This window comes from Bartonella sp. B41 (assembly GCF_053795765.1).
Map to the genome: position 1 here is coordinate 576,713 of NZ_CP200037.1, position 57,671 is coordinate 634,383.

Annotated in this window: 56 protein-coding genes, 1 tRNA gene and 1 pseudogene (2 of these 58 running past the window's edge); 30 read left to right on the forward strand and 28 right to left on the reverse strand. The window is 34.9% G+C overall.

The genetic code is table 11. The features are described from left to right. The 3 genes from V4P54_RS02390 to V4P54_RS02400 all read right to left on the reverse strand — a co-directional run. On the reverse strand, window positions 1–344 hold the 5' portion of the coding sequence (locus V4P54_RS02390) for a peroxiredoxin (protein ID WP_455477667.1). The gene continues 136 nt to the left of window position 1, outside the view; the window shows 344 of its 480 coding nt (coding positions 1–344); the start codon lies at window positions 342–344; its stop codon lies beyond the left edge, outside the window. Between the two features lie 50 nt (window positions 345–394). Further along, window positions 395–1,648: a tyrosine--tRNA ligase gene (gene tyrS, locus V4P54_RS02395; protein ID WP_455477541.1), complete on the reverse strand. Its 1,254-nt coding sequence runs from the start codon at window positions 1,646–1,648 to the stop codon at window positions 395–397. A 144-nt stretch (window positions 1,649–1,792) separates the two neighbouring features. Continuing rightward, window positions 1,793–2,473, reverse strand: coding sequence for an alpha/beta hydrolase (locus V4P54_RS02400; protein WP_455477542.1), 681 nt, complete (start codon window positions 2,471–2,473; stop codon window positions 1,793–1,795). 178 nt (window positions 2,474–2,651) lie between these two features. Here V4P54_RS02400 and V4P54_RS02405 point away from each other — a divergent pair, with 178 nt between their 5' ends. The 6 genes from V4P54_RS02405 (at window position 2,652) to V4P54_RS02430 (ending at window position 9,228) form a co-directional block, all read left to right on the forward strand. Beyond that, complete coding sequence (locus tag V4P54_RS02405; protein WP_455477543.1) at window positions 2,652–3,809, forward strand: cysteine desulfurase family protein; 1,158 nt, start codon at window positions 2,652–2,654, stop codon at window positions 3,807–3,809. A 153-nt stretch (window positions 3,810–3,962) separates the two neighbouring features. Continuing rightward, the gene (gene sufB, locus V4P54_RS02410; RefSeq protein WP_455477544.1) at window positions 3,963–5,474 is read left to right on the forward strand and encodes a Fe-S cluster assembly protein SufB; all 1,512 of its coding nucleotides are present in this window, start codon (window positions 3,963–3,965) and stop codon (window positions 5,472–5,474) included. Between the two features lie 59 nt (window positions 5,475–5,533). Further along, complete coding sequence (gene sufC / locus V4P54_RS02415) at window positions 5,534–6,289, forward strand: Fe-S cluster assembly ATPase SufC (RefSeq protein ID WP_455477545.1); 756 nt, start codon at window positions 5,534–5,536, stop codon at window positions 6,287–6,289. A 9-nt stretch (window positions 6,290–6,298) separates the two neighbouring features. Further along, a complete protein-coding gene (gene sufD, locus V4P54_RS02420) occupies window positions 6,299–7,567 on the forward strand; it encodes a Fe-S cluster assembly protein SufD (protein WP_455477546.1) in 1,269 nt (422 codons plus the stop codon). Further along, window positions 7,560–8,822, forward strand: a complete 1,263-nt coding sequence (locus V4P54_RS02425; protein ID WP_455477547.1) for an aminotransferase class V-fold PLP-dependent enzyme — start codon at window positions 7,560–7,562, stop codon at window positions 8,820–8,822. Before sufD ends, V4P54_RS02425 begins: the two co-directional genes overlap by 8 nt. After that, window positions 8,815–9,228: an SUF system Fe-S cluster assembly protein gene (locus V4P54_RS02430; RefSeq protein ID WP_455477548.1), complete on the forward strand. Its 414-nt coding sequence runs from the start codon at window positions 8,815–8,817 to the stop codon at window positions 9,226–9,228. Before V4P54_RS02425 ends, V4P54_RS02430 begins: the two co-directional genes overlap by 8 nt. A 149-nt stretch (window positions 9,229–9,377) precedes the next feature. Here the strand turns inward: V4P54_RS02430 and sodC are convergent, their stop codons facing one another. The 4 genes from sodC to V4P54_RS02450 form a co-directional block, all read right to left on the reverse strand. Beyond that, complete coding sequence (gene sodC / locus V4P54_RS02435; RefSeq protein WP_455477549.1) at window positions 9,378–9,926, reverse strand: superoxide dismutase [Cu-Zn] SodC; 549 nt, start codon at window positions 9,924–9,926, stop codon at window positions 9,378–9,380. A 175-nt stretch (window positions 9,927–10,101) separates the two neighbouring features. Next, complete coding sequence (locus tag V4P54_RS02440) at window positions 10,102–10,410, reverse strand: hypothetical protein (protein ID WP_455477550.1); 309 nt, start codon at window positions 10,408–10,410, stop codon at window positions 10,102–10,104. Next, complete coding sequence (locus V4P54_RS02445) at window positions 10,403–10,753, reverse strand: hypothetical protein (RefSeq protein ID WP_455477551.1); 351 nt, start codon at window positions 10,751–10,753, stop codon at window positions 10,403–10,405. Before V4P54_RS02445 ends, V4P54_RS02440 begins: the two co-directional genes overlap by 8 nt. A gap of 242 nt (window positions 10,754–10,995) precedes the next feature. After that, window positions 10,996–12,231 (reverse strand): UbiH/UbiF family hydroxylase, encoded by a 1,236-nt coding sequence (locus tag V4P54_RS02450; RefSeq protein WP_455477552.1) that lies wholly within the window; start codon window positions 12,229–12,231, stop codon window positions 10,996–10,998. A 212-nt stretch (window positions 12,232–12,443) separates the two neighbouring features. Here V4P54_RS02450 and pcsA point away from each other — a divergent pair, with 212 nt between their 5' ends. The 3 genes from pcsA to V4P54_RS02465 are packed head-to-tail and all read left to right on the forward strand — an operon-like array spanning window position 12,444 to window position 14,726. Next, window positions 12,444–13,220: a phosphatidylcholine synthase gene (gene pcsA / locus V4P54_RS02455; RefSeq protein ID WP_455477553.1), complete on the forward strand. Its 777-nt coding sequence runs from the start codon at window positions 12,444–12,446 to the stop codon at window positions 13,218–13,220. Window positions 13,221–13,251: 31 nt separating this feature from the next. Further along, entirely contained in the window at window positions 13,252–14,298 is a 1,047-nt protein-coding gene (locus V4P54_RS02460) for an enoyl-CoA hydratase/isomerase family protein (RefSeq protein WP_455477554.1), read from the forward strand. Window positions 14,299–14,330: 32 nt separating this feature from the next. Further along, window positions 14,331–14,726 carry a DUF6163 family protein gene (locus tag V4P54_RS02465; protein ID WP_455477668.1) on the forward strand — a complete coding sequence of 132 codons (396 nt, stop codon included), beginning with the start codon at window positions 14,331–14,333 and terminating at the stop codon, window positions 14,724–14,726. 425 nt (window positions 14,727–15,151) lie between these two features. Here the strand turns inward: V4P54_RS02465 and V4P54_RS02470 are convergent, their stop codons facing one another. The 8 genes from V4P54_RS02470 to V4P54_RS02505 form a co-directional block, all read right to left on the reverse strand. Beyond that, window positions 15,152–15,964, reverse strand: a complete 813-nt coding sequence (locus V4P54_RS02470) for an MBL fold metallo-hydrolase (RefSeq protein ID WP_455477555.1) — start codon at window positions 15,962–15,964, stop codon at window positions 15,152–15,154. 9 nt (window positions 15,965–15,973) lie between these two features. Then, window positions 15,974–16,747 carry a TatD family hydrolase gene (locus tag V4P54_RS02475; protein WP_455477556.1) on the reverse strand — a complete coding sequence of 258 codons (774 nt, stop codon included), beginning with the start codon at window positions 16,745–16,747 and terminating at the stop codon, window positions 15,974–15,976. 1 nt (window position 16,748) lies between these two features. After that, the gene (gene metG, locus V4P54_RS02480; RefSeq protein WP_455477557.1) at window positions 16,749–18,296 is read right to left on the reverse strand and encodes a methionine--tRNA ligase; all 1,548 of its coding nucleotides are present in this window, start codon (window positions 18,294–18,296) and stop codon (window positions 16,749–16,751) included. A gap of 61 nt (window positions 18,297–18,357) precedes the next feature. Next, window positions 18,358–19,413, reverse strand: coding sequence for a DNA polymerase III subunit delta' (locus V4P54_RS02485; RefSeq protein WP_455477558.1), 1,056 nt, complete (start codon window positions 19,411–19,413; stop codon window positions 18,358–18,360). Next, on the reverse strand, window positions 19,410–20,054 hold the full coding sequence (tmk, locus tag V4P54_RS02490) for a dTMP kinase (RefSeq protein ID WP_455477559.1): 645 nt from the start codon (window positions 20,052–20,054) through the stop codon (window positions 19,410–19,412). The genes V4P54_RS02485 and tmk overlap by 4 nt, the downstream gene beginning before the upstream one ends. A gap of 31 nt (window positions 20,055–20,085) precedes the next feature. Next, on the reverse strand, window positions 20,086–21,249 hold the full coding sequence (locus tag V4P54_RS02495; RefSeq protein WP_455477560.1) for a D-alanyl-D-alanine carboxypeptidase family protein: 1,164 nt from the start codon (window positions 21,247–21,249) through the stop codon (window positions 20,086–20,088). Between the two features lie 192 nt (window positions 21,250–21,441). Beyond that, window positions 21,442–22,353 carry a septal ring lytic transglycosylase RlpA family protein gene (locus V4P54_RS02500; protein WP_455477561.1) on the reverse strand — a complete coding sequence of 304 codons (912 nt, stop codon included), beginning with the start codon at window positions 22,351–22,353 and terminating at the stop codon, window positions 21,442–21,444. 373 nt (window positions 22,354–22,726) lie between these two features. Next, window positions 22,727–22,802 (reverse strand) — tRNA-Lys (locus V4P54_RS02505). A gap of 507 nt (window positions 22,803–23,309) precedes the next feature. On the opposite strand from V4P54_RS02505, the gene lexA reads away from it, so the two are divergent. Then, window positions 23,310–23,999 (forward strand): transcriptional repressor LexA, encoded by a 690-nt coding sequence (lexA, locus tag V4P54_RS02510; protein ID WP_455477562.1) that lies wholly within the window; start codon window positions 23,310–23,312, stop codon window positions 23,997–23,999. 917 nt (window positions 24,000–24,916) lie between these two features. Here lexA and rpsD read toward each other — a convergent pair. From rpsD to V4P54_RS02525, 3 genes are all read right to left on the reverse strand, one after another. After that, entirely contained in the window at window positions 24,917–25,534 is a 618-nt protein-coding gene (gene rpsD, locus V4P54_RS02515; RefSeq protein ID WP_455477563.1) for a 30S ribosomal protein S4, read from the reverse strand. Between the two features lie 169 nt (window positions 25,535–25,703). Beyond that, a complete protein-coding gene (gene murI / locus V4P54_RS02520) occupies window positions 25,704–26,525 on the reverse strand; it encodes a glutamate racemase (RefSeq protein ID WP_455477564.1) in 822 nt (273 codons plus the stop codon). Beyond that, a complete protein-coding gene (locus V4P54_RS02525) occupies window positions 26,518–27,354 on the reverse strand; it encodes an RNA methyltransferase (RefSeq protein WP_455477565.1) in 837 nt (278 codons plus the stop codon). The genes murI and V4P54_RS02525 overlap by 8 nt, the downstream gene beginning before the upstream one ends. Window positions 27,355–27,993: 639 nt before the next feature. On the opposite strand from V4P54_RS02525, the pseudogene sfsA reads away from it, so the two are divergent. The 3 genes and pseudogenes from sfsA (at window position 27,994) to radC (ending at window position 30,323) form a co-directional block, all read left to right on the forward strand. Continuing rightward, window positions 27,994–28,691, forward strand: a pseudogene (gene sfsA / locus V4P54_RS02530) (DNA/RNA nuclease SfsA). Further along, complete coding sequence (gene map, locus V4P54_RS02535) at window positions 28,684–29,514, forward strand: type I methionyl aminopeptidase (protein ID WP_455477566.1); 831 nt, start codon at window positions 28,684–28,686, stop codon at window positions 29,512–29,514. The pseudogene sfsA and the gene map overlap by 8 nt, the downstream one beginning before the upstream one ends. 20 nt (window positions 29,515–29,534) lie before the next feature. Further along, entirely contained in the window at window positions 29,535–30,323 is a 789-nt protein-coding gene (gene radC, locus V4P54_RS02540; RefSeq protein WP_455477567.1) for a RadC family protein, read from the forward strand. A gap of 41 nt (window positions 30,324–30,364) precedes the next feature. Here the strand turns inward: radC and V4P54_RS02545 are convergent, their stop codons facing one another. The 4 genes from V4P54_RS02545 to V4P54_RS02560 all read right to left on the reverse strand — a co-directional run bounded on the left by V4P54_RS02545 (window position 30,365) and on the right by V4P54_RS02560 (window position 32,919). Continuing rightward, entirely contained in the window at window positions 30,365–30,577 is a 213-nt protein-coding gene (locus V4P54_RS02545) for a DUF3126 family protein (RefSeq protein WP_455477669.1), read from the reverse strand. 404 nt (window positions 30,578–30,981) lie between these two features. Beyond that, window positions 30,982–31,755 (reverse strand): alpha/beta fold hydrolase, encoded by a 774-nt coding sequence (locus V4P54_RS02550; RefSeq protein ID WP_455477568.1) that lies wholly within the window; start codon window positions 31,753–31,755, stop codon window positions 30,982–30,984. Then, window positions 31,745–32,269, reverse strand: coding sequence for a DUF192 domain-containing protein (locus tag V4P54_RS02555; protein WP_455477569.1), 525 nt, complete (start codon window positions 32,267–32,269; stop codon window positions 31,745–31,747). Before V4P54_RS02555 ends, V4P54_RS02550 begins: the two co-directional genes overlap by 11 nt. Before the next feature lie 74 nt (window positions 32,270–32,343). Next, a complete protein-coding gene (locus V4P54_RS02560; protein ID WP_455477570.1) occupies window positions 32,344–32,919 on the reverse strand; it encodes a cold-shock protein in 576 nt (191 codons plus the stop codon). Window positions 32,920–33,254: 335 nt separating this feature from the next. Between V4P54_RS02560 and V4P54_RS02565 the strand changes: the two genes are divergently transcribed. The 5 genes from V4P54_RS02565 (at window position 33,255) to V4P54_RS02585 (ending at window position 38,118) form a co-directional block, all read left to right on the forward strand. Next, on the forward strand, window positions 33,255–34,388 hold the full coding sequence (locus V4P54_RS02565) for an ABC transporter substrate-binding protein (RefSeq protein WP_455477571.1): 1,134 nt from the start codon (window positions 33,255–33,257) through the stop codon (window positions 34,386–34,388). Between the two features lie 119 nt (window positions 34,389–34,507). Beyond that, window positions 34,508–35,584: a branched-chain amino acid ABC transporter permease gene (locus V4P54_RS02570; RefSeq protein ID WP_455477572.1), complete on the forward strand. Its 1,077-nt coding sequence runs from the start codon at window positions 34,508–34,510 to the stop codon at window positions 35,582–35,584. After that, window positions 35,584–36,642 (forward strand): branched-chain amino acid ABC transporter permease, encoded by a 1,059-nt coding sequence (locus V4P54_RS02575; protein ID WP_455477573.1) that lies wholly within the window; start codon window positions 35,584–35,586, stop codon window positions 36,640–36,642. Before V4P54_RS02570 ends, V4P54_RS02575 begins: the two co-directional genes overlap by 1 nt. Further along, the gene (locus V4P54_RS02580) at window positions 36,639–37,421 is read left to right on the forward strand and encodes an ABC transporter ATP-binding protein (protein ID WP_455477574.1); all 783 of its coding nucleotides are present in this window, start codon (window positions 36,639–36,641) and stop codon (window positions 37,419–37,421) included. The genes V4P54_RS02575 and V4P54_RS02580 overlap by 4 nt, the downstream gene beginning before the upstream one ends. Beyond that, window positions 37,408–38,118: an ABC transporter ATP-binding protein gene (locus V4P54_RS02585; protein WP_455477575.1), complete on the forward strand. Its 711-nt coding sequence runs from the start codon at window positions 37,408–37,410 to the stop codon at window positions 38,116–38,118. The genes V4P54_RS02580 and V4P54_RS02585 overlap by 14 nt, the downstream gene beginning before the upstream one ends. A 103-nt stretch (window positions 38,119–38,221) precedes the next feature. Here the strand turns inward: V4P54_RS02585 and gatA are convergent, their stop codons facing one another. Together gatA and gatC are read right to left on the reverse strand one after the other, a co-directional pair. Further along, window positions 38,222–39,712: an Asp-tRNA(Asn)/Glu-tRNA(Gln) amidotransferase subunit GatA gene (gene gatA, locus V4P54_RS02590; RefSeq protein WP_455477576.1), complete on the reverse strand. Its 1,491-nt coding sequence runs from the start codon at window positions 39,710–39,712 to the stop codon at window positions 38,222–38,224. Between the two features lie 32 nt (window positions 39,713–39,744). After that, on the reverse strand, window positions 39,745–40,032 hold the full coding sequence (gene gatC / locus V4P54_RS02595) for an Asp-tRNA(Asn)/Glu-tRNA(Gln) amidotransferase subunit GatC (protein ID WP_455477577.1): 288 nt from the start codon (window positions 40,030–40,032) through the stop codon (window positions 39,745–39,747). A gap of 148 nt (window positions 40,033–40,180) precedes the next feature. Here gatC and ruvX point away from each other — a divergent pair, with 148 nt between their 5' ends. Beyond that, on the forward strand, window positions 40,181–40,660 hold the full coding sequence (ruvX, locus tag V4P54_RS02600; RefSeq protein ID WP_455477578.1) for a Holliday junction resolvase RuvX: 480 nt from the start codon (window positions 40,181–40,183) through the stop codon (window positions 40,658–40,660). Here the strand turns inward: ruvX and V4P54_RS02605 are convergent. Continuing rightward, window positions 40,645–42,273: an acyl-CoA dehydrogenase family protein gene (locus V4P54_RS02605; RefSeq protein ID WP_455477579.1), complete on the reverse strand. Its 1,629-nt coding sequence runs from the start codon at window positions 42,271–42,273 to the stop codon at window positions 40,645–40,647. The genes ruvX and V4P54_RS02605 overlap by 16 nt on opposite strands. Window positions 42,274–42,400: 127 nt before the next feature. Between V4P54_RS02605 and V4P54_RS02610 the strand changes: the two genes are divergently transcribed. The 4 genes from V4P54_RS02610 to dprA are packed head-to-tail and all read left to right on the forward strand — an operon-like array spanning window position 42,401 to window position 46,492. Continuing rightward, a complete protein-coding gene (locus V4P54_RS02610) occupies window positions 42,401–43,366 on the forward strand; it encodes an aspartate carbamoyltransferase catalytic subunit (protein WP_455477580.1) in 966 nt (321 codons plus the stop codon). Beyond that, window positions 43,363–44,658, forward strand: coding sequence for a dihydroorotase (locus V4P54_RS02615; RefSeq protein WP_455477581.1), 1,296 nt, complete (start codon window positions 43,363–43,365; stop codon window positions 44,656–44,658). The genes V4P54_RS02610 and V4P54_RS02615 overlap by 4 nt, the downstream gene beginning before the upstream one ends. 18 nt (window positions 44,659–44,676) lie before the next feature. After that, window positions 44,677–45,288: a glycerol-3-phosphate 1-O-acyltransferase PlsY gene (plsY, locus tag V4P54_RS02620; RefSeq protein WP_455477582.1), complete on the forward strand. Its 612-nt coding sequence runs from the start codon at window positions 44,677–44,679 to the stop codon at window positions 45,286–45,288. Beyond that, complete coding sequence (gene dprA, locus V4P54_RS02625; protein ID WP_455477583.1) at window positions 45,278–46,492, forward strand: DNA-processing protein DprA; 1,215 nt, start codon at window positions 45,278–45,280, stop codon at window positions 46,490–46,492. The genes plsY and dprA overlap by 11 nt, the downstream gene beginning before the upstream one ends. Here dprA and V4P54_RS02630 read toward each other — a convergent pair. Further along, entirely contained in the window at window positions 46,422–46,628 is a 207-nt protein-coding gene (locus V4P54_RS02630) for a hypothetical protein (protein WP_455477584.1), read from the reverse strand. The two genes, dprA and V4P54_RS02630, sit on opposite strands and share 71 nt — an antisense overlap. 246 nt (window positions 46,629–46,874) lie before the next feature. On the opposite strand from V4P54_RS02630, the gene topA reads away from it, so the two are divergent. From topA to V4P54_RS02665, 7 genes are all read left to right on the forward strand, one after another. Then, window positions 46,875–49,436, forward strand: a complete 2,562-nt coding sequence (gene topA, locus V4P54_RS02635) for a type I DNA topoisomerase (protein ID WP_455477585.1) — start codon at window positions 46,875–46,877, stop codon at window positions 49,434–49,436. After that, window positions 49,437–51,698 carry a ribonuclease R gene (gene rnr, locus V4P54_RS02640; protein ID WP_455477670.1) on the forward strand — a complete coding sequence of 754 codons (2,262 nt, stop codon included), beginning with the start codon at window positions 49,437–49,439 and terminating at the stop codon, window positions 51,696–51,698. 395 nt (window positions 51,699–52,093) lie between these two features. Beyond that, window positions 52,094–53,260 carry an MFS transporter gene (locus tag V4P54_RS02645; protein ID WP_455477586.1) on the forward strand — a complete coding sequence of 389 codons (1,167 nt, stop codon included), beginning with the start codon at window positions 52,094–52,096 and terminating at the stop codon, window positions 53,258–53,260. 106 nt (window positions 53,261–53,366) lie between these two features. After that, entirely contained in the window at window positions 53,367–53,534 is a 168-nt protein-coding gene (rpmG, locus tag V4P54_RS02650) for a 50S ribosomal protein L33 (RefSeq protein ID WP_455477587.1), read from the forward strand. 368 nt (window positions 53,535–53,902) lie between these two features. Further along, window positions 53,903–54,466 (forward strand): thermonuclease family protein, encoded by a 564-nt coding sequence (locus V4P54_RS02655; protein WP_455477588.1) that lies wholly within the window; start codon window positions 53,903–53,905, stop codon window positions 54,464–54,466. Between the two features lie 292 nt (window positions 54,467–54,758). Continuing rightward, window positions 54,759–55,043, forward strand: coding sequence for a hypothetical protein (locus tag V4P54_RS02660; RefSeq protein ID WP_455477589.1), 285 nt, complete (start codon window positions 54,759–54,761; stop codon window positions 55,041–55,043). A gap of 9 nt (window positions 55,044–55,052) precedes the next feature. Next, complete coding sequence (locus tag V4P54_RS02665; RefSeq protein WP_455477590.1) at window positions 55,053–55,535, forward strand: Lrp/AsnC family transcriptional regulator; 483 nt, start codon at window positions 55,053–55,055, stop codon at window positions 55,533–55,535. A 43-nt stretch (window positions 55,536–55,578) separates the two neighbouring features. On the opposite strand, the gene V4P54_RS02670 is transcribed toward V4P54_RS02665, so the two are convergent. Next, on the reverse strand, window positions 55,579–56,586 hold the full coding sequence (locus tag V4P54_RS02670) for a nicotinate-nucleotide--dimethylbenzimidazole phosphoribosyltransferase (RefSeq protein WP_455477591.1): 1,008 nt from the start codon (window positions 56,584–56,586) through the stop codon (window positions 55,579–55,581). 176 nt (window positions 56,587–56,762) lie between these two features. Then, a protein-coding gene (gene dusA, locus V4P54_RS02675) for a tRNA dihydrouridine(20/20a) synthase DusA (RefSeq protein ID WP_455477592.1) crosses the window boundary here: on the reverse strand, window positions 56,763–57,671 show its 3' portion. It continues 72 nt past the right edge of the window; 909 of the gene's 981 nt are visible here — the last part of the coding sequence; its start codon lies off the right edge, out of view; its stop codon occupies window positions 56,763–56,765.

Here is a 57,671-nt window from a genome sequence, read left to right on the forward strand (position 1 = left end):
TTGCGCCCATACATGCTTTTTTCAACCCATACCCCGTAAGCCATAAGAGTTGTCTTGTCCTCATCTGCTACAAGAATGACATCAAGATTATGTTTTTTTTTAAATTTATTATGTTTATCAACGTTATCTGGAGACATTCCAATAACGACAGCTCCAATTTCACAAAATTTTTCTTTTAATCGTGTAAAATCAAGAGCTTCATTTGTACATCCACTGGTATCATCTTTCGGATAAAAATATAAAACAACTATTTTCCCTTGAAAATCTGTAAGGCGCAACTTACCCCCACCATCACGCGGCAATTCAAAATCGGGAGCAAGGGTCCCTTTCATTAATTGTGTCATCATCTTAATCTTTCTTTTATTTATATATCTGGTATAAAAACACCAATCAACTATATTGGCTTAATCAAAACATGTTTCTTTTTACCAAAAGAAAGCTTAATTTTACCATCTGCATTGACATCTCCCTCAACAACGAGGCGAGTCTCATCTTCAGTAATTTTATCATTTACACGCACCCCCCCTCCTTGAATACATCGGCGTGCGTCGCTATTAGATTTTGCCAATTCCGCTTTTACTAAAAGAGTTAACAATCCGGTTCCAATTTTTAACTCTGCCGCATTTATCTCAATAATTGGAAGATTTTTTCCAACAGCTTTCTCTTCAAAAGTTTTCCGCGCAGTTTCTTCTGCTTCATCTGCAAGGCTTTCCCCATGTAACATTGCGGTAACTTTCGTTGCAAGAATTTTTTTCGCCTCATTAATTTCACTTCCTTGCAATGCAGAAAGTTTACGAATTTCGCTCATTGGTAATGTAGTATAAAGCTTTAAAAAACGAATAACATCAGCATCTTCTGTATTGCGCCAATATTGCCAAAATTGATAAGGTGAAAGCATGTCTGCATTAAGCCATATAGCACCATTCAAAGATTTACCCATTTTTGCACCAGAAGAAGTTGTCAGTAATGGTGAAGTTAGTGCGTATAATTGTGGTGTTTTTAAGCGATGTCCTAATTCGATGCCATTAACAATGTTTCCCCATTGATCAGAGCCACCCATTTGCATCCGCAATCCATAACGTTTATGAAGTTCAATAAAATCATAAGCCTGCAGAATCATATAATTAAACTCTAAAAATGATAAAGAATATTCACGTTCTAGCCTAAGTTTAACAGAGTCAAAAGATAGCATGCGATTGACTGAAAAATACTTTCCTACATCACGTAAAAATTCTAAGTAATTTAAACTACAAAGCCACTCAGCATTATTAACAATGCGTGCATCCGTTGTCTTATCTCCAAATGTCAAATAATTAGAGAATACCTTTTTAATACCAACGATATTTTTCATTATATCATTTTGTGTGAGGAGGAGTCTAGATTCATCTTTAAAGGATGGGTCACCAATTAATCCCGTTCCTCCACCCATCAAAGCAATGGGACGGTGACCTGTCTTTTGTAACCAATAAAGCATCATAATTTGAAGAAGGCTTCCAGCATGCAAACTAGAAGCCGTTGGATCAAAACCAATATAAGCAGTCACGATCTCTTTTAAAAAAAGATCATCTAAGCCTTTTTCATCTGAAATTTGGTGGATAAACCCACGTTCACTCATGACACGTAAAAAATCAGATTTAAAGACAGACACGGATTTTACTTTCTAATCAATAGGAATACTAATTTATGCAAAAAGGCACCAATTCGCTATCCTTATCATAAACAACGCATAACTCACAATAGAACGCAAAATGTTGTCGATAAGAAATAATGCAAACATTCGTTCTTAAAAGTTTTAGGTAATTGCAAGTACTTCGCGCCGATGATCTAGAAAATCCTTTGCAATATGGTCATCTAAGTACTGTGCGCACTTTTCAATAAGCTCCTTATTACACCCTTTAAAAAAATGGTTTGCACCCTTTAATATTTCTTGCGTAATAGTGATACCTTTTTGTGTTTTTAATTTATCTACAAGGTTCTGAACATCTTTGGGAGGAGAAACTTTATCGATATCACCATGAATTATAAGCCCAGAAGAAGGACAAGGAGCGAGAAATGAAAAATCGTAAATGTTGGGTTGGGGAGCAACAGATATAAAACTTTCAATTTCTGGTCTACGCATTAAAAGCTGCATACCAACCCAAGCACCAAATGAATATCCAGCTACCCAGCAATTTTTAGAATCAGGATGCTGTGTTTGTACCCAATCGAGTGCGGCGGCAGCATCTGAAAGCTCTCCTGTTCCATAATCAAATTCACCTTGACTTCGACCAATACCGCGAAAATTGAAACGCAATGTAGTAAAACCGCGCTCTTGAAACATGTAGAATAAATCATAAACAATCTTATTGTTCATTGTTCCACCAAATTGGGGATGGGGATGCAAAATGATTGCAATCGGTGCATTCTTATTTTGAGAAGGCTGATAACGTCCTTCAAGACGGCCAGCTGGACCACTAAAAATAATTTCTGGCATGGAAATGCTCCTTAAACGCTATGAATGCTCTCATTGACCTTGGCTGACTTTTAGCATAAAATCTACTTCATATGGTAATTTTATTTAATCATTAAGCACTTTGTTTTTAAGTGCATCTTTTTAAAAAAAATTGCACTGTTTTTAATCAATTAATTAAGATTAATGGTTGGAATTTAAGATGGCTGTAAAACGCCGGTACTTTGATCATAATGCAACAACACCTCTCAAAAAAACAGCACAAAAGGTACTACTAGAATCTTTGGAGATATTTGGCAATCCATCGTCTGTTCATGCTGAAGGACGAGCCGCTAAAGCTTTATTACAAAAAGCACGTCGACAAATTGCTCATAAACTTAATACCAGCCCAGACCATATTGTATTTACATCCGGTGCAAGTGAAGCAGCCACAACTCTATTAACTCCCTTTTATTATAATAAACAATCGAAAATTCAATTTTCTCATCTTTATATTGGTGCAAGCGAACATCCATCTGTTGCAGAAGGTGGGCGTTTCTCTAAAGAACTGATTACCGTTATTCCTATTGATCATAATGGATTAATTAAACAAGATAACTTAAGGATTTTATTAGATTCTCATGATAAAATACAAGGCTTACCTCTTGTAGCTATTCAAGCTGCGAATGGTGAAACTGGTGTTATTCAACCAATTAAAGAAATAAGCGCTATTGTTCGAAGTTTTGGGGGGATCCTTATAGTTGATTTGGCACAATACATCGATAAAAATTTTATCAATATAAATCAATTAGGGGGTGATTTTTTTATACTATCAGCTCATAAAATTGGAGGTCCTAAAGGAATTGGTGCTTTCATTTCATATGGTGGGAATCTTATGCCTTCCCCTCTTATTGTAGCGGGTGGACAGGAAAAAGGATTACGTGGTGGAACAGAAGCTTTACCGCTCATTGCTTCCTTTGGAGCAGCAATAAACGATTGCCTTACTCAACAGGAAATAAAAAAACTAATTTATTTACGCAACAAATTGGAAAATGGACTAAAAAAAATCAGCAAAGATGTTGAAATTTTTGGTCAAAATGTCCAACGTTTACCAAATACAACTTATTTTTCTGTGCGAAATATAAAAGCTGAAACCATGCAAATTAGTTTTGATTTAGCAGGATTTTCTGTATCTTCAGGTTCTGCCTGTTCTTCAGGAAAAGTAAAACAAAGCAATATCTTGAAAGCAATGGGATATCATATTCCTAATGGTGCGATTCGTGTTTCAACGGGACGAAATACAACATCTAATGATATTGATGATTTTTTATTTGCTTTTTCTCAAATCGTATATAATCAAAAAAATAAAGTTTACAATTAAAAACTTAGAACTATTTTAAAAATAAAATCAATCCTGATTGAAATCGTCTTGTTTTATCTATAGTTTAATAAGAGATAGGTTTCTTTCTTTGATTTTATAACAAAAAAACTTTTTATCATCGATTTTTACATAGATGAAGAGTGGAGAAAGCCAATGCTGGCAATACCAGAAACAATACGTCAGGTTCGTGATATAGACGTGGATCAATATAAGTATGGTTTTGAAACAAATATTGAGATGGACAAGGCACCAAAAGGCTTAAATGAAGATATTATTAGATTCATTTCTGCTAAAAAATGTGAACCCGAATGGATGTTAACATGGCGTTTGAAAGCTTTTCACCATTGGCTAAAAATGGAAGAACCTCATTGGGCACGCCTAAAATATCCAAAAATAAATTTTCAAGAGCTTTATTATTATGCTGCTCCTAAAAATCATATAAGTCCCAAATCTTTAGATGAAGTTGATCCTGAATTATTGGCAACATATGAAAAATTAGGGATCCCCCTCAAAGAGCAAGAAATTTTAGCAGGAGTAAGAAAACAAACAGATCGTTCTACTCTTGATGACAACATTTATGCATCAGGACGAGTTGCTGTTGATGCAGTTTTTGATTCCGTTTCTATTATCACGACATTTAAAGAGGAACTAGCGCGTTCTGGCGTCATTTTTTGTCCTATTTCAGAGGCAATTATTAAGCATTCTTCTCTTATTAAAGAGTATTTGGGAGCGGTTGTTCCAGCTGGTGATAACTATTATGCAGCTCTTAATGCAGCTGTTTTTACAGATGGTTCATTTGTCTATATTCCAAAAGGTGTTCGTTGTCCCATGGAACTTTCAACCTATTTTAGGATTAATGAACGCAACACAGGACAATTTGAAAGAACATTAATTATCGCGGATGAAAATTCCTACGTTTCTTATTTAGAAGGCTGTACTGCTCCTCAACGCGATGAAAATCAACTTCACGCAGCTGTTGTTGAACTTATTGCCTTAAAAAATGCAGAAATTAAATATTCTACTGTGCAAAATTGGTATCCTGGTGATAAAGAAGGGCAGGGTGGTATTTACAATTTTGTAACTAAGCGTGGAGATTGTAAAGGCGATAATTCTAAAATTTCTTGGACTCAGGTTGAAACCGGTTCTGCAATTACTTGGAAGTACCCATCTTGCTTGCTTCGTGGTGATAATTCACGTGGAGAATTTTATTCTATTGCTATTGCTAATGGTTATCAACAAATTGATTCTGGCACAAAAATGATTCATTTAGGAAAAAATACATCAAGCCGTATTATTTCTAAAGGTATTTCTGCTGGTTTTTCAAATAATACATATCGGGGACAGGTATCTGCACATCGGAAAGCGAAAAATGCACGGAACTTTACTCAGTGCGACAGTTTATTGATTGGCAATGACTGTGGTGCTCATACAGTACCTTATATTGAAGCAAAAAATGCAACAGTTCAATTCGAGCACGAAGCGACAACATCTAAAATATCTGATGATCAGCTTTTTTATGTTATGCAAAGAGGAATTTCTGAAGAAGAAGCTATTGCATTAATCGTTAACGGTTTTGTAAAAGAAGTCATTCAGAAACTTCCGATGGAATTTGCCGTTGAAGCACAAAAGCTCATTGGTATCAGTCTTGAAGGAAGCGTAGGCTAATTTATTCATTGAATGAGAAATAGTGCGCTGCATATAAATTACAAGAACAGGATTCAATTATGTTAGAAATAAAAAATTTGCACGCCCGTATTTCTGAAACAAATACAGAAATTATTCGCGGTTTAAATTTAACCGTTCAGAATGGTGAAATTGCTGCAATTATGGGACAAAATGGGGCTGGAAAGTCTACATTATCTTATTTGCTTGCTGGTCATGATAGTTACGAAGTAACAGAAGGAGATATTCTTTATAATGGACAATCTCTTTTAGGAATGAATCCAGCAGAACGTTCTGCATTTGGTATTTTCCTTGCATTTCAATATCCTATGGAAATACCCGGTGTTGCAACGATGGAATTTTTGAAGGTTGCAATAAATTCTCAATACAAAGCTCGTGGAGAAAAAGAACTTAAAATTCCTGAATTTATTAAACGTGTTAAAGAAATTTCTTCCAAGCTAAAAATAGATATGGAAATGCTTAAACGTCCTTTGAATGTAGGTTTTTCAGGTGGCGAAAAAAAACGCGCTGAAATTCTTCAAATGGCTCTTCTTGAGCCAAAACTTTGTATATTAGATGAAACAGATTCTGGTTTAGATATTGATGCATTAAAAATTGTTGCAGATGGTGTTAATAAATTGCGCGATTCAGAGCGTTCATTTTTAGTTATTACACATTATCAGCGCTTGCTTGATTATATTATTCCCGATACAGTTCATGTCCTTTATAAAGGTCGTATTATTAAAAGTGGAGATAAATCATTGGCACTTTATTTAGAAAAAAATGGATATGCTGATATTATTGACGAAGCCAGCTAAGGATAAGATATGGATATAAACTCACAAAGAGAATTGACCACAGCTGAAATAGATATTCTCGATCAATTTAATCAACGCATTGCTTCTTTACCTGGCAATAAAGCTGTGCAGGAAGTCCGTAAAAAAGCTATTAGATTATTCCAAAAAAAATTGCTTCCTTCACGTAAAATTGAAAATTGGCATTATACTAACTTACGTGTTTTATTAAAATCTATTAGCCATTTTTCAGAAACAAATAATGTGCAACTGATTAGTCCATTATTTTCAGAAAATTCTGTATTGTCCATTGAAAATGGAAAAACATTAAAACAGTCAAAAATTACAGATGTTACAGTAGAACGTCTTGTCGATGAACTAAAAGAAAATATCGGGAAAATAGATCATATCATTTCTGACGAAGATTTTATTGGGCAATTAAATACAGCTTTTGTTACAGATGGTTGGCTTATTCAGATTCCTAAAAACACAAAATTAGATAGACCAATAGAATTACAAAATGTCCAGATGAGTGGGCAATCACATACTTTTTCAAACATTAAAATTGGTGAAAACAGTCAAGCCATTATCATTGAACGCCAAATTGGCAATAATAAAGAAAGCCTAGTAAGTACAATGTTTTCACTGCACATAGAAGCACATAGCAAAGTAACATGGATCCTTATACGAGACAGAGGGTTTAATTCTCTACAATTTTCTCGCTTGTATTCTGTGCTTAAAGAGAATGCCAAACTATCACTTTATATCATAAACATAGGCAGTCAACTTAATCGTCAAGAGTTGGACATTGAATTACAGGATAAAAATTCTGATTTTCAATTACGGGTAGTGAATTTATTATCAGGAAAAACACATAGTGATCTTACGATGAATGTACGCCATATTGAAGAAAAATCATCTTCAACTGAGATCATACGAAATATTGTTACAGACGAAGCGCATGGTGTTTTTCAAGGAACAATACGTGTAGCTAAAAAAGCTCAAAACACAGATGCGCGTATGGCGTGTAACACTCTTATACTTTCAAATGAAGCAGAATTTAATGCAAAACCTGAGCTAGAAATTTTTGCTGACGATGTTGTTTGTGCTCATGGAGCAACAATTGCTAAAATTGATCACAATCATCTTTTTTATTTGATGGCACGTGGAATCCCTTTTCAAACTGCTCGCAAACTTTTGATAAAGGGGTTTGTTTCAGAATTAATTGAAAACATCAAGCACGCTAATATCGAAAATACCATAGTTAATATTATCGATCAATGGTTAGAAAATAATGTCTAAAGCAAAGAAAATAGAGTTTGACGTGAAAACATTGAGTTATGATGTTGAAGAAATACGACGTGATTTCCCAATTTTACAATGTAATGTTTATGGCAAAAGATTAGCTTATCTTGATAACGCTGCATCTGCTCAAAAGCCAAAATCAGTATTAAGTGCTATAGATAATTTTTATCAATATCATTATGCAAATGTCCATAGAGGAATATATTTTTTATCAAATACAGCCACAAAACTTTATGAGGACGCTCGTGAAACTGTTCGCTCTTTTTTAAATGCCCAAACAAAAAATGAAATTATATTCACAAAAAATGCAACAGAGGCTATCAATGCAGTTGCTTATGGTTGGGGCATGCCTAACTTAAATGAAGATGATGAAATTGCTCTTACCATCATGGAGCATCACTCAAATATTGTTCCTTGGCATTTTATTCGTGAACAAAAAAAGATTAAACTTGTTTTTATTCCAGTTGATGAAAATGGTATTCTGCACATTGAGGATTTTCAAAAATCCTTGAGCCATAAAACAAAACTTATAGCTATTACCCATATGTCCAACGTACTGGGGACAATTCTTCCTGTTAAAGAAATCGTCAAGCTCGCACATGAAAATGGTATTCCCGTTCTTGTGGATGGATCTCAAGCGGCTGTACACCTAACAGTTGATGTTCAAAATCTTGATTGTGACTGGTATGTTTTTACTGGTCATAAGCTTTACGGTCCTACAGGTATTGGTGTTCTTTACGGCAAAAAAGATAGGCTTCAAGAAATGCATCCTTTTCAGGGGGGGGGAGAGATGATTGAAGATGTAACCACTAATAAAGTTTCTTATAATTTACCTCCATATCGTTTTGAAGCAGGTACTCCTCCGATAGCTGAAGCGGTTGGATTAGCTGCAGCCATTGAGTACGTGATGAAAAAAGATATGAACGCTATTCATTCTCATGAAAATAAACTTCTAGCCTATGCGCAAGAAAGGCTTAAAACAATTAAATCATTGCGTATTTATGGTCATGCTCCTCACAAAGGAGCTATTATATCTTTTGAAATAAATGGTATTCATGCACATGATATCGCTATGTTTGTTGATCAACAAGGTGTTGCTATACGTGCAGGAACACATTGCGCGCAACCTTTATTGCAACATTTTGGTTTAACATCTGCTTGTCGTGTATCATTAGCAATGTACAACAATTATGAAGATATAGATCAATTAGTGAAAGCACTAGAAAAGGCGAGGAGTTTTTTTAATGAATAAATCAATTAAGAAACATGACTCCACAGAACCTCAGGATACAGAAAAAGAAAAAGATTCTACACCATCAGATACATGTGTATCATCAATTCCAGCAGATGAAATTGAACGAATGACAAGCGATATAATTTCTGCTTTAAAAACAGTTTATGATCCAGAGATTCCTGCTGATATTTATGAGTTAGGTTTAATTTATCGTATTGATATTGAAGATGATCGCTCCGTAAAAATTGAGATGACTCTTACTGCACCAGGATGTCCTGTTGCTGCTGAAATGCCATGCTGGGTTGAAAATGCTGTAAATACAGTCGAAGGTGTTTCACATGTTGAGGTAATTATGACATTTGATCCACCATGGACACCTGATTGCATGTCAGAAGAGGCACAAGTTGCTGTCGGATGGTATTAAACAAGCTCTTTTAAATTATTAAAAACACTTATCGCAAACTGCAGAAATACATAATTCTGCAGTTTACATTGTTAAGTCAATTAATTTTTTTACATTGTAAGACAATGCCAGTAATTATGAATCATATTTTTGTAAGAATTTTATCCTGATTATTCTATGATCCCGCATGCTAAACGTGCGCCACCTCCGCCAAGTGGTAATGGTACATCTGACTGATTATCTCCATGGATATGAATTATTAATGAACGACCTTTAATTTCAGAAAGTTTTTTAATTCGTGGTGCAAGAACACTCATTGTTGATCGACCTTTATCATCAACATAAAGTGCAGGTAAATCACCAAAATGTCCATTAACATTATAAGGTCCAAGATGTTTATTAGTATCTTGTGGATCATAATGTCCCCCTGCAGCAGCACCAATTACACCATCCTTTGTATCACATGAAGGATTCATATGTACATGAAAACCATGCAAACCTTCAGGAAGAGAAAGCAAATCTGGTGTAAAAATCAATCCATGTGAATTCTCTTCAATGTTTACAATGCCTATAGATTCTTTCACGTTATTTTCTTTTAATTTATAAATTTTTACTTGTGTATATGTTGTTAACGCATTAGCGTGAGAAGCAAAAAACGTGAACAAACTGAAAGTTAAAAATATAAAAACAATCAATAAAGAAGAGAGAATTTTATTCATATATCACCTTTTGCAATTAATTTAATATGGATTAAAACAAAAAAGTTAACTTTTGTTAACGACTCTATTTTTTAATAAATAAAAATTCATATTGAAACTACTGAAAATAAGTAAACATGAAATCGTACCTAGTTATTAACTTTTTTCATTATAAATTTTTAAAAATCGTAAACAATTACAATGTATATAAACGCCACAAAAAAATACAAAATGATCCAACAATAATTCCCATAATTAATCCTATTATTGTACCAATAATTATACCTGTAGAAAGTGCTATACTTATACCCCTTGCTATGACTGGGCCAAAACCCGGAAGAGAAAGATAACCGTAAAAAGCAAGAACTGAAGCAATTGCTCCTGATACACTACCATTTAATCCTCCAACGAGAGCAGGATCTTTAAGAAAATAATAAAATTTCTTGAAAAAATATTTCTTATAGTTGTTTGAATTAACATTGTTATTAATTTTACAATTAATCATATTTTTTTCTTTTATCTTGGATATCAATTGTCCCAGAATAATCTATTGATATGAGAAAATAGCAGTTATTAAATTCTATTAGGGCACGCCAAACTCCTTTGTCATCTAAACGTAATTGTTTAATATTTTTAAAACCATTTCGTATAAGATAATTTTTAATTTGCGAAGCAGTAAATGAATTTTGTCCTGCTTTTATAACGCCTTGAGTAAAAAAATATTCAGAACCTTGACAAAAGGGATCATGAAGAACCTTACCTGTTGAATTCGTAATCATGTATATAAATGAAATACATACAACAACAGAAAAAAAAACACCCGACTTAAAAATCTTATTTAAATTCACTTTGTTACCATTTAATTTGAACGATGCCTTTGAGTATTCAACTCATACAATGAATTAACTTTTGCACGACTAACAAGTTCCAAAAAATTATAATATTTTCAATATTATGCTTAATGATGGATTTTCTCTTTTTGAGAATTTTATTAAAAGAAATGTTATTCATAAAAATTTAGCTGATAAATATTGATACGAGAATAATTTAAAACAACACAATCTTTTAGATACATTTTATGTTAATAACGTTAACTTTTTACTACATTAATATGATCAAGTTTAGAAGAAAACATTTGCATCATCTCTTGAAACCCATAACTAGGACACATTCCTTCCCGCATAAAAAAATTACGTAATGGTGAACAATTTCGTAATAATCCAAAACCAATGCTTCGCATAATGTGAACGGGTAATAAATGAGAAAGTAAAGCAAAATTAAGCGCGTGAACTGATACACTGCGAGTAAGTATATCAGGCCTACGATATTGATTATAGCGCGTAATAACCATTTCAGAGTTTAAATTAGATACTTCGCTAGGTAGAAGATCAATTAAAGTTTGGACATCTCGAAATCCTAAATTTAATCCTTGCGCTCCAATAGGAGGAAAAACATGAGCTGCCTCACCAATTAAAATTGTCCGATTAGCTGCAAAACGATAGGAAATAAGCCCTGAAAGAGACCATGCTTGAACTGGTGTTTCCAATGTTAATTTTCCAAGCATTGATTGCATCTTGTCTTCGATTATTTGTATGACAGTCTTTGGTTCTATATTCAATAACTCTTTAGCATAAGAAGAATTAACAACCCAAACAAGACTGGATCTATATCCGGGTAATGGAACCTGCGTAAATGGACCTTCTTCTGTATGAAATTCAGTTGATGTATTATGATGAGAAAAATTATGAGAAAAATTTAAGACAAGTGCTGTTTGCGAATAATTCCATTGTTTTACACCTATGCCAGCTGCTCTTCGCGTTAAAGAATTTCGTCCATCGGCTGCAATAACAAGTGGTGTCTTAATAACGTTACCATCTTCAAGAACAATATGTGTGTAATTCTCTTTATGATGAAAAGACTCTGCTGAAGAAAAAAATCTCGTGATATTTGGTGTATTTGCAATACAGGAAACCAAAGCATCATTTAAATTTACATTAGGTACATTATAACCAAAAGCTTCTTCACCAATTTCAGATGAGCAAAAATTTAATGTAGGAGCACGTACAGTTCTGGACGTTATATCAACAATTCTAATGGACGACAAAATAGCAGAATACGGTTTTATATTATTCCAAACATTAATTCTTTCAAGCATGTGAATTGCAGGCATCATAAGAGCAGTCGTTCGTAACTCATCTGCATGAGTATTCGGTCCAATCAGAAAAACAGAGTATCCTTTATATGCAAGACTTAACGCTGCCAACATACCGATCGGACCTGCACCAATCACAGCAACACTCTTCGATTTATTTTTTTCAAATGTCACAATTTCTAAAACCCTTCTCATCGACTAACAATTTCAGCACATTAAAAAACAATCTCTTTTTATTGCACAAAATTTTCCTATTATATTACGTAATAAATAATGTGATATAAAAAATAATCCTTTTGTGCTTTTTTATATATGAATTATATCATAGAGATAAAATGCAGATCGGTAGATAAATTAAAGACCTTTTAAAATAGGATAAAAAAATCTTGAAGCGCAGATTAACTCAAAAAATTAAACCAAAAACTAATTTATTACGCCACAAAAAGGTAACAATGCCGCAAGCGAAGGCTTTTTCTGTTCATTTGCTAACAGCTTCAGGATCGTTTTTGGCATTTCTTTCTCTTATCTCTGCATCCGAAAAAGAATGGACTGCCATGTTCTGCTGGCTAGGACTTGCCCTGATTGTTGATGGTATCGACGGATCAATTGCACGTAAACTAGATGTTAAATATGTTCTTCCAACATGGTCTGGAGAATTATTGGATAACATCATTGATTATGTAACCTATGTTTTAATTCCAGCTTTTGCCCTTTATCAAAGTGGTTTTATGGGTTCAAGCATATCATTTTTATTGAGCGCTATCATTGTTATCTCATCAGCAATTTATTACGCAGATACTGGAATGAAAACCAAAGAAAACTTTTTTAAAGGATTTCCTGTAGTTTGGAATATGATGATTTTTATGCTGTTTGTAGTGAGACCAGGGGAGTGGATTGCTTTTACTATTATCATTTTATCAGCAATTATTTCTTTTTTACCAATTTACTTCATTCATCCCATAAGAGTTATCCGTTTACGCATGCTAAATTTTCCAATATTCCTGTTATGGTGCTTTTTCGGTTTTGCTGCATTTTTTTATCAACTTAATGCTCCATGTTGGGTTAAAATAGGAATTTCAATAACAAGTATTTATTTGTATTGTATTGGTGCTATCATGCAACTATTTCCTCAATTAGGAATGCTGAAAAGTCAGCAAAAATGATAAAATACCTGTTTAAAAGAAAAGATACGATATGCAAATTAATTTTGGAGCGGGAAGTAACATTTCTTTTACGAAAAAAGGACGAGCTGGAATCATAAGGCTCACTCGTCCATCTGCATTAAATGCTCTTAATCATGAAATGGTTTCTGCCTTAAAAAAATCTCTTAATACTTGGGAAAAAGATAGTGATATCTCCTGCGTCCTGGTTGAAGGAGAGGGGCGTGCCTTTTCTTCTGGTGGAGATGTCGTAGAAATTTATCATATGGAGAAAGCTGCCTCTCATCGATACTTTAACGATGAATACAGTCTAAATGCATATATTAAAGATTTTCCAAAACCCTATATTTCTTTTTTGGATGGTATTTGGATGGGAGGAGGAGTAGGCATTTCTATATACGGATCACATAGAATTGTTACAGAAAATACAATTTTTTCTATGCCGGAAGCCGCGATTGGATTTTTTACAGATATTGGTTCGAGCTTTTTCTTGCCACTTCTTCCTGATCACTTTGGAATCTATCTTGCTTTGACAGGAGCTCGCATAAAGTGGGGGGATTGTTTTAAATTAGGATTAGCAACCCACGCAGTCCCTTCATCTAAACTTAATTTGATCAAAAAAGATATTATTGAACAGGGGGATCCTAATTTATCTTTAAAAAAATTAGCAGTTACAATAGATTATGAAACAAGTTATAAAAAGCGTTGTATTATCAAAACCTGCTTCGCTACTCATACGTTAACAGAATGTATGGATCTGCTTCGTAAAAAGAGCGATGAAGGATTTTTATTTGCTAAAGAATGTTATGATATTTTATTATCGCATTCTCCAACAAGTCTGAAAGTTATTTGGAAACAAATGAAACAAAATTCATTTAATACTCTAAATGAGTGTATAAAAATTGAAAATCGTATCGCATACCATATGGTTAATTCACATGATTTTCGTGAAGGTGTGCGTGCCATGCTGATTAAAAAAGATAAAAAACCTCAATGGGAACCGAATAAACTTTCAGATGTAACAGATGATATAGTCAATTTTTATTTTCAACCCGTTAATCAAGAATTACTACTCTTATGAGCAATCATAAAAAACAACTTTTAACAGTAAATATGTTTTTACTAATTTATAATTTTTATTTACGATTTTTAGCAATAATTTGTTTTTGTTTAAGCACCTTTTATTGGATATGTCTTGTTGGGGTATTTTCAGAACCTTTGTGGCACTTTGACTTAATGCTATGGCAATGGCAACTTTTATCAAGTGCATTGGCCATCATTTATCCTATCGCATTGGTTGGACTTTGGATGTACTCACCATGGGGAATCGTTTTATGGTGTATTGCAGCCCTTACTGAGACACTATCAATTTATTATTTCAATAATTCTATTTGTCAATTACTTGCGCTGCTACACGGAATACTATTTTTAATTTTTATAATATTAAAAATTACTTTAATTATCTTAAAGAGAAACAAAATAATAAACAACATTGTAACAGATTGCTAACAAAAAATAAAATATCGTCGAACTAATAATCTTAATCCGACGATATTGCACGACTAACAAAATGGTACCCACCACAAATCCCAAATGCTAGTTGGTTTTTTTACCGCAAATATCCATACCAATGTTGCTATTAATCCCCAAGTTGCTGTTGCCATATACAACATCCTTTCTATAAAAATTAAATAAAAACAGTTGACTTGCAAACATGCTTTAATATTACTAAAAATTCCATAATATATATTACGCGACATTTATATGAATGAAATAAACACTTCACCATATTTTTGTCACAGTAATCGCTATTGCAGCACAATTGTGTCAAAAATTTGTCAATTGTACTGTATTATTAATATTCAGAATATATTATTCTAACGTATTACTTAAAGATAAAGTATTAACTAAAGTAAAATACTGTAACGATATAATTATCTTATATCAGTTTCAAAAATAAGTCCTTGGTATCCAGGTTTAACATATGATGGAACATAATTTATCACTTCATCATAATCAAGAAATCGATCCATATGCGTCAATATAGCTTGTTTAGGCTTTAGATACTTTATCCATTTTAATGCCTGATCAACAGAAAGGTGACTTGCATGGGACTCAAATTGAAGAGCCTCGATGATTAAAACATCCAAATTCATCAATTTTGATAAAGTCTTTTCAGGAAATTGACTAACATCAGTGCAATAAGCAACATTTCCAATACGAAAACCTAAAGAATGAATTTTACCATGAAGTTGCAAATGTGAACTAACAATTATTTCTCCACCCTGTCCATGAATTACAAATTTGCTATCTTCATCAATTAAATGCGCTGTTAAAATTGGTGGATACGATGAAGTTTTTGGTGCTTGAAAACAATAACCAAAAGACTTTTTCAAATGTTCTAACGTAGATACATCTGCATAAACATTTATCAAACATTTTTGTGCGAGTGCATAACTCCGTAAATCATCAATACCATGAGTATGATCTGCATGAAAATGCGTATAAATGGCAGCATCAAGATGCTTCACCTGTGCATCAATCATTTGTGAGCGAAAATCTGGACCAGTATCAATAACGACTGTAGTTTTTTTTCCAGAAGGGTGAATTCGTTCAACTAATAAAGAACTTCTATAGCGTTTATTTTTAGAGTTATTTGGATCACAAGCACCCCAATCCCCATTAGGACGCGGCACTCCTGAAGAAGGACCACAGCCTAATATTGTAAATTTGTACCGACCAAACATACCCCTTCCTTATTTCATTTTGCTAAATACACGAAAAGCATTTTGCGTTGTTATTTTCTCTATTTCTTCAATACTTAAACCAACAGTTTCAGCCAAAATTGCTGCCGTATAACGTATAAAAGACGGCTCATTTATTTTTCCTCTATAAGGAATTGGAGCTAAAAATGGTGCATCTGTTTCAATTAATAAATATTTATGAGGCACAATCTTTGCTATTTCACGAATTTCATGAGCATTTTTAAAGGTAAGAATACCTGAAAAAGATATGTAACCACCGAGTTCAATAGCAACATGGGCAAGTTCCATCCCAGATGAATAACAATGAAGTATAAATGGGAAAAATCCCTCCTTTATCTGCTCACACAATATTTGCTTCATATCCATATCAGCACTACGTGAATGTATAACAACAGGCAACTGCGTTTCTCTAGAAGCAATAATATGCTCTGCAAAAATTTTTTTTTGTTCCTTTGGTGAGGAACAATCATAGTAATAATCAAGCCCAGTCTCCCCAAACGCAACAACCTTCGAATGCTTCGACAAGTGAATTAAATTTTCAGCCGTAATATTAGATTCTTCACGCGTATGATTAGGATGCGTACCAACAGAACAAAACACTTGATCATACGATTGCGCAATTTTTAAAATTCTATTTAATTCATTAACACGTGTTGAAATCGTTATCATACGTTCAACACCAGCATCTAATGCTCGTTGAACAACACCATTTAAATCTTGCGCAAAATCTTCAAAATCAAGATGACAATGTGTATCAATCATCATGTTAAGTATCATCTTTCTCAAAGAGATAACGTGGAAAAATCGGTTTCGGCTGTGGCAATTTAATACCTTCTTGAATTTTTAAATCAACTATATGATGCAATAATCTGTCTTCTTCAGGAATCGCAAGACTATCGAGAATTTTATTCGCGGATTGTGGAATGAAGGGCAATAGCATAATTGCTATTTGCCGTAAAATTTCTACAACTATATAAAGAACTGTAGAAAATCTTCCCTGATTATTTTTTCTTAAATTCCAAGGCTGTTCACAAGCAAAATAGCGATTTGTATCTGCAACGACTGAAAAAATTGCTGCAAGCGCCAGATGAATTTCCTGGGAAAGCATAGTCTTACGCAAAATTTTGAGTACATGAAGAGATTTTTCTAAAAGCTGCTTATCCTGAACCAAAAATAAATCCGGTGTAGGAATTTTTGTATCACAGTTTTTTGCTATCATAGATAAGGAGCGTTGTACCAAATTTCCGAGATCGTTTGCAAGATCCGCATGAATACGATTAACAAACTTGTCATGACAATAACTACCATCTTGTCCAAATGGAACTTCACGAAGAAGAAAATAGCGTACCTGATCAAGACCATAACGATTAATTATTGCAAAAGGATCAACGACATTTCCAACAGATTTTGACATTTTTGCACCACGATTAAGCAAAAAACCGTGTGCAAAAATACGCTTAGGTAACTCAATTCCAGCAGACATTAGAAATGCTGGCCAATAAATTGCATGAAAACGTATAATATCTTTACCAATGATATGAACACTAGCCGGCCAAAAATCACGTTTTTTTGAATCTTCATCAAAAAATCCAATTGCTGACAGGTAATTTGTAAGTGCATCAACCCAAACATACATCACATGTTTCGAATTACTTGGAACACAAATCCCCCAATCAAAATTTACTCGCGAAATAGATACATCTTTTAAACCTGATTTAACGAAACTTATAACCTCATTACGCCGTTCAGCAGGAGCAATAAAATCAGGATAATTATTATAATACTCAAGAAGGGCTTTTTCATAACGAGAAAGTCTGAAAAAATAACTTTCTTCTTCTTTCCATTCGACTGGAGAACCTAGTTCTTTTTCTCTACGTATTTTATCTTTTCCAATTTCTGTATCTTTTTCCTCGTAATAAGCCTCCTGGCGAACAGAATACCAACCAGCATAATGGCCAAGATAAATGTCGCCATTTTTTTCCATTTTTTTCCAAATTTCTTGACAAGCTCTATAATGCCGCTCTTCTGTCGTACGAATAAAATCGTCGTTAGAACAATTCAACACTTCAAGCATTTTCTGAAATGTAGCACTGTTACGGTCTGCAAGCTGATTAGGTGTTATTCCTAATGATTCCGCAGTTTGTTGCATCTTTAAGCCATGCTCATCCGTGCCAGATAAAAAAAATACATTTTTCCCATCTAGTCGTTGAAAACGAGCTAAAGCATCGCTTGCAATTGCACTGTAGGCATGTCCAATATGTGGAGTACCATTAGGATAAAAAATCGGAGTTGTTATGTAATATGTATCACACATGTCATGCTCATTATAAAACCGCAACAAAAGATGAACAACATAACGTCTGTTAATCCTGTTGTCACGGAAAAAGCTTGCTGTTACGCATGATCTTATAAAGTTTTAAAAGCAAATTTATAATAAACTGTTTTTTATCAAGATTAAATAATTGCATTTCTCCTATTTTCTGGTTGGTCTCTTGCCACGTTTGAGCACATTTTTTTGAGAACACAAGATTTCCCTTTTCAGCAAACATAATCGCTGTTCTTTGAATTTTATCAAGAATTTTATCACAAAATTGTTGAAATTGAATCTCAGAAGAAGAATGTGAAAGCTCTTGAGCGAGAGTGTGTACAACAGCTAAATCGCAAAAAGATTGTTCAAAAAAAGCATCAACTTTTTTTATAATTTCAATCCCACCATGATGAATAAGTAAAGCTGCATTTCTAGGATTTCCTTTAGATTTTTGAATAATAATTTCAATATCTTTTTCATCCAATGTAATTTGATTAGAGAAAATATGCGCTATAGCTTGTTTCATCTCATCATCACACAATGGCCGTAAGGAAATACGTTGGCATCGTGAACGAATTGTTGGAAATAACCTTCCTAAAGAGTGCGTAATAATAATAAACAAAGTCTTCGCGGGAGGCTCTTCAAGAGTTTTAAGAATTGCATTGGCTGCATTTCTATTCATATCATCCGCAGGATCAATAATAACAATACGCCATCCCCCATCATGTGACGTTTGATTTAAAAAACATAAAACATTTCGAATATCATCAACGAGTACACCCGTTTTAAATTTTTGTGTTTTAAAATCAAAACTACGTGAAACATGCAACAAATTGGGATGACTACCCTGCATCATTTGACGCCATACAACGGACCTAGGTTCTGGTTGCAAAAAATCATCTTCTTGAGAATTTAAAATATTCCAAGCAAAATGGTATGCTAATGTAGCCTTTCCAATTCCTCTCTCCCCTTCGAACAATAATGCATGATGTAGCCTTCCCTCCTTACGCATTTGCGCTAAAAAATGACGAGCCACCTTATGTCCAAAGATAACGTTACTCTGTAATGGCAGTAAGACCATAGCAATATCATCATATTGTCGTAAAAACTCTACACCATTCATAAAAAATGATCCAACATTACCTGACGACAAATAGCTTTTATCTGATGTGAAATGATCGATACTGAATGTGTTGCATTAAGCACTTGAAATCTATGAGGTTCTTGTTTTGCTAACCGAAGAAAAGCTTGACGTCTTTGTTCCTGTATTTTCAAGTTATCTTTTTCAAAGATATCAACTGTTTTAATTTTTTTTCTCCGTAGATTGACACGCTCCATACCATATTTTGCAGGCATATCTAATAAAAACGTAATATTTGGCATTATTCCATTTGTAGCAACGCGTTCTAGAAGAGAAAGAATGTGCACACTTACTTTATTATTGAGGCCTTGATAAACACGCGTAGAATCAACAAAACGATCACACAAAACAATCTTACCCTTTTGTAAAGAAGGAGCAATAATTTTACTAACATGATCAGCACGCGCTGATGCAAACAAAATCGCCTCAATCAAAGGATCATGATGTTGCCCTTTACACGATAATAAGACATGACGTATCGCTTCTGCACCTTCAGTTCCTCCAGGTTCTCGTGTTGTAATAACATCATAACCCTTGCTACAAAAATACTGAGCAAGTAAAGAAATTTGAGTCGTCTTTCCTACTCCATCTCCTCCTTCAAATGTAATAAAATAGCCTGACACGTATTAAATCTTAACTCTCACTTAAATGCGTTTATAAGTACCTACGCAACCACCCAACAGTTATTTCATAAAAAGCATTTTTTGCTTTCACAAAAAAATTTCCTTCCTGAATGCTAATTCCAGCAAAAACTGGTTTTTCAAGAAGAAGATTCTTATTCGCTAAAATTTGAATAACACCAACTTGCTGATTTAAAACAATAGGAGCCTTCAATGGCCCCCTATATTTAATTCTTACATTAACATTATTTTCTTTTTTATTTAACAACATAACATTCACAGGTTCTTTAATAACGAGTGGAACGAAATTTTGCAATCCACCATAAACAGAAGCCTTACCAACAATTTCTCCATTTGAAAAAAAATTTTCAAGATAAAAATCAGTCATTCCCCACTGAAGAACACGTTCTATCTCTTTTGTATTTCCCTTACCATCATGCAAACCACTAATCGCTAAAAAAATACGTCGGCGATTCTTATAAAGTACAACAACCATTGAAAACCCCTCTTGTGCGCTGTAACCAAAGCCAAAGCCTTCTACACCAATTTTCTTAGAAATAAGAGGATTTTTGTTACGTTGAAAAATTTTATTCCAAGTAAAATAAGGTTCATTGTAAAGTGTATAATAATCAGGATATTCATGAACAATATGACGCGCTAATGTGATCATATCACGTACAGTTGTGAACTGACCTTTTTCTGGAAGACCTGTCGCATTAACAAAATGGCTATGTAATAGTCCAAGTTCTTTAGCTCTCTGATTCATCAATTTTACAAAATCGGCTTCACTTCCTGATATCCCTTCTGCAAGAGCGATAGCTGCATCATTTCCGTTTATAACAATTAAACCACGTAAAAGGTCGGAAACACTGATTTTTGTCCTTACATTCGCAAACATAGTAGTTGTACCAGAAGGTGCTCCTCCTCTTCGCCAAGCGTTTTCACTTACCTGAAATATTTGTTTTCTACTTAATTTCCCCTCTTTCAATTTATGAAACACAACCTCAGCTGTCATCAACTTTACTAATGACGCAGGAAAAAAAGCAACATCACTCTGTTTTTCAAAAAGTATTGTATCTGTACTATCATCTAACAACAGTACCCGTGATGCAGAAATATGAAAATCTTGCGCTTGCGCAAACTTACCAAGCATTAGCATCCAAAGTAGAATGGATAAAATCCTTAATGTTATACGCATATCATCTCATAACCAATTTAAAAATAAGAATAAAAAATCCTCTATATTAGTAATAGAATTTAACTAATTTTTGCAAATCAAGAAGCAATCGATACACTATTTTGCGTCTTACACAGGATCTATCTCAGCATTTCAAATACATCTAAAATATAACAAATCACCTCTCATTATCTGCCATTAGAATGATCTTGCCTACTTAGAAAACATAACCCCTCTTTTCAAAATTGCCACAGTTAATTTACTTTTATCTTTTTTGATAAACTTATTTGAAACAGAGACAATCTGATCAATAGATATCGGTTTTTGGACCAAAACAGGACCAATTTTAGGCAATGTCACTAAAATAGATGACGATTTTTTTTCAACCACTTCTTTGTATCCCTGATTTTTTTTACTCACATCTCTTCCCTTAAGTATAGTATCTTCTTTTTCTTCAAGAGCATTTGCCAAAATCAATGTAGATGGGGTATCATTTCCGGATATATAAGAAGCCATCAAATAGTCACTATCATAATAATCAGCTGGTGCTTCAGCAAGATATTCTACTTCAACATTCGCCACACCAGCATTTTCATAACCAAGTATCATTGCTGCTTGTTTTGATAAATCAATAATTCTATTTTTCATAAAAGGACCACGATCATTTACCCTTACAATGATAGAATTTCCATTTTCTAAATTAGTAACACGTGCATAACTAGGTAAAGGCATCGTGGGATGAGCAGCTGTTAAAAGATTCATATCATAAACCTCGCCGTTTGCAGTTAAGCGTCCATGAAAATACGAGCCATACCATGATGCTTGTCCAATTTTTTTATAGGTTGGATCACTTTTAGGGTAATACCATTTTCCTTTAATTTTATAAGGCTTACCAACGATAGTCCGCCCAACACTCTTTGCTTGTAATTTACCACGACCACCAGAATCTTTTTCAGGCAAAGAAACAATTTTTGTTCTAACCTCTTTACTAGAAAAATTTTTTACTGGAAAAGTTGCCATTTTGTTTGCATAACACGACGCTACCAACTGGGAAATTGCTATCATAGAAAAAAGTTGAAATATTAATTTAATAATAGAAGTAAATTTTTCTTTGTTATTTAACATCTTTTATCCCGCTTATTTTGATTGAGAATTTATCGCAAACATCACATCACATTTTTTGTATGCAATAAGAAACCCCATATCTGCAAACTTCCCTTACCATACAGCACGGAAACGGTGTCCTAAAAAGGTACCTCTGCAAAAATTAATATAATATTAACTTCTTTATTATCTGATAAGAAAGATAAATGCTACCTAACGCATGTTCAAATATTTCAAAAAAGTACAATTTTACATCATAAATCATAAAAGCATGTATGACTTTTTCATCGAAACCACGAAACCAGAAGTAAAATTCTCAGTGTGGTGACAAAAATTGAAAACAGCATAAAAATAATTGACCATAATTTTTTAAGAAATAAGCAATACTACCTACTGGTGAGCGCGCAGGGATTCGAACCCTGGACCTACTGATTAAAAGTCAGTTGCTCTACCAACTGAGCTACGCGCTCCCAAACAAACCCTTCAGTTTGTGGAAAGTGAGTGGAACATAAAGTTGACTTTCCATTTGGTCAACACCTTTTAAAAAAAATATTGTTCCTTATTTCAGTTATCAATATTTTTTCTACATAACGTACTTATCAGAAATTCAATTAGCATAATTTAAATTGCAATTCTAAACATTAATGACAGAAAATAATATATGAAATGATTCTTGAGATGATTTATTCTTCAATTAGATAAATCAAAAAAGTATCTTTGCATTCTTCTTAGAAGAATAATAAACATTGTTTAAAAATGTTCGATAAATTTATGTGTATAATTCAATTTTACTCTATATAATAATTGTACATTAATATACATATAAAAGATATTCTTAATTTTATTGTATGTATATTTTTACATTCTTAATAATACTTTACAAAATTACGTAAAGATCTTTGATTTATTTCATGAAAAATTATAAAACGACTATAGAACACAGATATTTCGTTCTCGATTTTTAGTTGGAATGTTAAATGCTAACTTGTAAACAATATGAACTTCTCTTGTTTATTCACAATCATATGAAAGAAGCTGGTATTCCCCCTTCCTTTGATGAAATGAAAAATGCGTTGGAACTTTCTTCGAAGTCTGGGATTCATAGGCTTGTTACCGCGCTAGAAGAACGAGGATTTATTCATCGTTTACCAAATCGCACTCGCGCGGTAGAAGTTATCCGACTACCTGACAAGATAACATTTAATCTTTCTTCAGCTCGTAAAATTTCTCCCAGTACATCAGAAAATAAGAAAAAAATAAAGGATTTTAATGTAGAAGCTAAAAAAAATATTGTTGTTCCTATTATGGGACGCATCGCTGCTGACGTGCCTATTTCTTCTATACAACAACAAATAAATACGCTTTCAATATCATCAGACATGGTTAGCCTAGGCAAGCACTACGCACTCGAAGTAAAAGATAATTCCATGATTGAAGCTGGCATCTTTGATAAAGACATTATAATTGTCAAAAGCCAAAATACAGCAATACCAGGAGAAATTGTTGTTGCATCCATCGACGAAGAAGAAGCTACTTTGAAACGCTATAGACGCGTAGGATCCTCTATTGCATTAGAAGCTGCAAATCCCCACTACGAAACTCGAGTATATAGGCCTGAACGTGTGCAAATACAAGGTAAATTGATCGGGCTTATTCGTAAATACTAAAATTTCCTCGTGTACTTCTAATATAACAGTGTTCCTATCAGTAGAACAAATAAATAAAGAAAGTTCTCCATATTAATTTTTTATTTCTCTTGGATGTCCAAAACACTCGTATATTCTGAGAGAATTATCACGAGACTCAGATCTGGAAGTTATGAAATCTCTCTCAAGCATCAAAAAAGAGAAAATTATTGTAACTGACTTCTAGGTGCCGATCTTAGTATTAGCCACAAAGCTCATCCTAACGTATCATAGTCTCCTCACCGATCTAATCCATCCATAGAACATTCGCTTTTCTCCTCTAACCATTATATATACATGCTTAAAAATTTCTGAAAAAGTAAAAAAAGCCGGCATCGTTTTATGGAAAACAACTATGATGCTCTAAAAATAGATGGCATCTGTGCACATATCTTCACGAAAATCACTACATGCAGGAAAACTTATCACCGTAAAGATTGAACAATCAAACTCTTACGATATTGCAGTTTAAAATTATGGCAAAACACTCATACTAGAAATGTTAAGTTACCCAGATAACTAAAAAAGAGTACGAAAATCCCACTACCCAAGAAAATCTTTCATGCATACCAGAAAGGTACTGATAAAAAGACACAAAAAACAACTATCCATCAATTTTTACGAAACATCACAATAGAAATTACATAGCATATTTAAATAAAAATATTAGACACGATATAATATGCATAATGTACATGAGAGATTCCATAGCCATAATGCATATAAATTTCCCTAAACCTATACCATTTTTATCTAAAGAAGAAAAAAAGCCAAAAAAATCAATCATCTCTAAAAATGGCAACAGATTAGACGTAACATCATCTACGAAACGACAACACTTTTCTAAATTCGAAAGAAAAAAATCAAAAAAAGCAACTCTCCTCTTTTAAGGCAAAAAATTAACGAGAGTAAAACTCAACAACCAAATTTGGCTCCATTTGTACAGCATAAGGAACATCAACAAAAGCAGGAACTCGAGTAAACGTTGCCTTCATTTGATTATGATCTACCTCAATATACTCAGGAACATCACGTTCAGCCAATTTGATGGACTCCAAGACTAAAACAAGCTGCTTAGACTTTTCACGAACTTCAATAACATCACCTGGCCTACAACAGTATGATTGGATATTGGTGCGACGGCCATTTACATTAACATGACCATGATTAATAAATTGGCGAGAAGCAAAAATCGTAGGCACAAATTTTGCGCGGTAAATGATAGCATCTAAACGAGACTCTAAAAGACCAATAAGGTTTTCACCAGTATCACCGCGCCGACGAGAAGCCTCTTCATAAGTTTTACGAAACTGTTTCTCTGAAATATCACCGTAAAACCCCTTTAATTTCTGCTTAGCACGCAATTGTACACCATAATCAGAAAGTTTTCCTTTTCGACGCTGCCCATGCTGACCAGGACCATAATCACGACGATTGACAGGAGATTTTGGACGACCCCAAATATTTTCTCCCATACGACGATCAATTTTATACTTTGTTGTTTCGCGCTTACTCATCGCATTTCCTTTTAATTAGTATACAAAATCACAATTACATTTCAAGGAAACGCGCCCTCCTCTGCCTTTAAACGAAAGACTGACAGGACAACCTAACACATAATCTGCAAAATCATCCACGGGACACGTCAATTAATGCCAATTTCTTAAAAGAAAAGACGGTATAACTTTATTGACCTGAAATATTAAAGTCAACTCTTTTCATTATATCCAAACCAAATCTTTTTAACAAATATTCCGTTGACGAAGTTATATTTTGCGATGTAAATAATGCAAAATCCCGATGTTTTTTTACATTTTTATCACGTGTCTTTTCTAAAAATAATGATTTTGTGTGTTTAGCCACAGCTTTAGCTGGATCGATCCATTCAACAGGCCATAACGCTTGTTCACGGAATAAATTGAGTAGAAAAGGATAATGTGTACACGCTAAAACAACAATATCAGTAAATTTACCATTTTTTTTAACAAAGCATGGAAGAATTTCAGCACGCAATTCTTCAGAATTTACAGATTTTCCACGTGAATAATCTTCAGCAAACCCAGCAAGTTTTTCGCTGCCAACAAGCTGAACATGACACTGACCAGAAAAAGTATTGATTAATTCATGTGTGTACGCACTTTTGACTGTCTTGGGAGTAGCTAATACTGAAATAACCCCAGATTTTGTTTGTTCAGCTGCTAATTTAATTGCCGGAACCGTCCCTACAAAAAAAACATGAGGAAATTTTTTTCGCAAATCTACTATCATTGATGTAGAAACAGTATTACAAGCAATTACACACAAAATAGGATTGTAAAGTGTCAAAAGATTTTTGAAAATTTTTAAAATGCGTTTTTTTAAGATACTGTCTTCCAAATTTCCATAAGGAAATCCTGCATCATCAGCAACATAGATAAACTGAGCCTTAGGGATAAGAACGCGCACTTCCCTTAACACAGTTAAACCACCAATACCACTATCAAAAAAAAGCAAAGGCCGTTCATCCATTGCTATTCACACTTACTTTGAATTTTTTACGTTCTCGACTTTCAGGAGCACCACTACCTTTTGGTAACTGAGGCGAAAAATGATCCAATGAAGATACGATTCCACGAAGCAAACAAATTTCAGACTGGCTAAAATTAGCGCGTGTAAAAACAGAGCGCATATTTGCAAGCATCACCTCTTTACGTTCTTGTGGCCTAAAATATCCGCGCACATCCAACGCCCTTTCTAATTGAAATAAAAAACCATGAAATGTTGCTTTGTCAGCCGGCTCCATCTCTACCGTGCGAAATGCTGTATCATACGCATTTTGCAAACCAGACTTCATCCATTCATAAGACATGAGCAAAACTGCTTGTGCAATATTAAGTGACGCAAAAGCTGGATTAACTGGGAAAGTAATAATTTCATCAACAAGACTGATTTCATTGTTTTTTAAACCCCATCTTTCTCTTCCAAATAAAATACCTGTTTTATGTCCAATAGCTTCACGTTGACGTAGTATACTCGCTGCTTCAACAGCGCTTTTTACAGTCTTAAAACCACACCGTTCACGCGCCGTCGTAGCAAAAACATAATGTAAATCTGCAATTGCATCACACAATGTATCAAAAACTACTGCATCATCAATAACATGATCTGCTTTACTAGCAGCTGCTATTGCCTTTTCATTTGGAAACGTTTCTCGAGGCCTGATTAACCGAAGCTTAGAAAGTCCAAAATTCGCCATTGCTCTTGCTACCATACCAATATTTTCTGGCAACTGTGGCTCAACTAAAATGATAATTGGACCATTCATTAAATTTTTGCGATTCTTATTTGTTCCAGCCATACATTTCACCTAATTTCATCAACCATGCTTCTATCCCCAATTGTTTGAACTCAATCTTCTAAAAGAAATATTACATGAAACAATTTTTGAATAAAAAAATTATCATCATTTTTTTCATTCAAAATCTACAGATTTAGAGTAGCAACAAAAAAAGTTTACTGTAATCTTAAAATAACGGTGAATAATAGTAGATTATAAAAGAAAAATTAAACATTAATGATCAGAATCTCTGGATAAGTCGTCATAATTTTACGTGAGAAAAAATTTATAACTATCATAGAAACCATTGAGCTGTTTCATGTTTGGAAGTTGCATTAATCAAAATGACACATAAATATCCTTAAGGTATCATTTATGTTCCCTATGATAAGATTTATCTTTTTGCTTGCTATTTTGGGGTTGTATGCCTGTTCTTTTTGATTCTTTAATTTTAAAATATATATTAAAATCTTTGGACTTACGGTGGTTTGAAGATGCTTATTTTTGATAAAAATAAATAACTGGATTAATGTTATTCAATTAGATGATAACCGATTACATTGACCGTGAAATTTTTTTAACTTTTTTGTGATCTTCTGTTGCTTGGTGTAAGGTTTTATAAATTGCATTATGAAATCGTGTATTTTTGTATTTTAAAACATGCTCTTTGGTTTTGAATTCCTTCCTGCACAACTTGTCCATCGTTATAAACGTTTTCTTGCTGATGTTAAGCAAAACGATCAATACATCTTCACTGTTTCTGTTCCTAACACAGGATCAATGCTTAACTTAATAACTCCTGATGCCAACGTCTGGTTATTATACCAAAAGAAATCCAATCAAAATACCCATATCGATTAGAAATTATCGAAGCAAATATAACACCTTAGTTGGTATCAATACGGCTTTGCCCAATAAACTGGCATTAGAAGCAATTCAAAATAGATTGTTACCAGAATTAAGTGGATAAAAACAATTTTGAAGGAACAACGCTATGGTCAATCATACGTAGCGATACACATTCATGAATGTTATCTAGAAGTCAAAAATGTTCATTTTATCCGTAAAAAAGAATTAGCAGAATTTCCTGATACTGAAACAAAACGCGGAATACGTCACCTTGAAGGACTTATAAAAATTGTTTAACAAGGAAAGCGAGATGCTATGCTATATGTAATTTAACGAGAAGATTGCTCAGCCTTTACAATTTGCCACGATCTTAATCCTGTTTATGGACGTAAATTTAATTTAGCATTAAAATCAGAAGTAGAATTTTATGCTGTAAAATGCCACGTAAATACAGTAGGTATTTTCCAATTAATCGAGTAAAAATAGAAAATGAAAGAAACAATGGCTGATTACATTGAATATAATAAAATACCTTTAAAATTTAACGGACAAATTCGCATTTTTGATGATTACGCTTTTGCGAAAATGCGTGAAGTTGGCCGCATTGCTGCAGAGTGTCTTGATGCCCTTGCTGACATCGTTAAACCAGGAACAACGACTCAGGAAATTGATGATTTTGTATTCATTTTTGGTGCTGAACGAGGAGCTCTTCCTGCAGATTTAAATTATCATGGATATAGTCACTCATGCTGCACATCTATTAATCATGTTGTATGCCATGGAATTCCAAACACAAGAGCTTTGCAAAACGGAGATATCGTTAATATCGATGTGACCTTTATTCTCGATGGATGGCATGGCGATTCAAGCCGCATGTACCCTGTTGGAAAAATTAGACGTTCTGCAGAACGCTTGCTAAAAATAACGCATGAAAGTCTTATGAGGGGAATTGCTATGGTCAAACCAGGAGCAACAACTGGTGACATTGGATCAGCCATTCAGCGCTACGCAGAATCTGAACGTTGTTCAATTGTAAGAGATTTTTGCGGACATGGAATCGGACAGCTTTTTCACGATGCTCCTAATATTCTACATTATGGAAATCCTAAGGAAGGAATAGAGCTGAAAAAGGGAATGATGTTTACAATTGAACCAATGATCAACCTTGGTAAACCACACGTTAAAATTTTATCCGATGGTTGGACGGCTGTTACACGTGATAGATCTCTAACAGCACAGTATGAACATACAATTGGCGTAACAAATGAAGGATGTGAAATATTTACTCAATCTCCTAAGAACATATTTTATATCCAAAATTTATGCACTTAATAATATAACGTCAGAATATCATGACAAAAAAATCAAATAAAAAAAGAAAAATCCAAAGCAATCATCTTGCATTAACAGCCAGCCCTTCACTAAACCCTATATCAGAAATAAAACACGAAAAACTTCAGAAAAATTCACAAAAACATAATCAAGGGCATCGTGAACGTCTTCGTCAGCGCTATTTAAAAACAAAAGGCCATGCATTTGAAGATTATGAATATCTTGAATTATTGCTTTTCCGTACTATACCTAGAGCAAATACGAAACCGATAGCTAAAAATTTAATAGCACGCTTTGGCTCATTAGGAGATGTATTAGGTGCTAACATACATCGTCTGCAAGAAGTTCAAGGATGCGGCCCAGCAACCGCTATCGATTTAAAAATCATTTCAGATGTTTTTGGACGCCTTGCCCACGCACAATTATCTAAGCGTGATATTTTTTCATCGTGGGATAAAGTATTAGCTTATTGTAAAGCTGTCATGGCTCATGAAACACGTGAACAATTTCGTGTCTTATTTCTTGATAAAAAACACGGCTTACTTGCTGACGAAATACAACAAATTGGAACTATCGACCACACTCCTGTCTATCCTCGTGAAGTAATTTCGCGAGCTTTAGAACTATCTGCATCAGGACTTATTTTAGTTCACAACCACCCCTCTGGCGACGCCACACCTTCACAAGCAGATATATCCATGACACACAGATTAAAAGATGCAGCAAACGCTTTGGGAATTATTATTCACGATCATCTTATTATCGGACGAAACAACCATTCGAGCCTTAAAGCATTAAGGCTTATGTAAACTATCAGAAAAAGATTTTATACTTAATTATTAACAAAACATTAACTTTCTAAATCAATATCTAATATAGCCATAGAAAAATTGTATGACAACCCATCCTCATCTTCATCTCGATAAATAACACCCAAAAACTCATCCCCAATATAAACCTCACAAGAATCATCCTTTTTAGGTCGTGGTTTAACCTGCAATGATGAATTTTTGAATGTATTCTTAAAATAATTATCAAGTCTTTTTATTTCATTAGCATCCACCATGCACTCCTATCTTCGTAAGATCATCAGTAAACCACCATTTGTAAAATGATAGTTGTTATCATTCTACAAAAATAACAAAAATTCAATTTAAGTCTTTAAAAACATAAATTAAAGCAGAACCAACTTATATGTCTTTAAAAAACCCTACATAAAAACCTATCACCCTGAAATGTAATCACAATACACATCTTACAAATCAAAAAAAAGAATCTCCTTTAAGCAGCCCAATACATGAAAAACAACCTCAATATAAACAAGAAAACCGCTATTCTCTCACTGTTTTCAATACCTTTGCATACAATACTCATACCACAACCAAAAAAATCTCTGAATAAACTCTTCATTTTATCCAAATAGAGAATACAATATCTTTTGCGAATTTAAAAAATTGTAGATGATTCTTAAACGATGGGATAACGAGAAAAAAAATCGATAACTCCTTCTTTATAAATTTTATCTCCTACAGCAAACATATGATCCCGATCCGGAATTTGTAAGACTTCACCATGGGGTAATAAAGCAGCCAACGGCTCTGCTTCACCACTAATCTCATCTAATGAGCCAACAGCAACAAGTGCAGGCTGCTTAATTTGAGAAATCTCAAATTCTGTTAACTCCTGTTTTGATGCAATAACACAAGCCGCAAGAGCACGTCTGTCACTTTTTGTTTTATCTGCAAATTTTCGAAACATTAAACCACGAGGATTGGTAATAGTTGAAATATCTTCCACTAAAAGAGCCTCAGCAACAGGTTGCCAGCTTCCCGACCCTGTTACCATACCAATACCTAAACCACCAAAGACAACAGTATGCACATATGTAGGATACAAAATAGCCATAAATGCAGCAATCCGAGCACCCATGGAATATCCCATAACATGAGCTTTAGGTAATTTTAAATACTGTAATAATTTAACTGCATCACCAGCCATAGCTTGCGGCGTATAGAAAGAAGGAGCGTATCCCTTATCAGAATCACCATGTCCACGATTATCAATGGCAATAACATGAAACCCTGCCTCAGCTAAGATACGAAACCAACCCGTTTCATACCAATTTACCCGCGCTGAAGATCCGAAACCATGAATCAATAAAACAGGTACCCCAGCTCCTTCTTCGCGATAAGCAAACCGCAAACCATCTGCTTCAAAAAAACAAACATCTCTAGCTGTCATTCTTACTTCTTTCACATTCTCCACAAATTGCGGGATGGACAGCCCGATGTCCTTTTTTTATCCGTTTATCAAAAACCTCACCAGCATTAACTTCAATAACAAAAGTCGCTGGTACCTTCGATGAAATTATATCCGTTGAGAATGGAGAAGCCCTTTCAACAATTGAAACGATTACCCCCTCAGCATTTAAAAAAATCATATCTAGAGGCAAAGGTGTGTTTGCCATCCACATAAGAAGTTCTTGTGTATCGCTCAGTTGGCCGTTCGCCTGATTTTTAAAAAGCATCGCACGATCACGCGGAAAGTTAGTTCGATACATCAAACCACTCTTTGACTGAGACGGTGTAAAAGCAAGCTCTACGCTATAAAAAACACTTCCTAGATTTGTTCGTATTTCCAAAGGAACAGGATGAACAGGAATTTCTATATGTTTTCCCGCTACAGCTATACTACTTCCAAACGTAAATAACAAAACTAAATGAATGATTTTTATCTTTTCAAAAAAAAATAACACTTCTATCCTTACAAAAACAATCTCTTATTTTTTCGCAAAACTTACATATAAAAAAAAATATAGAACAATTGAATCTAATGCGTAGAAAATGGCCCCCCCATATCCGGATAAATTTCTGCGGCCATCAAGCCCTTTTCTCCCTTACCGAATCGTACCAGAACAACCTGACCAGCACGAAGCTCTGCTAAGCCAAAACGTCGCAACGTTTCCATATGAATAAAAATATCCTCAGTTCCCTGCCCTCGACTAAGAAAACCAAATCCCTTATCTCGATTAAACCACTTAACAATAGCGCGCTCCAAACCACTCTCTGGGGTAACAACAACATGCGTACGTACTGGAATCTCGGAAGGATGAACAGCCGATGAGCAGTCTATCGATTTTACTTGAACACACTTCAACCCCTTCTCAGTTTTTTCCACAGCACAAACAACCTTGGCACCCTCCAAGGCAGTCTGAAATCCATCCTTCCGCATTACAGTAACGTGCAATAAGATATCAGAAGACTCGGGAATATCTGGCACAATAAACCCATATCCCTTGCTGCCATCAAACCACTTAATGACGCCACTAATTTCAATAATTTCACCGCAAGAATTTAAACTGTCCTTGGACAGGCAATAATCTTTTAATGCATCCTTACTCGTCATAATAGAACATAATCCCACAGATTTTTAATGTACGAAACTGATTCTTTACATGTTGAGTAAACATCGCTCTTATACCAACACGCAAGCCCCAAGATAAGATTTCCCCATTTTGTCACATTATTTTCACATTAATTTGAGCTTAACATCAATATCTAAATTCAATATCAGTTCATAATTCAAATAATATTTTATCATATGCTTTACGTATCGCAAAAGAGGCGATAAAAGAAATACTTTGTATCAGCATGTTTATTGTGTGTTACTCGTGTTATGCAAAAGTTCGAGATAAAATGCGATAAAATGCCGAAACTGCTACTTAACTAAGGAAGCGCACGATGCAATTAAGAAAAATTTTAATAGCAATCGCCACAATTACAACTTTTACTACAAATGTTCATGCTAGTGAGTCCATTAAGATTGGTATCTATCTCCCATTAAGTGGTCAAAATGCTTTTGGTGGTCAACTTGAAATTAAAGGGATACAGCTAGCTCATAAGAAAGTTCCAGAAATATTAGGTCGTAAAATTGATCTTGTTGTTGTCGACAATAAATCTGATAAAGTTGAAGCGGCCAATGCTGTTGTACGTTTAACCGCAAGTGAAAAAGTTAGTGGCATTATAGGAAGCTATGGTTCTTCATTGTCGTTAGCTGGTGGAGAGATATCTGAAAAAGCAAAGACTCCAACCATTGCAACTTCTTCAACGAATCCACTTGTTACACAAAATAAGAAATATTATTTTCGTGCGTGCTTTATTGATCCTTATCAAGGAATAGGAGTTGCAACTTATGCAATCCAGTCTTTACATGCAAAAAAAGCAGCTATACTGAAAGATATATCAAGCGATTATGCTATTGGTCTTGCAAATTATTTTGTCCGTTCTTTTAAAAAACTGGGGGGAAAGATTATTTCAAATTTAAATTATAATTCTGGGGACCAGGACTTTTCAGCTCTTTTAACCCAAATCATAGCACAAAAGCCTGATATTTTGTTTATCCCATCTTATTTCTCAGAAGGTGCCATCATTATGAAACAAGCGCGCGAGCTTGGTGCAAAATTTCAAATCATGGGTGGCGATGCAATGGATAACCCAGAAATTATTACGATTGCAGGAAAAGCTGCAGAAGGTTTTTTACATACCACACTTCCTTATAGTGAAGATATGCCAAACATGTCGAAAGCTGCACAAGAATTCACAAAGGAATGGAAAGAGGTTTATCCTGATCAGGAGCCGAATATTAACTCTGTTTTAGGATACACAAGTTACATGATGTTTATCAAAGCCATTGAAAATGCCGGTAGTGTAGATCGTGAAAAAATCACCATGGAGCTTAGCAAATTAAAAGATTTTCAAACACCATTTGGTAGTATGTCTATGGATGAAAACCATAACCCTCAAATGCCTATCGGTATAATAAAGATAGAAAATGGAAAACGCATTTATCTGGATGAAGTTAATCCCACCTTTTAAAAAACAAAAGAAACTCTAATAAAAATGTGAGAATTGTTTAAAATTCTCTTCAATCGATTTACCTGAAGGTTTCGTATTTTATATCAATATGAACCTAACAAAATGTGGAAGGACAAGAGATGAGCACCGAAATGTTCATCCAATATTTTTTTAATGCATTAGCGCTAGGATCTCTTTATGGGCTTGTTGCGATTGGTTATACTATGGTCTATGGTATTTTGAGATTAATTAATTTTGCCCATGGCGATATCTTTATGCTAGGAGCATACTTTGTTTTCTTCTCCACAATTAGCTTTATGCCTGCTTGGGTTGCCGTTCTTCTCATATTTTTTGCTGTACTCACTTATTATTTAGTATTTGTGGATTTTAGAAAACAGCCTAAAATTCATTGGATCACTATCTTTTTCGTTATCCTTTTAGGTTTCATTTATTATTTTAAAATTTCTCCTCAAGATTTTACACCTGTTTGGATTATAGCGGTTTGTTTTTCAATTTTTATTACCAGTGCAGTTGGTATTATTGTTGATCAATTTGCCTATAGACCTCTCCGACATGCTCCTCGTATTTCAGCACTTATAGGTGCAATAGGAGTTTCTTTTTTTATTGAAAATCTTGCTACCGTACTTTTTGGTGGTGTTCCAAAAGGGGTAAAACAGCCAGATTTTTTTGTAACACCAATTCTATGGCGTCTAGGACAAGATTCAGATAAAGTTATTAGAATTGCGCCAATATCTTTGATCGTTCCAATCGTTTCACTTATCCTTATTATTTTGCTACTCTGGATTATTAACAAAACAAAACCTGGTCTTGCTATGCGTGCAATTTCACACGATATAGAAACTACTCGGTTAATGGGTGTTTCTGTTAACAAAGTTATTGCATTTACATTTGGTATAGGTTCCGCTCTTGCTGCTATTGCAGGGATTATGTGGGCTTTACGTTATCCTCAAATTCAACCTTATATAGGTATTCTTCCTGGGCTAAAAGCATTTATTGCTGCTGTGATTGGAGGAATTGGATCAATTCCAGGAGCAATGCTTGGTGGATTATTGCTCGGATCTATCGAAATTATGACTGTTGCATTCTTTCCATCCTTATCCGGGTATCGAGATGCCTTCGCCTTTATCTTATTAATTCTGATTTTATTGATTATGCCCACTGGTTTAATGGGTAAAAGAAATCAGGAGAAAATTTAATGACAAAATTAACAACGTTTTTTCTATCTTGTATTAGTATATTGTTTTTTGTGTGTTTTTTGCTTTATGCTAGCAACAATTTTAACGAATATACGCTTCGCATTATTAATCTCATTGCTATTAACGCGATATTAGCAATTTCTCTTAATTTAATTTACGGTTTCACAGGTATGTTTTCCCTTGGGCATGCTGGTTTCATGGCTATTGGTGCTTATACATGTGCAATTTTGCTTCTTACTCCAGAGCAAAAAGAAATGATGTGGCTTCTTGAGCCCATAGCCGAACCATTACATCATTTGCAATTGCCATTTTTTGCAGCCATTGTTGTGGGAGGATTGTGTGCAGCAATGGTTGGATTATTAATTGCCTTACCTATATTACGTCTTGGTGGTGATTATCTTGGAATTGCAACGCTTGGTTTTGCCGAAATTATTCGCATTGTTATCACAAATGCCATATCTTTAACCAATGGTTCACTAGGAATTAAAGGAATACCTCAAAATGCCACGTTATGGTGGAATTACGGTTGGTTAGCATTTACAGTAGCCTTCGTTATTTTTTTGCTCCGAAGTAATACCGGTAATGTACTACGTGCTATTCGTGACGACGAAATTGCTGCAAAAACAATGGGAATCAATGCCTTCTTCTACCGTAATTTTTCTTTCACTGTTGGTGCATTCTTTGCAGGTGTTGGAGGAGCGTTAATGGCCGCTCTTATTTCAACAATTGATCCCAAAATGTTCAGCTTTCTCCTAACATTTAATATTTTGATGATTGTTGTTGCTGGAGGTCTTGGTTCAATTACAGGGAGTATCATTGGCAGCATTATTATCACAACCATGCTTGAATGGCTGCGCATTATTGAAAGTCCTTTAGATCTTGGTTTTATGTGTATTCCAGGTATACCAGGACTTCGTATGGTTATTTTTTCTCTTTTATTATTAATAATTATCTTATTTTGGAGAAAAGGATTGTTGGGACAACGTGAATTCTCATGGAATTCAATTTATTGTTTTTTGACACGACAAAAAATCTCTAATACTGAGAAAAAATTATGAACAATATCATTCTTTCACTCAATGATGTAGTTATGCGTTTTGGCGGACTCGTAGCTTCCAATCACATCAATATGGCAATTGAAAAAGGAAAAATAACCGGATTAATTGGTCCAAATGGTGCTGGGAAAACAACAGTTTTTAATATGATTTCTGGTTTTTATGCACCTACAAGTGGCACCATTGTTTTTTACGGCAAAAAAGTTTCTGGATTTCCTCCCCACATTGTTTGCAGGAGAGGTATTGCGCGGACATTTCAAAATATACGCCTCTTTTCAGGATTAACAGTTTTACAAAATGTTATGGTTGGGGCCCATGTTCGACAAAAATATCCTTGGTTTACTCCAGCTTTGTTATTTCCAAAAGCGATTAAAGAAAAAAAAGAAATTCACAAAAATTCTATAGAACTTCTTGAGCGACTGCAACTTGATCATCTTGCCAACCAATTAGCAACAACTTTGCCTTATGGAGTGCAACGATGCTTAGAAATTGCGCGCGCTTTGGCAACAAAACCAAAATTACTTCTTCTTGATGAACCTGCCGCGGGTATGAACCCACAAGAAAGCGAAGAACTGAGACAATTCATAGCGAGAGTGCAAAAAGAGTTTGATCTTACAATTCTTCTTATCGAACATGATATGAAAGTTGTTATGGGACTCTGCCAGCATATTTGGGTACTAGAATATGGCTCTTGCATCGCTAATGGCACACCAAATGACATTCATAATAACCCTAGAGTTATTGAAGCTTATCTTGGCGGAGATACACATGGATATTCTTAAAATAAAAAATCTTCACGTTCATTATGGTGCCATTAAAGCTATTAAAAATCTTTCTATGTCGATTAAAAAAGGGAGTATAGTGACTTTAATTGGTGCTAATGGAGCAGGAAAAAGCAGCATTGTACGCTCTATTACGGGACTTAATCGGTCCGTTTATGGAGAAATTACGTATAAAGGCGAATCAATCATAAAAAAATCTCCTGAAAAAATTTTACGATTAGGTATTGCTTTAAGTCCCGAAGGAAGGCGTATTATGCCACATCTAACCGTTCTAGAGAATCTTCGTCTTGGTGCTTATATTCGGCATCATAAATCAAGCGTCGCTCGTGATATTGAATGGGTATTTAATTTGTTTCCTCGCTTACGTGAAAGATCCAAGCAACTTGGAGGAACGATGTCAGGCGGTGAGCAGCAAATGCTTGCTGTTGGTCGCGCTCTTATGAGCAATCCTGACATGCTGATATTAGATGAACCATCTTTGGGTTTAGCACCCCTTCTTGTAAAAGAGATTTTTTCAATTATTCGGAAAATTAATGATATGGGAAAAACAATCCTTCTCATTGAACAAAATGCATTTGCAGCACTTTCTATTGCTGATTATGCCTATATTTTAGAAGTTGGTCATGTTTCATTTCATGGTGAGGGAAAAGCTATGCTTTCTGATCCACGCGTTAAAGAAGCATACCTTGGTGGATAAACTTGCAACATAAAATAGCAATAGCTTTACAAGCACTGAGTTCTGAAACAGTATTCTATAAAATTCGAGGAAAAATTTTTTAAAACCAAAAGGTTTACTTCTATCAGAGAGGTTCCCACCATTTTTTAGGACTGAATATTCCTGCTGCTTGTTCTATGATATGAGCTATTTGAAAAATAGATTCTTCAGAAAACGGTTTACCAATCAATTGCAAACCCAATGGTAAACCACTTGATGATAAACCAGCAGGAACAGAAATTCCTGGTAGCCCAGCTAAATTAACTGGTACAGTAAAAATATCGTTAAGATACATAGCCACAGTATCATTTTTTATTTTTTTATCCGCAATACCAAAAGCAGGTGTTGGTGTTGCGGGTGTAAAAATAGCATCGATACCGGAAGCAAAACATTGATCAAAGTCATGTTTTACAAGTGCTCTTATTTTTTGAGCTTTAAGGTAATGAGAATCGTAATGCCCAGATGAAAGAACATAAGTGCCAATCAAAAGACGTCTCTTTACTTCATAACCAAAACCAACCGAACGAGTATTTTCATACATTTCAGTAACATCATTTCCAGGTACGCGAAGACCAAACCGCACACCATCATAACGCGCTAAATTAGAAGACGCTTCCGCAGGAGCAACAATGTAATAAACTGGTAAAGAATACTTTGTGTGAGGCAATGAAATATCGCTAATTTCAGCGCCTGCATCCTTTAACCAACTTACTCCTTTCTGCCAAAGCTCTACAATCTCAGAAGACATTCCTTCAAGACAATATTCTTCCGGAATACCTATTTTCATTCCCCTAATTGATTTCCCAACATAATTTTCATAGTCAGGTACTGGCAAATTAACCGAAGTAGAATCTTTCTTATCAAAAGAAGCCATTGATTTAAGTAAAATTGCACAATCACGAACACTTCTTGCTATAGGCCCAGCTTGATCAAGTGATGAAGCAAAAGCTACCATTCCCCATCGAGAACAACGTCCATAAGTCGGTTTTATTCCTACAGTTCCAGTGAATGCAGCTGGCTGACGTATTGATCCGCCTGTATCTGTTGCAGTTGCTCCTGCACAAAGCCATGCTGAAACAGCAGCTGAAGAACCACCCGAAGAACCACCTGGTACTAATTTTTCATCAGACTCTTTTTTTCTCCATGGATTAACAACGGGACCATAATACGATGTTTCATTAGAAGATCCCATAGCAAACTCATCCATATTAAGCTTACCCAACATAACTGCTCCATCCTTCCATAAATTGGCGGATACAGTCGACTCATATTGTGGTTTAAACCCATCAAGAATGTATGAACATGCCTGAGTATGAACATCTTGTGTTGCAAAAAGATCTTTAATTCCCAATGGAATCCCTTCTAAAGTGCCACCCTGCCCTTTAGATAAACGCTGATCTGATTCAACAGCCATCTTTATAGCACGTTCTGCCGTTACAAATACGTAAGCGTTCAAAACCGGATTAGCTAGTTCTATTGCCCTTAAATAGGCTTCCGTTAATTCAACTGCTGTTATCTCTCTTTTTATTAAGGCATCACGGGCTTGTGAAATTGTTAAGGTTGTTAAATCTGTCATAATTTATTCTCAAATTTTTAAAACACAAAAGGCTATTCAATCACTTTCGATATGAGAAAGAAGTTTTCTTCTGCAATCGGTGCATTTGCTATTATATCTGCTACTTTATTACCATCTGTAACAACATCTTCACGCATTCGTAAAGTCATCGGAATCACTGACATTAATGGTGAAACTCCGCTAACATCAACCTCGTTGAGCTGCTCCACAAAACCTAAAATAACATTGAGCTCCTTTGTCATACATTCTGCTTCATCATCACTGACAGCAATACGCGCTAAGCGCGCTACACGCTTGACTGTTTCTTTATCAACAGACATACTACGCCTTTCTGCTTTTTACGTCCATATTTACACCCTTATATTCTGACTATACAAAGCTGTATTTGCAATCGCAAGAACATTAATATACCAAAAATATAGGTGCAAACCTAAAATATTTAGAAATCTTAATTATAATATAAATTGCATGGCTGTTATTAACATAGATGAAGTTATTGAACACCTTTTACCTAAGCAAACAATAGCGGGCTTAGATTTGGGCACGAAAACCATCGGAATTGCGATTTCCGATATTGGTTTAACTTTTTCAAATCCGCGCCCTGTACTACGACGAAAAAAATTTACATCAGATGCCCATGTACTCGTTGAAATTTTTAATCGTGAAAACGTAGGAGTTGCCGTTATCGGCTTACCTCTTAATATGAATGGAAGTAGCGGTTCTCGAGCTCAATCGACAAAAGCTTTCGTCAGTAACATGGCAATACACACAAAAGTACCATTTGCTTTTTGGGATGAACGACTATCAACAATTGCTGCACAGCATTATCTTCTGCAAACAGGTGCTTCACGCACTAAAAGAGAAAATTGTATTGATTCTGCTGCTGCTGCTTTTATATTGCAAGGCGCTCTTGATAGAATCAAGATACTCTATCAAACAGAAGGATAAAGAACATTTAGTAAATGTCCTGCATTATATCGTGCAATTAGCATTCCATAGGAAGATCTCCACTGTCCTCCGAGACGACTTTCCATATAAGCATTTGCAATGTTCTCTATATCTATATTGCGTAAGGATGCAGCAGCAGAAGCATATGCCATTTGTTCAACAAAAAACCTACCTGCTCCCTCATTTGTTGATACCATATTGACCGCAGATTTAATAATTTCAATTGCTCTTGGTCCTGCTGGTCCAATATCAATTGCAATTTTTTCCAATAATTTCTGAAATAATCCAGGTGCTTTCTGAGCTATCAGAATTGCATCTTTTACCAATTGATTAGAAGAACAATTTCTAACAACCCGCGCAGGACCATTATATAACATTTGTGATAATGGATTACCTTCTATAAAACTTTCAATACCAATCTGCGCAATAATTTCACCAATAATAGGAACAACGAGTTGGCTAACATGATAGGAAACTATTGGCGTCATGATGCGTGCAAAAGCAGCTTCAGAGCGATCATTCGCAGCATTATCAAATGCCCGAGCTAAACGTAAAACCAATGCTTGTGAAGCCGCAATATCAAGTGCAATATCTGCAAAAATACGTTCTGTAAGCGGTGGTAAAAGTTGATTAGGCATCCTTTGTCGAAAATGATCTATGCCAAATTGAAGTGCCGCTCGCAAAATTCCTGCAGATATTATAGATTGATCGAAACGCATCATTGTTTCAATATCCTTGATTACCTTAATACCCTCACCGGAAGTTCCCAAAAGCCAACCATAACTGCCTCTAAAATCAACAACACCCTCTGGTGTTGAAAATTCTCCAGAACGTCGCACCAAATTACGAACCGATATAGTGCCGTTTAATGCACCATTTTCTTGAACGCGCGGAACTAAAAAACAACTTAACTGACCATCTAACTCAGCACTAACAAGATATCCATCGACTATAGGATTAATGACGTTAGTTTTTACAACATTTAAGCGATACAGATCACGTCCCATCTTTTTATCGAAAGCAACTCTCTGAATACTTGGAAAAGAAAAAAAGTATTTTTCACATTTTTCAACATCATCAAAAGCACAGGTAAGAGAAGCAGATTTTTTATCATTAATGGGCTTCAATGAAACATCATACTGACGTGACAAGAGTACATTTTGCCATTTTTTAAATAATTCAGTATCACTAATTAACACCGCAATAGCTGCACTTGTTGTAATGACTTCATTTAGATGTCCTGTTTCTAGACCAGCAGATAAAGCCAAGCGAATAGCACGTGCCTGATAACGCACCCCATTTTCTGAAGCGTTATTTTCCCAAAGTGAAGTAGCTAAACCAATCTGCCTAGCATATTGCTGCAGCTCTTTGTAAGAAGAATGTATCTCTAACTGCTCGGTTGACTTCCCCCATTCATCGTTATAACGCAATACTGGCCTATAATGATTCGCCAAATAAGAAAGATTCCACGCCTCATAACAAGCCACAAAATTTCCTATTTCTTCAAATCCTGCTAACAGAATTGTGGGAAGAGTAGAAGCAACACGAAACATAAGTGTATCACTAAGAAATGCATTTTTTTGGCGAGTATTTTGCGAAGATCCAGTACCCATAGGTATATTCCTATTATTTAAATTATTCACGTCATAGACTATTTATATTTTTGGAGTTACAAAAACACTTATCATATTCAAACAAGTCCTTATTTAATCTCTTTAAAGAGAGATAGAAAAGAATGCTATGACTCAAAATTCTTTTTTTCCCATTTTTCCCTATCAACATCTGTTGGGTATTAAAGATTTAACGGTAAAAGACCTTAACATATTGCTTGATCGTGCAAATGCGAATGTTATCCTTTCCCCCAAAATTGATAAAAACAAATCTATTTTATATGGCCGAACCCAGATTAATCTCTTCCTTGAACCTTCCACACGAACACTATCTTCATTTGAATTAGCTGGAAAACGGCTAGGAGCAAATGTAATGAATATATCCGTTGACAATTCATCTATAAAAAAAGGAGAAACACTAATTGATACTGCAATAACCCTTAATGCAATGAAACCGGATATACTAGTCATTCGCCATAATTGTGCTGGAGCAGCAGCTTTATTGTCTCGAGAAGTTGATTGCTGCATCATAAATGCAGGCGATGGTGCACACGAACACCCGACACAAGCTTTATCAGACGCTTTGACTATTAAGAGAAAAAAAGGCCGTATTGAAGGACTAACAATTGCAATTTGCGGTGATATTCTGCATTCTCGTGTTGCCCGTTCTAATATTCTCAGCCTAAATTCTTTAGGAGCGCGTGTTCGTGTTGTTGCTCCCTCAACGCTCTTACCTACAGAAATTGCAAATATGAGTGTTGAGGTTTTTAACACAATGAAAGAAGGACTAAAAAATGCCGACGTTATTATGATGCTGCGCCTACAGTATGAACGTATGGCAAATTCTTTTATTCCTTCAATTCCTGAATATTTTCATTATTTTGGTTTGCATGAAAAAAATTTATCTTATGCCAAAAGTGACTGCATCGTTCTGCACCCTGGACCAATAAATCGTGGAGTAGAAATTGCATCTCATATAGCAGATGGCTTGCAAAGTATGATTCACACACAAGTAGAAATGGGCATAGCCGTTCGTATGGCTGTTATGGATGCCCTACTAGATTCACGTCTTAACGCAGGTAAAGAAAAAAAATGACGAAGCCAATAGTTTTTCAAAATGCCCGTATTATTGACCCTTCTCGCAACGTCGATGAAATTGGAACAGTTATTATTGAAGACGGATTAATTGCAACTGCTGGGAAAGAAGCTCTGAATCAAGGAACTCCAGAAAACGCAAAAATTATTGACGCAAAAAATAAAGTGATTCTACCTGGCCTTGTTGATGCCAATGTTTTTATCCAAAAACTAAAAGGCGAACATAATGAAACAATTGTCTCGGCAAGCCAAGCAGCAGCAGCAGGTGGAATTACCTCTTTTCTTATGATGCCAGACACGAATCTAATCATTGATAATGCAGATCTTGTTGAATTCATTACACGAATAGTAAGAGAAACATCGTTAATCAATATTTACCCAGTTGCAACAATCACTCAAGGTCTTGATGGAAAAAAGATAACAGAATTTGGTTTTCTAAAAAATGCAGGAGCAATTGCCTTCAGTGAAGGAAAAAAAACTCTTCAAAGCTCATCTGTTATGCGGCTTGCAATGACTTATGCGCGTGATTTTGATGCCATTCTGATACACGAAACACAAGATAAAGATCTTATAAATCAAGGTGTTATGAATGAAGGACTTCTAGCAAGTTGGTTGGGCCTTTCTGGGATACCTCGCGAAGCAGAAATAATTCCTCTTGAAAGAGACTTGCGACTAGCAGCATTAACACAAACACGCTACCACGCTGCACAAATATCAACAGCTATATCAGCTGAGACTATACGTATAAACAAAGAACGCAATACAAAAATTTCAGCAGGTGTATCTATTAATCACCTATCCTTTAATGAAAATGACATTGGTGAATATCGTACCTGTTTTCGTTTAATGCCCCCATTACGAGCGGAAGAAGATCGCTTAGCGATGATTGAAGCAATAAAAGATAGAACAGTGGACATTATCGTTTCTTCTCATGATCCTCAAAGCTCTGATACAAAACGTTTACCATTTAATGATGCAACCACAGGTGCCATTGGAATGGAAACTTTATTGAGTGCAGCCTTACGCCTTTATCATAACGAAACTATATCTCTACTGCGATTAACCGAACTTTTATCAACAGCACCTGCAAAACTCTTTGGTCTCAATGCAGGAACACTCAAAAAAGGGGCTCCTGCAGACCTTATTTTAGTTGATCTTTATGAACCATGGATCGTATCCAAAAATAAGTTATACTCACGTTCAAAAAACACACCTTTTGAAAAGGCTTACTTTCAAGGGCGTGTTCTCCAAACCTTTGTTAAAGGACAATTGGTTTTTAAACTTGCTCAATAAGATTAATGGGATTCTTAAATGAATGAAGTAGAAGTATTTTTTCGATTTTGTACGTGGTTTACCCTCTTGATATCCTATTTCATTGGATCAATCCCATTTGGATTGCTTTTTACAAAATTTGCTAAACTAGGTGACGTAAGAACAATTGGTTCTGGAAATATTGGGGCTACAAATGTTTTACGAACCGGAAAGAAAAAAATAGCCGCTCTTACCCTTCTTTGCGATATATTAAAAGGAACCGTTGTCGTCTTTTTTGTAAAATTTTTAATTTATCCAACAGAAATTGTGATTTTGGCAGGTTTTTTTGCTCTATTAGGGCATATTTTTTCAATCTGGCTTAAATTTAGAGGAGGCAAAGGTGTTGCTACTTATCTAGGTATATGTTTTGGATTTTATTGGCCAGCTGCAATGATATTTATTACTACGTGGATAATAGTTTTTTTACTTACACGCTATTCTTCACTATCTTCTCTCATCGCGGTTGTCATCACTCCAATATTTATTTATTTTTCCTACCCTCATATCTACGCTCACTTTATGCTAATTATAATGAGCCTATTGGTAGTTGTGAAACATAGTGCGAATATTAGCAGATTACTAAGGAAGAAAGAAAAAAAAATTGTCATCTAAGACAGAGATCAATAAGGGAATTCTGCTCACTGATCGTCAACGTCTAAACTGGTTGCGATTGTTGCGTAGTGAGAATATCGGAGCGGTTAGTTTTCGTCATTTAATCAAGCATTATAGCACAGCAGAAAACGCTCTAAATGCGCTTCCTGAGCTGAGTAGAATGGGCGGTCTTAGTTCATCTTTACGAATAGCAACGTTAGAAGATGCTGAAAGAGAGATGCAAGAAGCAGAAAGACTTGGTATTCGATTTATTGGTGTGGGAGAACCAGATTATCCAGAATTTCTTAAGGTAACAGATGCATCACCACCTCTTGTAGCTGTAAAAGGTACAATTTCAGTTTTTCAAAAACCTTCTGTTGGAATTGTAGGCTCCAGAAATGCCTCAGCAGCTGGAAAAAAATTAGCTGATCAATTCGCCTATTTTCTTGGAAATTCTGGCTTTACCACTATTTCTGGATTAGCTCTTGGCATTGATAGTATTGTCCATCAAGCAAGCCTATTAACAGGTACAGTCGCGGTTATGGCTGGTGGAATTGACCACATATATCCCCATGAAAATAAAAAATTATATGAAGATATTATCGCACATGGTGGAGCAATTATCAGTGAGATGCCTATTTCTTGGAAACCACGCGCCATCGATTTCCCAAGAAGAAATCGCATTATTGCAGGCTTATCACTTGGCCTTTTGGTTGTTGAAGCTGCCATGCGATCAGGATCTCTTATAACAGCACGTCAAGCTGGTGAAATGGGACGCTTGGTTTTTGCCGTCCCCGGCTCTCCACTTGATCCAAGGTCAGTTGGCACAAACAATCTCATAAAAGATGGAGCGATACTAACCACTCACCCCTCTGATATTGTAGAAACACTAACACCACTTATCCCAGATACTGTTAATCTTCAACTTAATTTTTTTGAGGAATCAGCCCCCTTTGAGATTCAACAGGAAAATCAAATCTTGCCTAATATAAAACCAGACAAACCTTCTTTAACAGGAAGCGAAGAAGAACGCGCAGCCGTCCTCTCCTCCCTCTCAACAACTCCAATTGACTTAAACACGCTCAGCACCCATTCAGGTGTTCCACTACAAAAGCTTTACCTTTTGTTGATTGAGCTTGACCTTGCCGGAAAGCTTATTCGACATTCGAGTGGTTATGTGTCATTGTCGAATTCTTATCTTCCCCAAGAGACTCAGCACTATTGATAATACTTTGTCCTTCTTTGGCTGCCATGTCTAAAAGTAATGCTAAAAGCGGACTACGTGCTTGACGTGCCATTTGATTCATTTGTTTTGACATATCTGTAATATATTGGATAATTTTTAAGTGATTTATAAACATAATCTTCTATCCTTGAGCATTCCCCACCCCACCATCTCAATAGATGTTATTTTAGTATTTTGCTGTGTATCTTTTCTACTATCCATGCAAAATAAGTCACGTAGCTTCATATAGGGTGTACTTCAATAATAACAATCAAAAGTTGTATAATGTAATATTTTTATATCCTCTTAATCAATTGTCGTTAGCTATTCCTGTGAAAGAGGGGTATAAAAGCAATTTTTATTTCAACATTCGGGTAAAATTATGAATATCGTTATCGTTGAATCTCCAGCTAAAGCAAAAACAATTAATAAATATCTTGGATCTCAATACAAAGTAATCGCATCATTTGGGCATGTTCGTGATTTATCTGCCAAAGACGGTTCTGTATTACCCGATAAAGATTTTTCCATGAAATGGGATATTGATACTGCTGCAACTAAGCGTTTAAATGAAATAGCAAAAGCAGTTAAAGAAGCTGACAGCCTCATATTAGCAACAGACCCAGACCGTGAAGGAGAAGCTATTTCATGGCATATTCTGGATATTCTTAATCAAAAAAAAGTTTTAAATAGTAAACCCGTAAGACGAGTTGTATTTAATGCAATTACAAAAAAATCCGTTCTTGATGCTATGAATAATCCACGTGATATTGATAAATCACTCGTAGATGCTTACCTTGCTCGTCGAGCTCTCGATTATCTTGTTGGTTTTACACTTTCACCCGTTTTGTGGAGGAAGCTTCCGGGTGCACGTTCAGCTGGTCGTGTTCAGTCAGTTGCCTTGCGTATTATTTGTGATAGAGAATCGGAAATAGAACATTTTATTGAAGAAGATTATTGGTCCATTACGGCACAATTGAAAACCATCCAAAACAACAGTTTTCATGCAAAATTAATGATGTTAAATCAAAAAAAGATTGGTAAACTCGATATTCAATCGCAAGGACAAGCAGATAAGATTTGCTTTATCCTAGAAGGTGCAAAATATCGTGTATTAAGTGTTGAAGCAAAACCAATAAAAAGAAATCCTTTTCCACCATTTACAACATCCACTTTACAACAGGCTGCTTCTTCTCAACTTGGGTTTTCAGCTTCTCGTACTATGCAAATTGCTCAAAAACTTTATGAAGGTGTTGAAATTAATGGTGAAACAGCAGGACTTATTACCTACATGCGTACCGATGGTGTACAAATGGCATCAGAAGCTATTGATTCGGCACGAAAAGTAATCGCTGAATCCTTCGGCAGTAACTACGTTCCTGAAAAAGCACGTTTCTATTCAACAAAAGCAAAGAATGCACAAGAAGCACACGAAGCTATTCGCCCAACTGATTTTCAACGCTTTCCAAATCAAGTACGCAATTTTGTTGATAGTGATCAAGCAAAACTCTATGAATTAATATGGAAACGGGCAGTAGCTAGCCAAATGTGTTCTGCTGAAATTGAACGTACAACGGTTGAAATTGAAGCACTGCAAGGAGAAAATCAGGCAAATTTACGTGCAATAGGTTCTGTCATCAATTTTGATGGTTTTACTGCCATTTATACGGATCAACAAAATGAAAAAAATAACGAAGAAAATGACATAACATCTCTGCCACAAATAAACTCTGGTGAAGCTCTTACAAAAGAAAAGATTGAATCTAAAAAACATACTACAGAACCACCTCCTCGTTATTCTGAAGCTTCACTCATCAAAAAACTTGAAGAATTAGGAATTGGTCGTCCTTCAACCTATGCATCTACATTAGCAACACTTTGTGATCGTGGCTACATCATAATTGATAAAAGAAAACTTAGCCCTGACATTAAAGGACGTATCGTTACAGCTTTTCTAGAAAACTTCTTTAACCGTTATGTAGAATACGATTTTACAGCAAACCTTGAAGAAAAATTAGATCTGATATCGGATGGAAAATTATCCTGGAAAGAAGTATTACGCGATTTTTGGGACGAATTTAATGCATCTGTTGTGAATATCCAAGAATTACGCATAACGAATGTTATTGATGCTTTAAACATAACATTGAGCTCCCTTGCTTTTCCTCCACGCGAAGATGGAAGTGATATCCGTTCCTGCCCTCTTTGTACAAATGGGAAGCTATCGCTAAAATTAAGCCGTTATGGTGCATTTGTCGGATGTTCTAACTACCCTGAATGCAGATATACCCACCAACTCGGAACAGATACAGGGGAAAAAAATGAAGCTACACATAATGATGAGCCTATTATTCTTGGTATCGATCCTAAAACAGAAAACGGTATTTCTCTCCGCAATGGGCGTTTTGGACCATATATTCAACTTGGTGAAGGAAAAGAAGCCAAGCGCGCAGGATTACCGAAAGAATGGCGCTCAGAAAATATGACTTTCGATAAAGCTTTATCTTTACTGTCTCTTCCCCGCGAAATTGGGATGCATCCAGAAACAGGAAAAATAATCACAGCCACAATTGGACGATACGGGCCCTACCTTTCTCATGATGGGAAATATGCCCCTCTTTCTCACGCGGATGAAGTCTTTGATATCGGCATTAATCGCGCTGTTACAGTACTTGCCGAAAAACAAGAAAATAAAACGAAGAGAGGGAAAACAGCACTTGAACCGCTGATAACACTAGGGGACCACCCAGATGGAGGCGCAATCACTGTTCGTGATGGACGCTATGGCCCCTATGTTAATTGGGGTAAAATTAATGCAACATTGCCCAAAAATAAAGATCCAATGAGTGTGACCCTTGTAGAAGCATTAGAATTTATATCAGCTAAAGCATCCAGTAAAAAAACAACTACAAGAAAAACTTCTTCTCCAAAAAAAGAGATATAAATTTTGACTAAAAATAAAAATACAAAATATTTTCAATTAATTAAATTAGATCAACTGCCAAAGAAGGAAGAAATTATATCATTTATTAGTAACAATCCAGACCGTTCAAGTAAGCGTGAAATCATAAAAGCTTTTAATTTAAAAAGTGATTCTCGCATATGGTTAAAAGATATATTACGGGATTTAAAAAATCATGGACTAATCTCACAACACCATAAAAAATTAAAAAACAAAAAAAAAATACCATCGATTACCTTAGTAAAAATTAACTCCCGTGATGAAGATGGCAGCCTCATTGCACAGCCTTTGGAATGGGAAAATGGGTCAAAACCAAATATTGAAATACTTCCCCTTCATCGTACAAAGGGAATAAGTATTGGTGTTGGAGACAATGTTCTTGTAAAAATTTTTCGCAATAAAACTTCTCAAATTTCTTCTTATACAGGAAGAGTTATTCGTAAAGTTGAAGAAGTTCAACAAAATACATTTGGCATAGTTCAAAAATTTAAAAATGGTCAGTGGCAATTTATTCCTATAGAACGAAAAACTAGAGAATTAATGATTGATCTATCTTCTGAAACAGACATAAAATCTGGTAATCTCGTTGAAGTAGAAATTCAAAAAAATACCAATTATGGACTAAAAAAGGCAAAAATAAAAAATGTCTTTGGACATATCAGTGGTGAAAAAACACTCTCAATGATTTCTCTTCTTTCAAGAGACATCCCCCATATTTTTTCTGAAGATGTTCTTGATCAAGCAAAAAATTTAAAACCAGCAAACATCAACAATCGTGAGGATTGGAGGCACTTACCACTGATCACAATTGATCCACCAGATGCAAAAGATCATGATGACGCAGTGTATGCTACAACAGATAAAGATCCTGAAAATAGTGGCGGTTGGATCATTGTTGTCGCAATTGCAGATGTATCTTACTATATCAAAACGGGGAGTGCTTTAGATCAAGAGGCATTAAAACGAGGAAATTCTATTTATTTTCCCGATCACGTTGTACCCATGCTGCCAGAGTGCATTTCTAATAATTTATGTTCTTTACGTAAAGGAAAAGACAGACCAGCTCTAGCTGTGCGCATGATTTTTGATGTAAATGGTAAAAAGCGAAAACATAGTTTTCACCGTATTATGATGCATGTCACAGAAAACCTCTCTTATCAAGAAGTACAATCCGCAATTGAAGGAGATATAAAAGAAAAAACGGCTCCCCTCTTCAAAAACATTTTAGAGCCATTGTGGAGAGCTTACAATAGCCTGAAAATTGCACGCAATCGCAGACAACCATTAGAACTAGAGATAGCAGAAAAAAAGCTCATTCTTGATCAAAATGGATGCATCAAAAATGTCGTGATGGAGACACATTTAGAAGCACACCGCTTGATTGAAGAATTTATGATACAAGCTAACATTTCAGCTGCTGAAACATTAAAAGAAAACCATCAAACTCTCATTTTTCGCGTTCATGATAAACCTTCTCTTGCAAAACAGGAAATACTGCGAAATTTCCTCAAGAGTTTGGGAATATCTCTTTCTAGAGGAACCGAGCTTACATCAGCACGACTTAACAAAATTCTAGAAAAATTTTCTAATACAAAACAACGAGAATTAGTAAATCAAGTTATTCTACGTTCACAATCTCAAGCTGAGTATAATCCTAAAAATATTGGTCATTTTGGTTTAAATTTGCATAATTACACACATTTTACATCACCAATCCGCCGTTATGCTGATCTCATTATCCATAGAGCACTCATTAAAGTGCTAAAATTTGGAAACGATCAACTAATCGATTCTCAAGAAAAAAATCTTGCAGAAATTGCCACACAAATTTCTTCACATGAACGTCGTGCAATGATAGCTGAAAGAGAAACTATTGATCGACTCGTTGCACACTACTTAAGAAATAAAATTGGTTATACTTTCACAGGTCGAGTTTCTGGAGTTACAAAAGATGGGCTTTTTATCTCACTTGATAAACTCAATACAGATGGCTTTGTACACGCTTCTACACTTAAAAATGATTATTATCATTTTGATAAAACGCAGCACGCCCTTATAGGAAAGAACAATTGTAAAGGCTACCAACTTGGTGATGAAGTAATGGTAACACTTATAGAAGTACAACCTTTCTCTGCATCTTTATCATTTGATATGTTAACAGATCCTCGCCCAATCGCTTTTTCTCCAATATTCCATCATAAAAATAAATTTATGATAAAAAAACGAAGCCGTACTTTTTATTAAGAAATAACAATACAAAAAATAAGCATATAAAAATCAAAATTACAATTTTTGTTCTGTAGCGAAACAATTAAAAAAATCATAAACAGAATAATCAAACCTTAAAAATTGAGTTCTAATTAAATATTAACGATTATGAAAATGGTGATAAAACTCAAAAACTAGAAGAATGCTCGTTACATATCATAATTATCTTCATATGGTACTATTCTTCTTCGTATCCTTGTTCATACAAATCAGTGTATTTTTCTTTTGATTTAATAATCACCATGTGAAGAACCCAAAAAAAGTATATACTAAATAATCCAGAAAAATCGCAATAAACGAATTTATTATTTTTCTGATTCCAAGTTAATTTTCTGTTGGTTTTGCAAAAAAGGGGACAATTAAATTATCCCATGGTAAAAAATGAACATGACAATAATTCTCTGCGTGCAATCACCGCCGCAATCACAACCATTGGTACCGTTGGAATAGCGTTAGGAATGGGAACGCAGCTTGTCTCTTTATTGATGTCTGAAAAAGGCATTTCAAATAGTATTATCGGATATAGCGGAACAGTTGGTGGAATCGCTACAATCATAGCAGCTATATTTGCGTCCAGAATAGCTTTGTACTTAGGTGTTGCAAAAACAATATTACTGATGATCGCTTTTGGATATTTGAGCTTTTTGGGATTTTATTTTTTTAAATCAATATGGATTTGGTTCATTTTAAAGCTCATACTACACTTTACAATGACAATTATGTTTATCCTTTCAGAATTTTGGATTAACAGTTGCTCTCCACCTAAAAAACGCAACTTAATTCTTTCTATTTACACTATTACGTTAGGATTTGGATTTGGAATGGGTTCAATGCTGCAAATCAAAATAGGAACACAGGGATTTATGCCCTTTGCTATAAGCTGTATTTTTATGATGTTCTCCGCAATACCAATTCTCATCGCTTGGAATTTGAGCCCAAAATTCAAAGAAAATCAACACATACCATTTATTTCTTATATTTTTAGTGTTCCTACCTCAACAATGGCAGCACTCATTTATGGTGCTGTTCAAATGGGAGCGTTAACTCTTATAACATCCTTCAGTTTATCTGTTGGATACAGTGAAAATGATGCAGCGCACTTTATAGTAATGCTTGCTCTTGGTAATATTTTGCTCCTAATTCCTATCAGCATTATAAGCGACTATACAAAAGATTTCCGTTACCCTCTTATAAGCTGCGCCATCTTAGGCCTAATCGGAACTTTCACGATTCCATGGATAGTGAAATATAAATGGATTCTAATGCTCGATCTTGTTATTCTCGGAGGCGTATCTGCTGGACTTTATACAATAGGACTTGCACGACTAGGAACATGTTTTAAAGGACACAAGCTTGCTGCTGCTAATTCTGCTTTTATTTTTTGTTATGGAATAGGTATGCTTGTCGGGCCAGCTATCATCGGACGTGTCATGGATATCTTTAAACCATTTGGTTTTTCAATTACAATAACTTGTCTTTTTGGCTTATACATTATTCTGATACTTACTCAATTTATGAGAAAATTAATCAGCTCTTGACTTTTTTTAGAATATACGTAGTTTCGCACGATACAATCTGATTGCATTAGAAATAGATTTTGATAGTAGAATGATACCATTTTTGGTGTAAATAGGACTTTTAGTTATGGCTAAAGCAGCAACCATTAAGATTAAGCTTTTTTCGACTGCAGATACTGGTTTTTTTTATGTGACAAAAAAGAATAGCCGGACAATGACTGACAAGATGAGTAAACGTAAATACGATCCAGTTGTCAGAAAGCACGTTGAATTCAAAGAAACAAAAATTAAATAATCAACATATGTCATATTGTCTGCGGATTTTTTCTAATTTAAAGTAAGTATAAATTCTTATTACACTTAATAAGTGTTTAAGTTTTTGTTTTTTTTTGAAGTAGAGGGGCTTCTTTTATTTATTTTTTTGCAGATGTTATACATTTAGAGAATCTTTTTGGAGAATTTCTTTCCTTTGTTCTGGTTGAATTCATAATTATGCCATAATGTATCATCAGTTTTACATATAGTATGAAGTGACCTAAACATATAAGATTTTGTTACTTTGACGAAAGATTCCTTTTGTAGGAATAATGGGATCTTTATACAGGTTATTTGTTGTAAATGTATTATTTAAAATAAAACACTTTTTAATATGATTTTGGTATTATGAGAAAAGAAATACATTCTAATTTAAGTAAATTTGATTTTAAATTCGTAATCTTCGGTATCTTTTTTACAGCTTTTGCTTTCTTTATCGCTATCGTTGTTTACTTTAAGTACACTCAAGAAGATTATGCGAAGACAGCATTTTCTTCTCAAGCATCTATAAAAGGTGAAGCACTTGTCATTGATGGCGATTCAATTTCGATTTCTTCTGTTATGATTCGCCTTGCAGGAATTGATGCTCCTGAGCTCAATCAATTTTGCGGTGTTGAAGAGGCGTCTTATCCATGTGGTGTTGAATCAAAAAAATATTTAGAAAGCCTCACGGAAAATCAGCAGATTATATGTTATTGGAACAAAAAGGATAAATATCACCGCATTCTTGCAACATGTAAAACAAATAAAGTAGAAAATATCAACGCAAAGATTGTGCAGAATGGTTGGGCAGTAAGCTATCACGATTATCCTAAGGAAGAAGAAGAAGCAAAAAAAGAAAAGAAAGGTATATGGAAATCAAGCTTTCAGTATCCGAGAGAATGGCGAAGATCTCATCCTAGAGAAAATTAAATTAAGAATAAAGGGAGAATGTTTTTCTCTAACGTGTAATTTCTGTATTCATATCTGATATCTTCATTATTTTTCTTATGTGAAACACATAATCTGTTTATTTTAAATAGTTTCAATTGCAATTATTGTGCAAGCATTGTACCCAGTGTATTTTAAGGATTCTGTTCTCTTCAGTAACAATGCTGTAGAAATTGTGTAATTTGCTTGACGTAATAAATGATAAATCTTATAATAAGCACTTGGTTTTTGTTGTTTTATAGAGCTTTATTCACGGGGGTCGGTACAGGAAAGTTTGCTTTATCATTTCAATTTGGGTGTTCAAGATCATCGTGAGAGGATGTTTTTAACTGTGTATCAGGTAATGTTTGCTTTTGCTGTTGGATTCTGTGCAAAAAATTGGAATAGTGCAAAGATAAAATGTCGTAGAGAGATTTTAAAAGTCGCTGATAATTGGGAAAACGCTCTTTCTTTGCATAGATTTTGGGGGTTGAGTCTGATGCGTTTACCTTGGCTTTGTGGCGACTTTGTAACAGTCATTCTCAGTCTAATGAACAGAGTTTTTAAAACTAAACATTGATAGAGAGATATGGATCAGCTTGATCGGAAAATTTTACATCTTTTACAAGAAAATGCAACGCTTCCTGTCGCTGATATAGCCAAAAAAATTGGACTTTCCACCACTCCTTGTTGGCGTAGGATTCAAAAGCTTGAAGAAGATGGTGTTATTCAACGTCGTGTCGCTGTTCTTTCTCCTCAAAAGGTCAATGCACACGTGACTGTTTTTGTTTCTATTCGTACCAATACACATAGTCACGAGTGGTCTAAACGCTTTTCAAAGATTGTAGCAGAATTTCGTGAAGTAATTGAATTTTATCGAATGAGCGGAGACATTGATTATTTGTTGCGTATTGTTGTTCCTAGCATTGAAGCCTATGATCTTTTTTATAAAAAATTAATTTCCAAAATTGATATCCATGATGTTTCATCTTATTTTGCAATGGAACAAATTAAGTACACAACAGAATTACCATTGAACTACATAAACGTACATGAAAAAATAAATGAATGAAGCTATTAAGATTTTTTTAATTTTTGTGATTGTACAACTATCTTTAAGCAGTAAAATCTTTTTGTTCAAAAATTGTCATTTGTGCATGAGTTAAAACAGCTGCTTTAACAATTCCAGCAGCAATAGCTGCACCTGTCCCTTCCCCCAGACACATACCAAGATCTAAAAGAGGTTCTTTCCCAATTTTTTTTAAGAGTTTGCGATGAACGGGCTCAGAAGAAATATGTCCGATAAGAATATGGTCGAGAACTCTTGGATGCATTTTCTGAAGAACTGCTGCAGCCACCATTGCTACAAAACCATCCAAAATAACTGGGATTTTTTCCATTCTTGCAGCTAAAATAGCACCTACCATAGCAGCAATTTCACGCCCTCCTAAACAACGCATTATCTCAAAAGGGTCATCAAGATGATTCTTATGCAAAGAAACAGCTGTCTTAACTGCTGTTATTTTGCGCTGATAAAATTTCCCATCGGATATTATATCACTTTCTATCCATTCCTCAACTTCTCCACCAAATAATGCACAACACAAAGCTGAAGCTATAATTGTGTTGCCAATTCCCATCTCGCCTATACATAAGAGATCCGTCCCACCGGCTATAGATTCCATCCCAAATGCCATTGTAGCAGCCGCACTACGTTCGTCCATTGCAGCATCTTTTGTAATGTTCATAGTGGGATATTCCAACGCTAAATCAAAAATTTTTAATCCAAGATCATAAGCTGTACAAATTTGATTAATAGCACCACCACCAGATGTAAAATTTTCTACCATTTTTCTTGTCATAGATTGTGGCAATGGCGTGATATGCTCATCAATAATACCATGATTTCCAGAAAAAATAGCCACCAAAGGTTTTATTATGACAGGATTTTCGGTACCTCTCCACCCAGCATACCAAACAGCAATATCTCCAAACTTTCCAAGTGTTCCTAGAGTTTTTGCTAATTTATCTTGCCGTTTTTTTGCCAGACTTATAAAAAATTTATCCGCAACAGGTAAATTTACAAGTAAAGCACGAAAATCATCGAACGGATGAACGGTCATAAAAAAACCTTTTAAGATATACAATGCCTAAGTGTATGATAAAACTCTATGATATAAATAGGCTATGGATAATTTTGTTATTTTTTTAAATGTTTTAAACACATTATATGTTATTAACAAGATTGTTTTAATTTATTTTTAAATCAACGATTCATTCTATTTATGGTAAGTTACTGTTACATAAGAGCAGAAAAAGCTTCTTTTAGAATGTGTACATCCGCATCTTTTTTTATTGCATCATTCGACAATATTTGCCTCCATTTGCGACCTCCATCCCGTCCATGAAACAAGCCAATCATATGCCGCGTTATATGCGAAAGCCGCCCTCCTGATGAAACATGTTGAGAAGCATAATCGCACATAGCTTCAATAAGATCATTATCACTGAGGTTATTTTGCGACTCACCATATATTTCAGAATCAATATATTTTAATAAAGTCGGATCATGATAAACTTTCCGTCCAACCATAGTAGAATCACATAAAGTTAAGTGTTTTTTAATTTCATTAATTGATTTAATTCCACCATTTATGCCAATAAATTTATTAGGATATTTATCCTTTAATTTATAAACTCTTTCATAATTAAGCGGAGGAATATCTCGGTTTTCTTTTGGACTTAATCCTTGCAACCATGCCTTACGTGCATGTACCCAAAGTGCATCACACCCAGCATTCCAGACACGGTTAGCCATAAAATCTAAAGCTTCCTCTTCATCCTGATCATCTACTCCAACTCGACATTTAATCGTAACAGGTATAGAAACTACCTTCTTGATTGTTTCCACAGCTTTTGCTACGAGGCCTGGATTTAGCATTAAACAAGCGCCGAAAGCACCCGCTTGAACACGATTCGATGGACAACCAACATTAAGATTTATTTCGTCATAACCAAAATTTTCTGCAATTTGTGCAGCCTTCGCCAATTTTTGGGGGTCTGCCCCTCCTAATTGTAGTGCAATCGGATGCTCTTCATTGTTCAAAACTAATAATTGATCGCAAGAACCATAAATGACAGCATCTGCTACAATCATTTCTGTATAAAGCAGTGCTTTTTTTGTTAAAAGACGATAAAAAAACCTACA

Bases quoted from the DNA above. Each gene is read 5' to 3' on its own strand.
- V4P54_RS02400 (WP_455477542.1), bottom strand. From the start codon at position 2,473: ATGCCAGAAATTATTTTTAGTGGTCCAGCTGGCCGTCTTGAAGGACGT.
- V4P54_RS02405 (WP_455477543.1), top strand. From the start codon at position 2,652: ATGGCTGTAAAACGCCGGTACTTTGATCATAATGCAACAACACCTCTC.
- sufB (WP_455477544.1), top strand. From the start codon at position 3,963: ATGCTGGCAATACCAGAAACAATACGTCAGGTTCGTGATATAGACGTG.
- sufC (WP_455477545.1), top strand. From the start codon at position 5,534: ATGTTAGAAATAAAAAATTTGCACGCCCGTATTTCTGAAACAAATACA.
- sufD (WP_455477546.1), top strand. From the start codon at position 6,299: ATGGATATAAACTCACAAAGAGAATTGACCACAGCTGAAATAGATATT.
- V4P54_RS02425 (WP_455477547.1), top strand. From the start codon at position 7,560: ATGTCTAAAGCAAAGAAAATAGAGTTTGACGTGAAAACATTGAGTTAT.
- V4P54_RS02430 (WP_455477548.1), top strand. From the start codon at position 8,815: ATGAATAAATCAATTAAGAAACATGACTCCACAGAACCTCAGGATACA.
- sodC (WP_455477549.1), bottom strand. From the start codon at position 9,926: ATGAATAAAATTCTCTCTTCTTTATTGATTGTTTTTATATTTTTAACT.
- V4P54_RS02440 (WP_455477550.1), bottom strand. From the start codon at position 10,410: ATGATTAATTGTAAAATTAATAACAATGTTAATTCAAACAACTATAAG.
- V4P54_RS02460 (WP_455477554.1), top strand. From the start codon at position 13,252: ATGCAAATTAATTTTGGAGCGGGAAGTAACATTTCTTTTACGAAAAAA.
- V4P54_RS02465 (WP_455477668.1), top strand. From the start codon at position 14,331: ATGTTTTTACTAATTTATAATTTTTATTTACGATTTTTAGCAATAATT.
- V4P54_RS02470 (WP_455477555.1), bottom strand. From the start codon at position 15,964: ATGTTTGGTCGGTACAAATTTACAATATTAGGCTGTGGTCCTTCTTCA.
- V4P54_RS02475 (WP_455477556.1), bottom strand. From the start codon at position 16,747: ATGATGATTGATACACATTGTCATCTTGATTTTGAAGATTTTGCGCAA.
- metG (WP_455477557.1), bottom strand. From the start codon at position 18,296: ATGTGTGATACATATTACATAACAACTCCGATTTTTTATCCTAATGGT.
- V4P54_RS02485 (WP_455477558.1), bottom strand. From the start codon at position 19,413: ATGAATGGTGTAGAGTTTTTACGACAATATGATGATATTGCTATGGTC.
- V4P54_RS02495 (WP_455477560.1), bottom strand. From the start codon at position 21,249: ATGCGTATAACATTAAGGATTTTATCCATTCTACTTTGGATGCTAATG.
- V4P54_RS02500 (WP_455477561.1), bottom strand. From the start codon at position 22,353: ATGTTAAATAACAAAGAAAAATTTACTTCTATTATTAAATTAATATTT.
- lexA (WP_455477562.1), top strand. From the start codon at position 23,310: ATGCTAACTTGTAAACAATATGAACTTCTCTTGTTTATTCACAATCAT.
- rpsD (WP_455477563.1), bottom strand. From the start codon at position 25,534: ATGAGTAAGCGCGAAACAACAAAGTATAAAATTGATCGTCGTATGGGA.
- murI (WP_455477564.1), bottom strand. From the start codon at position 26,525: ATGGATGAACGGCCTTTGCTTTTTTTTGATAGTGGTATTGGTGGTTTA.
- V4P54_RS02525 (WP_455477565.1), bottom strand. From the start codon at position 27,354: ATGGCTGGAACAAATAAGAATCGCAAAAATTTAATGAATGGTCCAATT.
- map (WP_455477566.1), top strand. From the start codon at position 28,684: ATGGCTGATTACATTGAATATAATAAAATACCTTTAAAATTTAACGGA.
- radC (WP_455477567.1), top strand. From the start codon at position 29,535: ATGACAAAAAAATCAAATAAAAAAAGAAAAATCCAAAGCAATCATCTT.
- V4P54_RS02550 (WP_455477568.1), bottom strand. From the start codon at position 31,755: ATGACAGCTAGAGATGTTTGTTTTTTTGAAGCAGATGGTTTGCGGTTT.
- V4P54_RS02560 (WP_455477570.1), bottom strand. From the start codon at position 32,919: ATGACGAGTAAGGATGCATTAAAAGATTATTGCCTGTCCAAGGACAGT.
- V4P54_RS02565 (WP_455477571.1), top strand. From the start codon at position 33,255: ATGCAATTAAGAAAAATTTTAATAGCAATCGCCACAATTACAACTTTT.
- V4P54_RS02570 (WP_455477572.1), top strand. From the start codon at position 34,508: ATGAGCACCGAAATGTTCATCCAATATTTTTTTAATGCATTAGCGCTA.
- V4P54_RS02575 (WP_455477573.1), top strand. From the start codon at position 35,584: ATGACAAAATTAACAACGTTTTTTCTATCTTGTATTAGTATATTGTTT.
- V4P54_RS02580 (WP_455477574.1), top strand. From the start codon at position 36,639: ATGAACAATATCATTCTTTCACTCAATGATGTAGTTATGCGTTTTGGC.
- V4P54_RS02585 (WP_455477575.1), top strand. From the start codon at position 37,408: ATGGATATTCTTAAAATAAAAAATCTTCACGTTCATTATGGTGCCATT.
- gatA (WP_455477576.1), bottom strand. From the start codon at position 39,712: ATGACAGATTTAACAACCTTAACAATTTCACAAGCCCGTGATGCCTTA.
- gatC (WP_455477577.1), bottom strand. From the start codon at position 40,032: ATGTCTGTTGATAAAGAAACAGTCAAGCGTGTAGCGCGCTTAGCGCGT.
- ruvX (WP_455477578.1), top strand. From the start codon at position 40,181: ATGGCTGTTATTAACATAGATGAAGTTATTGAACACCTTTTACCTAAG.
- V4P54_RS02605 (WP_455477579.1), bottom strand. From the start codon at position 42,273: ATGGGTACTGGATCTTCGCAAAATACTCGCCAAAAAAATGCATTTCTT.
- V4P54_RS02610 (WP_455477580.1), top strand. From the start codon at position 42,401: ATGACTCAAAATTCTTTTTTTCCCATTTTTCCCTATCAACATCTGTTG.
- V4P54_RS02615 (WP_455477581.1), top strand. From the start codon at position 43,363: ATGACGAAGCCAATAGTTTTTCAAAATGCCCGTATTATTGACCCTTCT.
- plsY (WP_455477582.1), top strand. From the start codon at position 44,677: ATGAATGAAGTAGAAGTATTTTTTCGATTTTGTACGTGGTTTACCCTC.
- V4P54_RS02630 (WP_455477584.1), bottom strand. From the start codon at position 46,628: ATGTTTATAAATCACTTAAAAATTATCCAATATATTACAGATATGTCA.
- topA (WP_455477585.1), top strand. From the start codon at position 46,875: ATGAATATCGTTATCGTTGAATCTCCAGCTAAAGCAAAAACAATTAAT.
- V4P54_RS02645 (WP_455477586.1), top strand. From the start codon at position 52,094: ATGGTAAAAAATGAACATGACAATAATTCTCTGCGTGCAATCACCGCC.
- rpmG (WP_455477587.1), top strand. From the start codon at position 53,367: ATGGCTAAAGCAGCAACCATTAAGATTAAGCTTTTTTCGACTGCAGAT.
- V4P54_RS02655 (WP_455477588.1), top strand. From the start codon at position 53,903: ATGAGAAAAGAAATACATTCTAATTTAAGTAAATTTGATTTTAAATTC.
- V4P54_RS02665 (WP_455477590.1), top strand. From the start codon at position 55,053: ATGGATCAGCTTGATCGGAAAATTTTACATCTTTTACAAGAAAATGCA.
- V4P54_RS02670 (WP_455477591.1), bottom strand. From the start codon at position 56,586: ATGACCGTTCATCCGTTCGATGATTTTCGTGCTTTACTTGTAAATTTA.